Origin of the sequence: uncultured Polaribacter sp. (assembly GCF_947503855.1) — a bacterium.
In the GTDB taxonomy this organism is placed as follows: Bacteria; Bacteroidota; Bacteroidia; order Flavobacteriales; family Flavobacteriaceae; genus Polaribacter.
On record NZ_CANNFF010000004.1, the window covers coordinates 173015 to 230685 of the forward strand.

General features: G+C 33.3%; 30 protein-coding genes (2 of these 30 running past the window's edge). 20 read left to right on the top strand and 10 right to left on the bottom strand.

What is annotated here, in order from left to right; translation table 11 throughout:
- Positions 1 to 3914, top strand: partial view of an MBG domain-containing protein gene (locus Q0662_RS04850; protein WP_298947700.1) — the 3' end only. 6226 nt of this gene lie to the left of the window's left edge; 3914 of the gene's 10140 nt are visible here — the last part of the coding sequence; the start codon falls outside the window, past its left edge; its stop codon occupies positions 3912 to 3914.
- Between the two features lie 72 nt (positions 3915 to 3986).
- Here Q0662_RS04850 and Q0662_RS04855 read toward each other — a convergent pair whose 3' ends face one another.
- The gene (locus Q0662_RS04855; protein WP_298947702.1) at positions 3987 to 5387 is read right to left on the bottom strand and encodes a hypothetical protein; all 1401 of its coding nucleotides are present in this window, start codon (positions 5385 to 5387) and stop codon (positions 3987 to 3989) included.
- 133 nt (positions 5388 to 5520) lie between these two features.
- Between Q0662_RS04855 and Q0662_RS04860 the strand changes: the two genes are divergently transcribed.
- From Q0662_RS04860 to Q0662_RS04880, 5 genes are all read left to right on the top strand, one after another.
- Positions 5521 to 6561 carry a LamG-like jellyroll fold domain-containing protein gene (locus Q0662_RS04860; protein ID WP_298947705.1) on the top strand — a complete coding sequence of 347 codons (1041 nt, stop codon included), beginning with the start codon at positions 5521 to 5523 and terminating at the stop codon, positions 6559 to 6561.
- A 379-nt stretch (positions 6562 to 6940) separates the two neighbouring features.
- The gene (locus Q0662_RS04865; RefSeq protein WP_298947706.1) at positions 6941 to 7390 is read left to right on the top strand and encodes a T9SS type A sorting domain-containing protein; all 450 of its coding nucleotides are present in this window, start codon (positions 6941 to 6943) and stop codon (positions 7388 to 7390) included.
- Positions 7387 to 8457, top strand: coding sequence for an OmpA family protein (locus tag Q0662_RS04870; RefSeq protein ID WP_298947709.1), 1071 nt, complete (start codon positions 7387 to 7389; stop codon positions 8455 to 8457). The genes Q0662_RS04865 and Q0662_RS04870 overlap by 4 nt, the downstream gene beginning before the upstream one ends.
- Positions 8458 to 8459: 2 nt before the next feature.
- Positions 8460 to 11879: a hypothetical protein gene (locus Q0662_RS04875; RefSeq protein WP_298947711.1), complete on the top strand. Its 3420-nt coding sequence runs from the start codon at positions 8460 to 8462 to the stop codon at positions 11877 to 11879.
- 405 nt (positions 11880 to 12284) lie between these two features.
- A complete protein-coding gene (locus tag Q0662_RS04880) occupies positions 12285 to 12674 on the top strand; it encodes a hypothetical protein (protein ID WP_298947713.1) in 390 nt (129 codons plus the stop codon).
- Between the two features lie 197 nt (positions 12675 to 12871).
- Here the strand turns inward: Q0662_RS04880 and Q0662_RS04885 are convergent, their stop codons facing one another.
- Complete coding sequence (locus Q0662_RS04885) at positions 12872 to 14299, bottom strand: redoxin domain-containing protein (protein WP_298947733.1); 1428 nt, start codon at positions 14297 to 14299, stop codon at positions 12872 to 12874.
- 261 nt (positions 14300 to 14560) lie between these two features.
- Here Q0662_RS04885 and Q0662_RS04890 point away from each other — a divergent pair, with 261 nt between their 5' ends.
- From Q0662_RS04890 to Q0662_RS04900, 3 genes are all read left to right on the top strand, one after another.
- Positions 14561 to 35422 carry a PKD-like domain-containing protein gene (locus Q0662_RS04890; RefSeq protein ID WP_298947735.1) on the top strand — a complete coding sequence of 6954 codons (20862 nt, stop codon included), beginning with the start codon at positions 14561 to 14563 and terminating at the stop codon, positions 35420 to 35422.
- An 8-nt stretch (positions 35423 to 35430) separates the two neighbouring features.
- Entirely contained in the window at positions 35431 to 36435 is a 1005-nt protein-coding gene (locus Q0662_RS04895; RefSeq protein ID WP_298947737.1) for a type IX secretion system membrane protein PorP/SprF, read from the top strand.
- Between the two features lie 223 nt (positions 36436 to 36658).
- Complete coding sequence (locus Q0662_RS04900) at positions 36659 to 37957, top strand: sugar MFS transporter (RefSeq protein ID WP_298947739.1); 1299 nt, start codon at positions 36659 to 36661, stop codon at positions 37955 to 37957.
- A gap of 4 nt (positions 37958 to 37961) precedes the next feature.
- Here the strand turns inward: Q0662_RS04900 and Q0662_RS04905 are convergent, their stop codons facing one another.
- The gene (locus tag Q0662_RS04905; RefSeq protein ID WP_298947741.1) at positions 37962 to 38648 is read right to left on the bottom strand and encodes a Crp/Fnr family transcriptional regulator; all 687 of its coding nucleotides are present in this window, start codon (positions 38646 to 38648) and stop codon (positions 37962 to 37964) included.
- 102 nt (positions 38649 to 38750) lie between these two features.
- On the opposite strand from Q0662_RS04905, the gene Q0662_RS04910 reads away from it, so the two are divergent.
- The 11 genes from Q0662_RS04910 (at position 38751) to Q0662_RS04960 (ending at position 50610) form a co-directional block, all read left to right on the top strand.
- Entirely contained in the window at positions 38751 to 41123 is a 2373-nt protein-coding gene (locus Q0662_RS04910; RefSeq protein WP_298947743.1) for a heavy metal translocating P-type ATPase metal-binding domain-containing protein, read from the top strand.
- A gap of 2 nt (positions 41124 to 41125) precedes the next feature.
- The gene (gene deoD / locus Q0662_RS04915) at positions 41126 to 41824 is read left to right on the top strand and encodes a purine-nucleoside phosphorylase (RefSeq protein ID WP_298947745.1); all 699 of its coding nucleotides are present in this window, start codon (positions 41126 to 41128) and stop codon (positions 41822 to 41824) included.
- A 54-nt stretch (positions 41825 to 41878) separates the two neighbouring features.
- Positions 41879 to 43243, top strand: a complete 1365-nt coding sequence (hemN, locus tag Q0662_RS04920; RefSeq protein ID WP_298947747.1) for an oxygen-independent coproporphyrinogen III oxidase — start codon at positions 41879 to 41881, stop codon at positions 43241 to 43243.
- A 139-nt stretch (positions 43244 to 43382) separates the two neighbouring features.
- Positions 43383 to 43559 (top strand): cbb3-type cytochrome oxidase assembly protein CcoS, encoded by a 177-nt coding sequence (gene ccoS / locus Q0662_RS04925; RefSeq protein ID WP_298947750.1) that lies wholly within the window; start codon positions 43383 to 43385, stop codon positions 43557 to 43559.
- Between the two features lie 10 nt (positions 43560 to 43569).
- Positions 43570 to 45765, top strand: coding sequence for a cytochrome-c oxidase, cbb3-type subunit I (ccoN, locus tag Q0662_RS04930; RefSeq protein ID WP_298947752.1), 2196 nt, complete (start codon positions 43570 to 43572; stop codon positions 45763 to 45765).
- A 5-nt stretch (positions 45766 to 45770) separates the two neighbouring features.
- Positions 45771 to 45935 carry a CcoQ/FixQ family Cbb3-type cytochrome c oxidase assembly chaperone gene (locus Q0662_RS04935; protein WP_298947754.1) on the top strand — a complete coding sequence of 55 codons (165 nt, stop codon included), beginning with the start codon at positions 45771 to 45773 and terminating at the stop codon, positions 45933 to 45935.
- 16 nt (positions 45936 to 45951) lie between these two features.
- Positions 45952 to 46812 (top strand): cbb3-type cytochrome c oxidase N-terminal domain-containing protein, encoded by an 861-nt coding sequence (locus tag Q0662_RS04940; protein WP_298947756.1) that lies wholly within the window; start codon positions 45952 to 45954, stop codon positions 46810 to 46812.
- A 31-nt stretch (positions 46813 to 46843) separates the two neighbouring features.
- Complete coding sequence (gene ccoG / locus Q0662_RS04945; RefSeq protein WP_298947758.1) at positions 46844 to 48265, top strand: cytochrome c oxidase accessory protein CcoG; 1422 nt, start codon at positions 46844 to 46846, stop codon at positions 48263 to 48265.
- An 87-nt stretch (positions 48266 to 48352) separates the two neighbouring features.
- Entirely contained in the window at positions 48353 to 48799 is a 447-nt protein-coding gene (locus tag Q0662_RS04950; protein WP_298947760.1) for a FixH family protein, read from the top strand.
- Positions 48799 to 49497, top strand: a complete 699-nt coding sequence (locus tag Q0662_RS04955) for a sulfite exporter TauE/SafE family protein (RefSeq protein WP_298947762.1) — start codon at positions 48799 to 48801, stop codon at positions 49495 to 49497. Before Q0662_RS04950 ends, Q0662_RS04955 begins: the two co-directional genes overlap by 1 nt.
- A 129-nt stretch (positions 49498 to 49626) precedes the next feature.
- The gene (locus Q0662_RS04960; RefSeq protein WP_298947764.1) at positions 49627 to 50610 is read left to right on the top strand and encodes a type IX secretion system membrane protein PorP/SprF; all 984 of its coding nucleotides are present in this window, start codon (positions 49627 to 49629) and stop codon (positions 50608 to 50610) included.
- Here the strand turns inward: Q0662_RS04960 and murI are convergent.
- The 7 genes from murI to Q0662_RS04995 form a co-directional block, all read right to left on the bottom strand.
- The gene (murI, locus tag Q0662_RS04965) at positions 50607 to 51398 is read right to left on the bottom strand and encodes a glutamate racemase (RefSeq protein ID WP_298947766.1); all 792 of its coding nucleotides are present in this window, start codon (positions 51396 to 51398) and stop codon (positions 50607 to 50609) included. The genes Q0662_RS04960 and murI overlap by 4 nt on opposite strands.
- Before the next feature lie 62 nt (positions 51399 to 51460).
- Positions 51461 to 51991, bottom strand: coding sequence for an OmpH family outer membrane protein (locus tag Q0662_RS04970; RefSeq protein ID WP_298947768.1), 531 nt, complete (start codon positions 51989 to 51991; stop codon positions 51461 to 51463).
- A gap of 12 nt (positions 51992 to 52003) precedes the next feature.
- Positions 52004 to 52816, bottom strand: coding sequence for an OmpH family outer membrane protein (locus tag Q0662_RS04975; protein WP_298947770.1), 813 nt, complete (start codon positions 52814 to 52816; stop codon positions 52004 to 52006).
- Between the two features lie 62 nt (positions 52817 to 52878).
- Entirely contained in the window at positions 52879 to 55410 is a 2532-nt protein-coding gene (bamA, locus tag Q0662_RS04980) for an outer membrane protein assembly factor BamA (RefSeq protein WP_298947772.1), read from the bottom strand.
- 7 nt (positions 55411 to 55417) lie between these two features.
- Positions 55418 to 56161 (bottom strand): isoprenyl transferase, encoded by a 744-nt coding sequence (locus Q0662_RS04985; protein ID WP_298947774.1) that lies wholly within the window; start codon positions 56159 to 56161, stop codon positions 55418 to 55420.
- Between the two features lie 6 nt (positions 56162 to 56167).
- Positions 56168 to 56845 carry a DUF6089 family protein gene (locus tag Q0662_RS04990; RefSeq protein ID WP_298947776.1) on the bottom strand — a complete coding sequence of 226 codons (678 nt, stop codon included), beginning with the start codon at positions 56843 to 56845 and terminating at the stop codon, positions 56168 to 56170.
- Between the two features lie 105 nt (positions 56846 to 56950).
- Positions 56951 to 57671, bottom strand: partial view of an NAD kinase gene (locus Q0662_RS04995; RefSeq protein ID WP_298947778.1) — the 3' portion only. 179 nt of this gene lie beyond the right edge of the window; 721 of the gene's 900 nt are visible here — the last part of the coding sequence; its start codon lies off the right edge, out of view — the gene reads right to left on this strand; the stop codon is at positions 56951 to 56953.

Genomic DNA, 57671 nt, shown 5'->3' on the forward strand with positions numbered 1-57671 from the left:
TGCCAGAGCAACTTGAAATTATTGAATCTGAAGCCTTTGCAGGTAATAAATTAACAGAAATTGATTTACCGGATGCACTAACTTATATTCAGCCAGCATGTTTTAAAAACAATTTACTTTCTAGAGTTTCATTGCCAGAAAACCTATTTATCATTGGAGAGGAAGCTTTTTCAGGAAATGAATTAACAGAACTAGCGTTGCCTAAATTGTTGATGGAAGTTGGTATTAAGGCTTTTGCCGGAAATAAACTCAAACACATAATGGTTTCAAATCAACTTATGATGCTTGGTATGGAGGCATTTAATCAACCTGAAGACAAATTTGAGTATATTATTGTAGACACTCCAGAGCCTCCTATGATTGAAGAATTTGTGAGCTTAAATGCAACTTTTGGAAAAAATCCAGAAAATATAAAAGTTCTCGTTCCTGCAGCACAGTTAGCAGTGTATGAAGAGCATCTTTTTTGGAACCTGTATCAGTTACAAGCAATGCCAGAGATACTTTTTCAAGATACAGTTGTTACCTTTGGTGATACACTAAACTTAGAAGCCTCTATCGTTGATGTAGAAGGTGATTTTGAATTTTTTATTGAAAATGGAGGAACCGGTTTAGCCAGCTTATCTGGGGTTAATAATTCTGTATTATCTACAAATAGAGCTGGAGAAGTATTGGTAAAAGTAGTATTTACAGAAGCTAACGGTTATTATCAACTAGAAAAAACAAGTACCATAACCATAGCTAAAAAAGACATTGACATCATTGTAAATAGCCAAAGTAAATTTTTCGGCGATGAAGATCCAGCGTTAACGTATCTAAAACCAAAACAATTAAGGGATATAAATTTAGATGGAGGCTTATATAGAGTTTTAGGAGAACAAGTAGGTACTTACGAGATTAAATCAACACTTAACAGTCTTAATTATAATATAAATATTGAGAAAGCAGACTTTACTATCAAGAAAAAAAGTATTAGTGTAGCTGTAGGTGAAGTTACTAAAATTTATGGAGAAGTAGATCCTGAAATTACCTATCAACTGCCACCAACTTTTGATTGGATAGATCTAAAAGATATTAAAGGAAATTTAACAAGAGAAGCAGGAGAAGCTGTGGGCACCTATAAAATAACTTCTTCTCTCGAAAGTGAAAATTTCGAGATTCATACAGTAATTGAAGATTTTAAAATTTTACCACGACCAATTACGTTAACAGCCAATGAAAGTTCAAAAACATATGGAGATGAAGATCCTGTATTTACGTATTCACTATCAGAAAAATTATTAAATGAAGACAAGTTAGAAGGATCTTTAACGAGAGTTCTTGGCGAAGATGTAGGGACCTATGCAATAGAAAGCACATTGCAAAACCCAAATTATGATATCGATTTTGTATCAAAAAACGTAACAATTACCCCAAGAAAAATTTTTGTTATTGCAGATAATGTTACTAAATCATATGGCACTCAAGATCCTGAGTTAAGTTATACACTTTCTGAACCCCTATTAAATAACCAAGTTTTACAGGGAAGTTTATCGAGAGAATCTGGAGAAAATGCGGGAACTTATACAACAATTAGTAATTTTTATAACTCTAATTATGATATTGATTTTATTTCATCAGAATTTATAATTGTACCTAAACAAATTTCTGTAGCTGTCTCAAACACAAAAGTATATGGCGAACCAGACCCAGAATTTAACTATACGCTTTCAGATGAATTAATAGGGAATGATACACTTACAGGAACTATAACTAGAGCTACTGGCGAAGATGCAGGGTCCTATGCATTTATAAGTACTTTAGAAAACTCAAATTATAGTATTTCTTTAGATCCCTCAGAATTTATTATTACACCAAAACCAATTACAGTAACTGTTCCAAATACAAAAATGTATGGTAACCCAGATCCAGAATTTAACTATACACTTTCAGATGAATTAATTGGTAATGATACGCTTACAGGTTCTATAACTAGAGCGTTTGGTGAAGATGTAGGTACATATTTATTAATAAGTAATTTAGAAAATTCAAATTATAATATCTCATTAACTTCCTCAGAATTTACAATTACTCCAAAACTAATTACGGCAACAGTATACCCAGATAATAAAATATATGGAGATGAAGAACCAATACTAAATTATGAGTTATCAGATTTTCCGCTAGCAACAGACAACTTAACAATTAACATCTCTAGAGAGACAGGTGAAGATATTGGTACCTATACATTAACAAGTTCATCTAATAATAGTAATTATAATATAGCCTTAAGTTCTTCAGAATTTAAAATTACACCTAAACCGATTACAGTATCACTGTTTATAAATACTAAAGTCTATGGTGAAGCTGACCCTGAACTTACCTATATCTTATCTGAAAGTTTAATCGGTTCTGATGCCTTAACTGGACAGCTTTCTAGAGAGCCTGGAGAGGATGTAGGAACTTATGCCATCTCTAGTTCACTGGAAAATGCAAACTATACTATTGACTTTACTGCTAGTACTTTTGAGATTACTCCTAAACCGATTGCAATAAATGCAAATCCAATCACTAAAGTCTATGGTGAAGCTGACCCTGAACTTACCTATACCTTATCTGAAAGTTTAATTGGTTCTGATGCCTTAACTGGACAGCTCTCTAGAGAGCCTGGAGAGGATGTAGGAACTTATGCCATCTCTAGTTCACTAGAAAATGCAAACTATACTATTGACTTTACTGCTAGTACTTTTGAGATTACTCCTAAACCGATTGCAATAAATGCAAATCCAATCACTAAAGTCTATGGTGAAGCTGATCCAGAACTTACCTATACCTTATCTGAAAGTTTAATTGGTTCTGACGCCTTAACTGGACAGCTTTCCAGAGAACCTGGAGAGGATGTAGGTACTTATGCCATCTCTAGTTCACTAGAGAATGCAAACTATACTATTGACTTTACTGCCAGTACTTTTGAGATTACTCCTAAACCGATTGTAATAAATGCAAATCCAATCACTAAAGTCTATGGTGAAGCTGATCCAGAACTTACCTATACCTTATCTGAAAGTTTAATTGGTTCTGATGCCTTAACTGGACAGCTTTCTAGAGAGCCTGGAGAGGATGTAGGAACTTATGCCATCTCTAGTTCACTAGAAAATGCAAACTATACTATTGACTTTACTGCTAGTACTTTTGAGATTACTCCTAAACCGATTGCAATAAATGCAAATCCAATCACTAAAGTCTATGGTGAAGCTGATCCTGAACTTACCTATATCTTATCTGAAAGTTTAATCGGTTCTGATGCCTTAACTGGACAGCTTTCTAGAGAGCCTGGAGAGGATGTAGGAACTTATGCCATCTCTAGTTCACTAGAAAATACAAACTATACCATTGACTTTACTGCTAGTACTTTTGAGATTACTAAGGCTTCTCAAATAATTACATTTGATTCATTAGCTGAAGAGAATATTAATAGTAAAACAATCGTTTTAACAGCAGAGGCAACATCTGGTTTATCTATTTCTTATACAAGTTCTAACGAATCTATTGCAACAATACTGGGTAATGAGCTTACAGTTATTGCTACTGGTACTGTAATTATTACTGCAAGTCAAGAAGGTAACGCTAATTATAAAGCAGCAGATCCTGTTTCGCAAGAATTAAGAATAGTAACTTTATCTGTTTTAGAGGAAGAATTTAAATCTAGAGATGTGATGATCTATCCAAACCCTTCAAATAGCTTCATACAAATTAAAGGCATAAAAGATCAGGGTTATACGGTATCTATTTTTAATATTGAAGGGAAACTTATTAAAAAAGTTTTTAATTACTTGACTAAAAATAAGATTGAAATTAGTAATCTAAAAAATGGAACTTATATTTTAAAAATCACAAAAGATAAGAAGCTTGTTACAAAAAAGTTTTTAAAAATATAACCTATCTAAAAAACTGTTGAGACACAATATTTAAATTTAAATTAATCTATAATTCTTATGATAATATAAAAACTATTTTTTAACAGCTATCGTAATGTTTAGTTTAATTTCCTTTAGTCTTTTGTCAAACTTATTTTTTCTTAAAGAAAAAATACTTTCTTGTGGGGTTTTTAAAATAGAAGACAACTCTAAGGTTAATTCTTTTAAAACGCGTTCTCTTCGTTTGTTAATAGTAATATAATTATCGGTATCTAAATCTGTAGTCAAAATGGAATTCAACTCATTGAGTAAAAAATATTCTGATTGTTTGTTCATAAAATAAACTAGTACTTGCGTAGATAAATTATTTAAAATAATTGGTGTTTTTTTAAAATAAAAAGAGTGGGTGTTTTTAGAATAGTATATGTTAAAGTTACGTTTCTTTTTTCGTAAATAGAGGTGTCTAAATCCAAAAATAGCAATTAGTATACCCAAACCATAAAGCGTGTATTTTAAAAGAGTTGTTAAAAAAGTATCTTTATAAAAAGGGGTTTCTTTTATTAAACTTCCTCTAAATTCCTCATAGGGTTGGCTTAAGGCACCATTAGTTTGCCCATCAATACTATAGGTAAAAGAAATATTTTTGGAGGCTTTGTGGTATACAACGCTTTTAATATTTTTAAAGTTTTTAAAGGTATATGTTTTTACTGTATTCTTAAAAATATCAATTTCTCTTATTAGGGTTGAGATATGAATAATTTTATTTTCTATTTGAACGCGAGGATAGTAATATCTATCATTTTTTATAAACTCAAAATTATCGTTATGCTGTTGTAGTTTATGAAGTGTAAAGTCCTTAAAATCTAATCTCCAAACATCATTAAATTTCAAGTTTTTTGTCTCAAAATTTTTATGATTTGATCTCATATCACCTCCAAAAAAATAGAGATTATTGTCTTTAATTAAAGAAAAAATACGACTCCTTGGTTCAACTTTTTCTATGTTAACTTGATGTTGTTTTAACCATTCACCAGCTAAAAAATCATAATAAGTTAAAATATTTTTATGGGTAAACAAGCCATAACCACCCCATAAATACATTGTTTGTTTATATTGAAAAGGAATACCACCATATTGATTGTTGTGTTTAAAACTATTATCTATCCTTTTAAAAGTATTGTTTTTAAATTCTAAAACTCTACCACAACCATTATCCACAAAGTAATTGATGCCATTTATTTGGTATTGATTGTTTTTAAAATCATTTAAATTAAGTTCTTTTGGAAAATTTATTTTAAAATGATGGCTAAACTCTGGACCGCTAACCGCCATAGAATCATTATAGACCAATATAGGTTCTCCTGTACTTGCATCCTCAAAAAGCAAATAATTAGAAGTGTTTTTAAACTTTACTTGACCTAGAAGTATAGGACTTACCAGTGCTATATAAATAAATAAAACATTTTTTTTTAAGTGTTTAAAATTAAAAATCATGTTGGGAGATTTAAATATTTTCATAAAACAAAACTAGTAAAATAGATGTTGAAAAAAATATACGAAATTATAATGTCGTGTAAATTTATAGGATTTTTTTGATTCATAAACTAATTTTGAAAAAATATATATCATGAAAAAAATACTATATACTTTATTTGTTATGGCATGCATAGCAAATTTAAACGCACAAGTACCTTCTTATGTGCCAACAAATGGTTTAGTTGGTTATTGGCCATTTAATGGGAATGCCAATGATGAAAGCGGAAATGGAAATAATGGAACGGTTAATGGTGCCACTTTAGCATCAGACAGAGATGGGAATGAAAATAGTGCCTACTATTTTAATGTAAATGCATCTGGAGGTTGGGGCAGGGCTCAAAACAGAATTACAGTTAATAATCCTACAATTTCAAATGAAAATAGTTTTACAATGTCTGCTTGGATTAATCTTGAAACAAAACCAAGCCCTTTTAACAATAGACCCCACACTATAATGGGAAGATGGGATGGTAATGGAGCTGCTGTTTTTAGGCATCAAATTAATTATTCTGGAGAAATCAGTACTAATTTAACAAACAGCAATGTTGTTGAAGGAGGTGCAGTCGCTTATGATGTATGGTATCATACCGTAATTACATATGATGGTTCAACATTAAAGCAGTATATAAATAATCAATTAACTAACCAAGAGCAATTAAGCATAGATATAAATACAAGTTCTACAGACCTAACTTTTGGAGAACTTCATATGGCAAATGGTCATTGGTACTTATTTAGTGGTAAAATGGATGAATTAGGTTATTGGAACCGAGCATTAACCGAACAAGAAATAGCTAACTTATATACCTCTACTTCTTCTAATGAATGTTCCACATTAGTCATCAATACAGGGGTTTTAAGCACGAGCCCTATTACTTATACAAGTACAGTAAATATTTATCCTAACCCTGCCAATGAGCAAATTACAATTGATTGTGGCAACCTAGATAATGTAGAGGGTTGGCATATTAAAATTACCAATACGCTTGGTCAAGAGGTGTTTAACAAGCCAATGGATACCCAACAATATGTTATTCCTTTAAATACTTGGACAGGGCAAGGTATGTATTTCGTTAAAATTATCAATGCTGAAAACGAGGTGGTAAATATTAAAAAAATTATATTGCAATAGCATTACAAAAAAGTAGGCTGTTCAAAAGGATATCAACAGTTAAATACTGTTTTGTTTTTCATTGAGAACCGATTCAATAATGTTTTGTTTTTTATCCTCGGTTATGCCTGCAACTATTACATAAGTAAATGATGTAGCATATTGTAGTAAGTGTTTTTTAATTAATAAGTTGTGTGTAATAATTTTTAATGTATATTAGTAATTCAATATTTTTTACCTAAAAAACCTACTGCTATTCGACCCTGTAACTAGCTTTCAGCGTCAAATAAAATAGAAGCGGTTTACAGTCCGTTTTATAAGGGATTAAATATAGGTATTTATGACAACTAAAAAAATCTATTCAAGTACTAAATTACAGTTCGCTACATTTATTTTATTTTTGTGTGTAGCGTCAATTCATGCTCAGTTACATCACCAAACATTTGGGACTTTAGGAGGTAGTCAAACGAAATCAAACTATCATATTTCTTATTCTGTAGGCCAATCTTCAGTTGTGGGTACCTATACATCAGATGCAATGCTTATAAGCCAAGGCTATCAACAGCCTATTTTTAATGAGTATACAGCAAAGTTCACTTCAAGTTTACATGAAGTAAAATTTTATCCAAATCCATTTTCAACGCATCTTACTTTTAAATTCTTAATAGATTATGATGATATTCAAGTCAGAATCATAGATGTTACTGGACGAATTGTATTTACAAAAACTTTAAGTACGGCAAACCAGTTACTAGTTTTAAACCTTCCTTACCTTTCAGATAGTGCATATATAATTACACTGTCTGCGCTTAACTTTTATTACCAAACAAAAATTATAAAACAACCTTGAAACACCTAACACTTACAATAGTCATCTTACTTATTAGTAGCAAAAGCTTTACACAAGAAATTTCTTTAGAATCAGGGCTCAATTTCAGCAAGTATATTTATAGCAATTCCGCTGGTAAATCGAATGATAATATTAAACCAGATACTGGATTTTATTCTAGATTAGGTCTTGGACTTTTTCAATTGGCTAACCAAAAAATTGAGTATGGATTAAGCTTTCAACAATTTAATGCTACTGGGGGCGATGGATACGAAAACTACAATTGGAACACCAATTATCTGGGTGGGTTTGTGAAGTATCAAAAGTTGCTTTACAAAAACATTATAGGAGCAAAACTTAGTCTAGATTTCTTGTACTTAGTCTCTGTAAAACAGAAAATTGGAGGAAAAACATTTGACTTAACCAACCAAAAAGAAATGAATGGAACTTGGATAAACCCTAGTGTAGGTTTGTTTGTAAACGTTGTTAATTCGAATTCCTTTGGATTGGATGTAGGTTATAATTTTTCGTATGCATTTAAGCCCTCTAATCAAGGTACAGAAACACTTTCATACATGGCAAATCAAGTGTATTTTAAACTTTATTTAAACCCTTATAAAAAGGAAGTTGCTATTTCTGATTATGAGCGATCTAAATACATCGTGCCTGATTCTATTTCAAAAAATCAATTGGCATTGGAACAAGATATTAAAAATTTAAAATTTGAAATCAATTTATTAAAGCAGACACCCGTATCACCTCCAGAACATACCGTATTTTTTCATTTAGATTCTTATATAATTGATAAAGATCAGTATGAAAAACTTGAGAAAATCGCACGTTATTTAAGAAATCACCCAACAAGTATTTCAACACTTGTGGGGTATGCAGACGATACAACGGGACAAACAGAATATAATCAAACCCTCTCTAACAAAAGGGCAAAAAGTGTTCAAGAATTTCTAATTTCTCTGCAAGTAGATCCAAGTCAATGTATTATAAAAGGAGCAGGAGAAACAAGTCAATTTAACCAGAAAATATACGATTCTAACCGTAGAGTTATTATCATTTTAACACCAAAAAAATAAGTATGAAAAAGACCATTCACAGCATTAAAATTATTCTCTTTTTGTGTATTTTAAATTCTGTTTTTGTCCTTGCTCAAGACAAAAGAAACGGTATTAGTTATCAAGCTTTAATTATAAATTCAAGTGAGGTTGAACTTCCTGGCGCCAATCAAACAAACACCCCTTTAAGAAATCATAAAATATGTCTTCGTTTTTCTCTTATTAATGAAAAGGGAACTTATGAATACATAGAACATACGGTAACAACAACAGATTCTTACGGTATGGTTAATGTTCTTATTGGTACGGGTGAGGCTGTTGGTAGTAATTCTTGGAGCGATGTAGAGTGGTCGGTGGCAATGAAAACCCTTAAGGTTGATTTTGATATGACAGCTCAATGCAACTCTTTTCAAGAATTAAGCTTACAACAACTTACGGCGGTTCCTTTTGCATTGTATGCACCTGGATCTGAAATTCCAGGACCAGATGGAGCTCCTGGTGACGATGGAATTTCTGCTTATGAAGTTTGGTTGGCACTTGGCAATACAGGAACAGAGCAAGAATTTATTGACTCACTTAAAGGAGCTGATGGTGACGATGGAATTTCTGCTTATGAAGTTTGGTTGGCACTTGGCAATACGGGAACAGAGCAAGAATTTATTGACTCACTTAAAGGAGCTGATGGTGAGGATGGGGATGACTTTGCATTTGAGCTTCCTGATGGAGTTGAAAATGGAGATTATCTACAATGGATATGGAATGGTACAAGCTGGGACATCACTGTCATTACCCCCGATGACACAAGCATAATATTAATTTCATCTTCAGGAACCAATAATCAATCTGTCTGTGCTAATGTTGAAATAGAACCAATTGTTTATTCATTTTCTGAAATTGTTTCTGGAGTAACTGTAATTGGTCTACCATCAGGTTTAAATTTTGAGCTAACAAACAATGAATTAATCATATCAGGGCAAATCACGCAACAACTATTGGAAACAAGTACTTTTGAGTACCAAGTTCAGGTGCCTCAATCAAATGGCCCGAATAGAGTTGCATATGGAAGAATAACTTTTGATCCCGCGCCTCAAATTATTCTTGATGTTGGGGAACAAAATATGAGTGCTTGCTTATTGGAACCTATTGACCCCATAGAATATCTGATTGAAAACTCTCAAAACAGCGCTACAGTAACTGGACTCCCTCCTGGAATAAGTTCTTCAATTGTTGGAAATAGAATCATAATTTCTGGAACGCCTGATAGCTCATTAATTGATGGGTCATCTGCAACTTACACCATTGAAACACCACCAGGAACATGTGATGCTGTGTCAATTACAGGGATCATAAGTTTTACGGATTGTAGCACATGTTATCCAACTGCTGAAGCAGGTGCTGATGCAACAATTTGTTCTGGTGAGATCTTTCAAATAGCAGGAAATGTTGGGAATGCAACCAACATTTATTGGACAACAAGTGGAAATGGAACTTTTGATAATTCCAATTCCCCCAACCCTAAATATGTCCCGACAAATGAGGATTTTGACTCTGGATCAGTAACCCTTACCGTTAAAGTGCAAAATGACTCATGTGGGAGTCTTGAAGAGTTAGAGGACTCTATGGTATTAAGCATTTCTGATTGTTCCTCAATTGATGTAACCTTAATCAATAACATTGAGGCTATTGTTTTTGCTAATGATGTAACCTTTGGTGCAGAAATAGTAACTGATAATATTCAAAATATAGCATCTGCTGGACTATGTTATAATACTATTGGTGGAGCTACAACTTCAGATCCAAAAGTGGAGCAAGCTTATTATGATGGTGGGTTTTGGAAAGAAGTCCCTCCTGTTTTTGAACTGGATTTGGTTGGAGTTCCTGTAGACTCATTATTTGTTAGACCTTTTGTAACCACAATTGGTGGGGATACGGTTTATGGTAATCAAATTGCAATTGCTAATGAAGACCCAAATAGAAACCATATCTATAATTTTTCTACTGAGTCAGGAGATTTTAGCCCTGAAAACTATACAATCACTACTACTTCTGAGATAACATTTCAAAATATAATCTCTTTAAGAAATTTAAATTGGGAATACGGGTCTCCAAACTACAGTAATATAGTAATAGTTAATTTCCCTAGCTTAGATAGGATTGAGGATAACTTCATTTTAAAATATGAATATTCATTAAGGGAATTCAATGCACCAAAACTGAGGAAAATTTCAAGTAGGCTAATTGTTGACTACAATAATATCGAGAAATTTTTATTGCCAAAATTGCAAATTAGTGGTAACCGTGAAGGTTCAATTAGCAATAATGAAAATTTAAATGAACTGGATTTAACAAGTTGGGAAGGAAAAGACGGATATAGTAATTTTAATATATCAAGTAATGAAAGTCTAATTGAAATTAATTTAGATAGCTTTTATAAAACCCGTCAGCCAAATGGAGGTCATAATTCTTTTAGAATTAGCGGTAATTCAAACTTGAAAACAATTAGTTTTGGAACTGATTTGGATATTGAAGCACTCATTAGAATTTATGGAAATGAAAATTTAGAGGAGATAAACTTTACAAAGTTAACAAATGTTAAATCTGGTCAAATAGAAATTACTGATAATCAATCATTAAAAAAAATAACTTTTGAGAGTTTAAAATCTTCAAATTATGTAAAAGATAAACAATATTGGTTAGAGCCACATATTTTGATTTATAAAAATACTTTATTGGAAGAAATAAACATACCAACTATTGAAAATTTTTATAACATAAGCATAAATAATAATGAATCTCTTCCTGAAATAATATTCCCTGAGCTTTTAACAGTTCATAAGAATTTAACTATTCGTGATAATACCAACCTTTCTAAGGTACTCATGCCAAAACTAGAGACAACTGGAGATAAAGTTTACAATTCAAATTCCTTTTTATTTAATTCAAATCAAAGTTTGAATGACATTAATTTTGATTCACTTCTCAAGGTGTATACAAGTCTAACAGTTGAAAACAATCAACAACTAGATTTAAATGACTTTCCCTGTAATCTATTTGTACTAGTGAATGATGGGCTTGATTGTACGTTTGGGGATATTAATGTGTCAAATAATCTAGATGACACCTATTGTTTCCAAGATCCTAGTTTAATACCGCCCATTGATATACAAACTGTTGCTGCATTTAATATCAGCTCTGACCAAGCAAAAACAACTACTAACACCACCTCATACACTAAGATGAAATCTAGAGGCCTTGTTTGGAGTACTTCCCCAAATCCAACAATTGAGAATGATTTTTTCTCGGAAAATGGAAGTCTAAACGGAACATACGATTCCTACATGTATAATCTTCAACCCAATACTACCTATTATTTTAGAGCTTATGGTGAGGATTGTAATGGAGTGTTTTACGGAAATGAGTTACAGTTTACTACACTTCCTTAGAAAATTTTTAGTTTTAGGAAAGAAATTCTAATCCAGCTTGAGTCTGTTAAATTTACTTTTACTAGTCTTAAAAACCCCTGACCTAATTTCCTTATCCATCTTTCTTTTGGTTTTATATTTCATATAACGTTTGCACACTGCTTTAACCTCGTCAGGATACAACTCTTTTACTTTGTTTTTGAGCTTGAAATATGTTGGTCTTACTAAAGAAATCTCATTATCCCTAGAGTGAATAGCCCTCCAAAGCAATAAGGGGTCATTTTTGATACTCTAACACACTTTCCGTTGATGCATGTAGCATCTTGGTCTCTTAGCTTACGGCTTAAGTGGATACCGGGCCTTCCTGTCTTCATGTGTGTATAACTTGTGTAGGAGCTGAAAAGGCCAGGAAAATTTCTTTACATTATGTTAAATTATAGCTTTGATTGTAGTCCAGGGAATGTTAATGTTGGGGGTAATTTAGATAACAACTATTGTTTTCAAGACCTTTCTTTAAGAGAAGATCCCGATCAAACGACAGTACCCATTACTGCCATCACATCAACAGAAGCGAAAAGTGGTGGGATGATTACCAGCAATTCATTTGTTAAAGCACAATCCAAAGGAGTATGTTGGAGCACATCTCCAAACCCGTCCATTGCAGGTACCTTTTCAGAAAATGGTAATTGGAATGATGATTATGATTCTTACATTTATAACCTCACGCCAAACACCACCTATTATGTTCGGGCGTATATGAAAGATTGTAATGGGGTGTATTATGGAAACGAAATTTCGTTTACCACCAAACCTTAAAGTTTATGAGTAAAATTTAGATACATTGTAAACATAATTTTTAGTGCCTAAAAAAAAAATAGGAGATAGCCCCAGACAAATAGATAGCCAAAGAGCATTACTTTATCAATATAAGCTTGGTGCAATTTATTGAGGGTTTGAAAATGGGGTACTTAAGCATGCAAAATCAAAGCTAGTGCAAGCAACCAAACTAAATTTTACGATTTCATGAGTTTTGAATACTCTTGTGGATCTATGTCTTTGCCAATAATAATTTTATCCTTGTCTAATAAATAAAATACTGGGGTTTGCTCAATGTTGTAATGCGTTTGGTAGTCTACATCTTTTTGCGAATAATTTCCACGTACTACTTTGGCAGGCGATACATGATTCCATGTGTTTAAATCATGCTTTGAAATAAATTTTTCCCATTCTAATTTCACTTCCGTATTGATGTTTACAGCATAAATGGAGTGGTTAATATTTTTCCAATCATTTTTATGCAAACGGTTTATTTTTGGAATTTCTGTTTGACAATGACCGCAGGTGGGGTCCCAAAAAACAAGAACAATATAATCAGCATTCAAATCGTATAAATAAAGGGGGGTGTTATCAATAGAATTCATAAACAATTCTTTTGCTTTAGAGCCTATTTGATTATTTTCAAGTAAGCGTGCCTTTAATTTAAAAAGTTCTTTTTGTGTTAATGGCAGCCATTCGTATGTTTGGTTTTTAAAATAGGTTTCATACAAATTTAAAAATACACGATCGTGCCCCATTTGTTTAGGGTTGATGTATAAGTCTATAAAATAAAGACTCATGTATTTAAATGTATCACTATTAAGGGTGTTGGCTTCGTCTAATATTCTAGTGATTTCTTCTGTAATTGAATCTACAGTTTTAGGAACAAATACATTAAAATAGGTGGATAGTTTTTGTTCAAAAAAGGGGTTTCTTAATAAACGACTGTCATTAAAATCTATACCTCTAAAATAATTGTTTTTTAAAAAAAGTAAAGAATCTTTTTTTGTTGCTAATTTTTGGTTTTTTAGTGAAGAAAAATCTTCTAAGGGTTGTGTTAACTTAAATAAAAGCGCCAAAGTGTTTGTATGCAACAACCTATAATTTTGTTTATACTTTTCGATTTCATTTTCTACGGATTTTATTTTATCTGCAAAGTCAAGTTTTTCTTTTGGGCTGCTCGTAGTTTTAATCGATTTTTGTAACAATTCAATTTCTGATCGTTTTGTTTTTAAAAAAATCGTAAAGTCTTTAAAATCTATATTTTCTTGCGAGTTGTAAATTTTTGTTTTGGATGGGTTTTTGGAATTCGGCTCTATTTTGAATTGTTGTGCAGCATCCATTAAAAACTCAAATTCAATTTCCTTAGAATCATTTAACAGCATATAAATACCACTCACATATTTTTTTTTGTTTTTAAAAATAAGTTTCCCTTTTGAATCTGCTGTTACAGAGTCTAATAATGTTTGGTATTTGCCAAAGTGGCTTGCAAGATAAAAAGGTTTATTTTTGTATGTGTCAGATTGAAATTCGATAAAACATCCCGCATCTTCTGAGACAGATTCAGCACAACTGGTAAGGCTACAAAGGATTATAAGTTTCCAAAAAATAGAAAGATTCATCATTCATTTTATTTCAAACAAAACTAATAACTTTTAGTCTTAAAACCTATTTTTATTTAAAAACGACCAATTTGAGATGTTTGTTGCTTGCTCTTATAGTCATTTTTGAAAATGTGATTTTAAAAACGGACTTTATTTTGTAAGTTACTGAAAAATAATAATTTAATAAATACACATTATTTTTTTTTATGAATCTTAATAATGTTATTAACAATTTACATATATTTGTTAATAAATTCAATTGACTAATAATTACCCCCCTATATGAATAAGAGAAATTTATTTAGAATTTTACTTCTATCATCTTTTTTAATGTTTTTTTTTAGTGGTTTTTCAACCAGTATAAAAGACGATAAAACCAATACTAAAAACAATAATTTAAACTCTAGTCTACTAGTTGTTCCCACAATCTCCTCACAGCCACCAGCTACACTAGATGTTTGTGCAGGCGAGGCAATTTCTTTATCTGTTACGGCAACTGGAAATGGGCCCCTTAGTTATCAATGGCGAAAAGATGGAGCTGATATTGCTGGTGAAACATCTAATACGTTCTCTATTTCTAATTCGACTGCATCTGATGCTGGAGATTACCAATGCGTGGTTACGGATGATGATGGGAGTACAACTTCTGCAACGACTTCAGTTTCAGTTAATAGTTTACCAAATATAACTATAGGTGGAAATTTAATTATTTGTGAAGATCAAACAACTACTTTAACAGCAACCGGTGCGGTAGATTACGATTGGGGTAGTGGTTTTACAAATGAGGCATCCTTTCTCGTGGAGAATCTGTCAGCATCATCAACATTCACTGTTATTGGAAAAAATTTGGCAGGATGTACTGCTTCTGCTTCAGTTACAGTAGAGGTGAGTCCAGTCCCTACAGCTTCAGTAACAACTTCTAATGTTTCTGTATGTTCAGGTTCTAATGCTCAATTTATATTTTCAGGTAACCCAGGTGATGTTGTAACATACAAATTAAATTCTGGTTCAGATACAAGTATAACGTTGAATAATTCAGGAGAATTTAGTGTGTCTATTCCAAATGTTTCATCAAATCAAACTGTTGATTTAGTTAAAGTCAATAATACAAATTGTGAAACTTTGTTATCAACTTCAGAGACTGTAATCGTTGAGCCGATTCCTTCGCAGCCATCAGTAGTAAGCCTTGTAAGTTATTGCGAAGGCGATACAACTACGGCACTTACGGCATCAGGTACAGATTTAAAATGGTATATAGCCTCCACAAGTGGATCTCCATTGTCTCAAGCACCTACCCCTAACAGTTCTAATACTGGAACATTTTTATATTATGTAAGTCAAACAATCAATGGGTGTGAAAGCCCAAGAGCTGAAATTCAAGTTCAAGTCAATCCCAAACCTGTCATATCTATTTCTGGAGATAATACCATTTGCCTCGGAGAAGAGGTAGTACTTACTGCAGCTGGAGGGACTTCTTATGTTTGGAGTCCGGGAGGGGAAACCTCTCCATCAATAACCGTTTCTCCAACTTCAAATACAACTTACTCTGTTGTTGGAACCGATGCGGATAATTGTTCTAACTCAGCAACATTTTCAGTCAATGTAAATACACTACCAACTGCCAATTTAAGTACTTCGTCTTCTTCAATTTGTTCAGGTGAAGATGCAATTTTTACGATCTCAGGGACACCAAATGCAACAGTGGTATATTCCATAGATTCTGGTGCAAACCAAACGGTTGTTTTAGATGCAGCTGGTGCGGCTACAATTTCTGAGACGAATCAATTAACAGATATCGAAATGAGTTTGATTTCAGTTAACAACTCTGTTTGTTCATCAACTTTATCAGATTCTGTAACCATTACTGTAAACCCCAATGCTACTGCTCCTGCAGTAAATAGCCCTATTGACTATTGCTTAAATCAAACAGCTAAAGAGTTAACAGCAGCATTTGATACTGGAAATAATTTAGTTTGGTATGATTTTGATGGAACACAGTTATCATCAGCTCCAACCCCTGATACTTCAATTTCAGGAGATGTTACGTACGAAGTAAGCCAGGTAAATGCCTCTGGGTGTGAAAGTCCACGTTCTCAAATTACTGTTATAGTAAACCCGTTACCATTTGCTCCAACTGTAGCAAATTCAGTTGTTAATTTATGTTTAAATGAAACTGCATTACCACTAGATACTTCAGGAATTTCGAACCCACGATGGTATGATGATTTAACTTCTGGTAATTTTCTAGGAAACTCATACACTCCAGTAACAAGTTCTGATGGAACAACTAATGTCTATGTTAGTGAAACTATTAATGGTTGCGAAGGTCCGCGTACTGAAGTTAAAGTCAATGTTAGTCCTTTACCGTCGGCGCCTTCAGTCGCTTCATCCTCAGTTTTTTATTGTAAAAATCAAACTCCCGATCCTTTGTCCGCTACCACTTCTACAAGTGGAACTTTAAATTGGTATAGAGATCCTACTGGCGGTGTTGGATCAGCAAATCCTCCAATTATTGACACTAGTTTGGTTGGAAGCAACACTTATTATGTGAGCGAAACAAGCAATTTAGGTTGTGAGGGTCCGCGAACAGCAATAACAGTAACTGTTAACGATATTCCTTCTACTCCTTCAATTGGGTCACTTACAAATCCTACATGCTCAGTTCCAACAGGTAGTATAGAGCTTTCTAATTTACCTTCAGGAACTTGGACAATTAAAAATAAAACAGATGGCACAACATATTCTGCTTCTACCTCTTCTTATGAAGTACCGGGTTTAGCTGCAGGAACTTATAGTTTTGTTGTTTCTAATGGAACTTGTGAATCGGAAGCCACAAGCCCTGTTACTATTAATTCGTTGCCTGTACAGTCTCCGCCAGTTGTAGGAACACTAGTGCAACCATCGTGTACAACAGCTACAGGATCTGTAACTTTAACGAATTTACCTTCAACAGGAAATTGGACTTTAACAAGAGTTAGTGATAATGTTTCGCTAACAGGCTCAGGTACAAGTAAAACAATTACTGGACTTCCTTCTGGAACCCATAATTATACAGTAACAAATTCTCAAGGTTGTACTTCTGTTGCGTCTCTAAACATTGTTATAGATGCCCAACCAACGCTTCCAAATGCGCCAATTGCAAATGCGCAATCATTTTTAGAATCGGATTCGGCTACAATTGCAAATTTGCAAATTTCGAGTTCTGGATCTCCAGTTTGGTATAATCAAGCAGTATCTGGTACACAATATGCAACTAATTTTCCTTTAGTTACAGGAGAATATTTTGCAGCTCAAATTGACGCTAATAGCGGTTGTGAAAGTGTAGATAGAACTTCTGTTTCGGTTACTGTTTCTCCAGCTTCGGTAGGAGGAAGTGTTTCTGGCACCACAACAGTTTGTAGTGGAACAAATTCTACTGTATTGTCTTTGTCGGGTCATACAGGAAGTATTGTTAGATGGGAATCCTCTCCTGTGGTAGATTTTTCATCAGGTGTTGTACCAATAAGTAATGTGAGTACTACCTATACAGTTACCAATACTACATCAGATCTTTATTACAGAGCTGTATTAAAGAGTGGCTCAGCTCCAGAAGATTTCTCAGCGCCTGCATTTGTACAAGTTTCTCAACCTAGTAATGGGGGGGTTCTTACAGCAGTCAACTCATCAATTTGTGAAAATGATCTTGGAGGAAATATCAATCTAACTTCAGAAGTTGGAACCATTATTCAATGGCAAGCATCAACAGATAATGGCGCTAGCTGGTCAACTATTTCTAATACAACAAATAGTTATTCGGTTTCTGCACTCACCCAAACTACTATTTTTAGAGCAGAAGTTCAAAATGGGAGTTGTCCCTCAGCATTTTCTAATGAAGTGGAGATTGTAGTCAATCCAGCTCCTTCAATAACTGATATACCAAATCAATTGGTTTGTTTAGGAGATTCTGCAACTTTTGGTGAAGCATTTATAGCGAACCATTCTTATGCTTGGTATTCAAACCTAAGTGTTAATCCAACAGTTCCTATAGATAATTCAAATCAAATAACTATAAATTTTAACCAAGTCAATACACAAATTTTCACTTATAGAATTACAAACAATACTACAGGTTGCTATGTCGAAGATACTTTTGAAGTTGTTACCGATCCGTTGCCTGTAGCTCAAGTCATTTCGGATACAACTATTTGTGAATTTGATTCTGTTAATATAGGAGCACCATCGGTTCTTGGACATACGTATAGCTGGAGTAGTATCCCTGTTGGGTTTACTTCAACATCATCCAACCCATTAGTAACCCCAACAGTAACAACAACTTATATTTTAACCGAAACAACACCAAATGGGTGTACTGAAACAAATCAGGTTGTCATAGAGGTTCAACCCGAACCTGTAATTTCTATTACAGGTGGTCCCTCTTTCGATGTTTGTGAAACACCATCGACACCAATTCAACTCCAGTCTACAGTGATCAATCACGAGCCTTCATCGATTGTGTGGTCAAACGACGTTGGCTCTGGAGATTTTAGTGATCCAAACATTTTAAACTCAACCTATACACCAAGTGCTGCAGATATTTTAAACGGCTTTGTTATTTTAAGGTTAACTGTAACAGGCTTAGGGCCTTGTGCACAAACATATTCAGATGCCATTAGGGTTAACATAAACGCTGCTCCTGTTGCAGAGGCTGGAAATAATGTTACTACTTGTGGTACAGATCCTATAACCTTAGATGCTTCTGGAACAATAAATGCGGCATCTTTACAATGGAGTTTACCCTCAGGAATTACAGGAACTTTGGATACTTCAGATCCTGTAAGACCCGTTTTTACACCTAGTGTTGCCGATTTAAATTATGTAGGTCCTATTACGCTTAACTTAGAGGCCTTTTCTGGAAATACATGTCCGAGTGATACAGACTCGGTTGATATCTTGATTACGCAACCTCCAGTTGTTGAGATTGCACCTGTTGAGGCTACAATTTGTGAAGATTCTTATTATGAATTTTTATCAAATTCAGTAACAGTAACAAATGGTGTTTCAAGCTCATATTCATGGTCTAACGGAACAGGAGATGGAGTGTTTACCTCTTCGAATTCTTTATCACCAATCTATACTCCTGGGCCGAATGATATAATTAACGGTTCAGTAATTCTTACCCTTGAGGCTACTGGCGCAAGTCCTTGTTTTACTCCAGCTTCAGACGATATAATTCTTAACATTGTAAAAAAACCTATCGTTGATGCCGGTGCTGATAGTTTAGCTTGTGAAGGGCCCATAAACATCACTGGAGCATCGATACAAAATGCAGGGTCTATATCATGGTCTTCCAGCGGGAATGGTTTTTTTGAAGATCCTACGGTTCCAAATCCAATTTATGTTCCTGCTACTAACGATTTAAATTCTACAGTAACACTTACCGTTACTGTTTCCCCTATAAATGGTTGTGGTCCAGATATTACAGATTCTGTACTTTACACAATTAACGCCGCTCCAACAGCTGTGGCAGGTGGTGATGAAACTATTTGTGAAACCAATAATGTAGTTCCATTACAATCGACCATCACTAATTCAAATTCAATTGAATGGACTTCTACAGGATCAGGGAGTTTTGACAATAAAAATACAGAAGATCCTGTCTATACGTTTAGTCCAAATGATAAGGTATCAGGTTCTGTGAGCTTTACGGTTACAGCATCACAACCAGGTTGTGCAGATGCTTCCGATACGATGGTTGTGACCATTCAAAAAAATCCAATAGCAAATGCAGGGATTACATCTGAAATTTGTGAGGGTGAATCAGTTACAATTTCGAATGCAACATCACAGTTTTCAGATTCAGTTAATTGGACACAAAGTGGGGGGCTAGGAACATTTACAAATACCTCTACTTTATCACCCACATACAATTCTGTTCCAGGTGAATCTGGTACAGTTATTCTTACATTAACAGCAGACGCTATTAGTCCATGTAGCATACCATCGACTTCTCAAACCGAAATTATCATTACACCAAAGCCTGTTGTAAATGCTGGTGATGATGATGTAATTTGTGAAGGAGAATCTTTCACAGTAACTACAGCAACAAACATCAATACAGCTGGATTATTATGGACAACTAATGGAAATGGTACATTTCAACCGGGATCAGAATCTACTTTGACACCAACTTACATCCCTGGTTCTTTTGATACAAATTCAGGATCTGTGACGCTGACTCTTACAGGACAAGAAAATTTCCCTTGTAACTCAGCAGCAACAGATTCAATGGTCTTAACGATTAATAAAATTCCAACAATAAATATTATTAATCCAGTTGTAGATTTGTGTGTGGGTACGCCAAATTTCCCCATAACAAATATCGAAATAGATCATTATGACACTCTTTTATGGGAGACCTCTGGAACTGGAAATTTTAATGGTTTAGAAACTACAGAAACACCAACGTATTTTCCAACCCCTGCAGACTATGAACTCGGAACTGTAACGCTTACCTTAACTGCTTCTAGAAACCCATTAAATTGTAATTCTTCTACTGTAGATACAATTACTCTAAATTTTATTGAACAACCAACAGTAGATGCGGGTCCACCAACCGTAAGTTTATGTGAGGGTGCACTTGCACCGTCTTCGTATGTTACCAATCAAGCGACTGCTATTAATTATTCAAACGTAACTTGGTCATCTTCAGGAACAGGAACTTGGTCAACTGCAAACCCTAATACATTATTAGAAACGTACACGCCTTCACCCCAAGATTATGATACCGGTTTTGTTACTCTTACGCTTGAAGCAAAATCAAATGCACCCTGTACAGATTTAGTAACGGATACAATTCTACTTGAGTTACAAAAACTACCGGTTATTACGGTTCCACCAACAACTTCAATATGTATCGATCAAAATACATTTGGCATAGGAGGTGTGTCCATTGCTCCAGCTACGGCTTATGATACAAATTCTATTGTTTGGGAAACTACGGGTACCGGAGTTTTTACAACTTCTGGTGATCCTTTGAACCCAATTTATACTCCGTCTGCTGCTGATTTAGCGGCTGGTGGTGTTACCTTAACTATTACTGTTGATGCTGTTACTTCCTGTACAGTTGAGGTAACCGAAAGTTTTGATCTTTTATTTCAGGTTTTACCGGTTGCTGATGCAGGTGTAAACTTAACGGAATGTGCTCTGCCTTTTCAAATTACTACGGCTACTTTTGATACAACAACCGCTAATAATTTAGTTTGGTCCAACGGATCAGGAGATGGAACATTTGATGTTGACAATATTATAAACCCAACTTATACGCCAGGACCTGGAGATTTAGCTAATGGATCGGTAACCTTAACTTTAACTGCGAAAGCCTTAGATCCATGTACGGAGGATAATGTCACTTCAATGGTTGTGACTTTTGTAGATTCACCAGAGGTTATAGTGGTAACGCCACAAAATCCAATTTGTGAAGATGAAACCAATGTTGCGGTGACAGGTACTACGATTAATAATGAAGATTCATTTATTTGGACATCAACTACAGGTACAACTATTGCAAGCCCTACGACTTTTAGTCCATTAGTAACCCCAAGTGCTACAGATATTTCCAACGGCTTCATAGATTTGACACTTACGGTTGCTCCTAACGCACCTTGTGCTACTGATGTTGTGGAAGTTGTACGAATCCCTATTCAGGAAAAACCTGAATTATTCCCAGGAGTATCACAAAATATTTGTGAAGGTGCTAGTATCTCTATTTTAGATGCAACAGAAACCAATGTTAAAAACCTTGTTTGGTCTAATAATGGAGGTGATGGAAATTTTACAGCATTAGATAAGTCCATTACAACGGAATATACACCTGGGCCTATTGAAATTGCAAACGGTTTGGTTGAATTAGTTGTTACTGCAGAAGCTATTGCACCTTGTGTTGGAACAATTTCGAAGACAATTACGCATACGATTACTAGAGATCCAGTTGTTACTCTAACAACAAACGAAGATACAATTTGTGAATCGCAAACGAGCTATACCATCCCAACAGGAACAGTCTTTATAGAAAATGTAAGTTCTGTTGACACTTACAACTGGTCAGCTTCTGGTTCAGGTACATTATTAGGAAACAATACCTTAACCCCATCTTATGAGCCTACACCAGCCGATATTGCTGCTGGTTTTGTAAATTTAATTTTTACATTAAACCCAACAGCCCCATGTAGTACTCAAATCAAAGAAACATTTAAATTAAATATTAACCCTTTAGCGACGATCGATTTTACAGATGATGGGTTTTTCTGTGAGGGGGAAGAAAAGCTTTTGACAGCCACTTTTACCAACCATGATTCTAACAATAACCCTTTCAAATGGACAATAATTAGTGGGACAGGAACCTTAATAGATGGAGATACAGCAAGTCCTACGTATGTACCTGCTCCGGATAGTGATACCGTTGTGATTCAGATAAGTGTCGATGGAATTTCACCTTGTGATGAACCAACCACACAACAATTTACAATGAATGTTATTAAAACTCCAGTAGTTTCTATGACAACGCTTAATGATAAGGTTTGTAGTTCTCAAAAGACCTATAATTTATCAGGAAATTCGGTTGAAGATTTAACTAATACAGTAAAATGGACTCGAGTAAATCCAGTTGGTGGCACAGGAACGTTTTCAAACTCAGGGGTTCTAAATCCTTCCTATACTTTCAATCAAGACGACATTGATAACGGGTTTGTGACCTTACGTTTAACAGCAACGAGTGATGCGCCCTGTTCTTCTTCAGATTTTGAAGAAATTACAATTGTCATAGACAAAGCCCCTAATGCAACAATAAGTTCTCTTGCAGCAGTTTGTGCTGGAGAACCTTATACTGCGACTGCGTTAAATCCGGATGGAAATACCGTAGCATGGACCGAAATTAATGGAAGTCATGGAACCTTTGTGGGTGCCAACTCAGATACTGCTACTTTTAATCAATTTCCAGAAAATGAGAATGATTTTGAGATACAATTAACATCAACAACTTCAGAAACTTGTGCGCCTTATGTTCAAACTCTTAAAGTGGTTGTTCAACCGAAACCAACAATTGATGTTGGGCAGTCCATTCAGGAAGTATGTAGCTCAGAGCCATTTGTAATTTCTGGAGTTACTGCTACGAATTATGACTCTGTTTTATGGACAGAAGATGGCACCGGAAGTAGTGCAGGGTTTAGTAATCCAAACGATTTAAATCCCACTTTTACACCAACAGCTTCACAACTTCTTGCCGGTCAAGTTGTTTTAAAAGTTACAGCGCTTGCAGATGCAGAATGTGGAAGTGCATTTGATGTATCTGATACAATTACATTAAACTTTAACCCAGAACAAACGGTTAGTTTTACAGCACCTTCTTCTATTTGCGAAGGAGATACAATCTCATTAGTTGGATTAGCGCCAGACTCCTCGAGTATTTTATGGTCAACAAGTTCTACTGCCTCAACTTCAGGTTTTGCAGATCCAACCAATTTAAACACAACCTATACACCTTCTGCTTTAGATTTAAGTTTAGGACGTGTTACTTTAACGATTACAGGTTTTTCAAATACAAATTGTCCAGACGCTAATTATCCTCTGGAAGTTTTAATTGAAAGTAAACCAACTGCAGATGCGGGAGCTCCAATATCTATTTGTGAAGGAACAGCTTCTTATCAAATTAATGACGCGTTTGCATCCAATTATAACGCATCAGTTTCAACAAATATCAACTGGTCTCTAACAGGGCCTGCAACCATTCAAGCGGGTACTCAAAATGATTTAAATCCAGTAATTTTACCTACTGCTGGTGCCACAGGAGATATCATTTTAACATTAAGCGTTAATGGATATGATTCTTGTAATACTTCGGCTACAAGTACAAAAACGATTACCATAGTTCCAAGTCCAATTGTTGTGGTACCATCGACTCGTACTATTTGTGAAGGCGAAACGTTGATTCTTTCAAATTCTGAAATATCCGCCTCTAATTATGGTTCAGTATCATGGACTTCATCAAACGGATTAGGAACATTTACACCAAATGATGATTTAGCAACAATATATACCCCGGCTCCTGGTCAAACTGGTACAGTAGACTTAATTCTAACTGCTTCTTCAACTTCAGGATCTTGTTCAAGTGATTCAAGCCCTATACAATTGGAAATTATTCCAAAACCAATTGTTAAGGCAGGAGTTGACGCTTCTATTTGTGTTACTGAAACATATACTGTAGTTGGAGCAAGTGTTTTAAACGCATTTACATATACATGGAGTGTTACAGGTCCTGCTCAGATTGTTTCTGGTCAAAGTACATTAACCCCTGTAATAGCCTCAGATGCTGGAGCAACCGGAACAGCTGTTGTAACTTTAACTGCTGTTGGAAATGGCGTATGTCCAGTGTCGATTACAGATACTTTTAATCTAGAAATAAACGCTGCTCCAGTAGTTAATGCTGGTAACGATGCTATGCTTTGTGAAGGGCAATCTTCTTATCAACTACTTGGTTCTGTTGCAGATGCAGATGCTTCTACAACCTATTCTTGGGTAACTTCCAACGGTAGTGGAACTCTTCAGTCTACAGCAGATCCATTACAACCAATATACATCCCTGGTCCAACTGATTTTAATTCTGCTACAGGATTCAAAGACATACAGTTTGATCTCATATCAAATTCAACCAACGGATGTGGTTCATCAACAGATTCGATGGTTTTAACTGTTTACGCAAGTCCAATTGTAAGTGCAGGCTCAGATATTTTTGATATTTGTGAAGGTACAGATGTTATTTTGAGTTCGGCAACTGCTAGTAATTACAGTAGTATTACATGGTCTACTTCAGGAAATGGTACATTTGATTATTCTAGTAGTACAATTAATCCAACCTACAGCCTTGGCTCTAATGATACAACTTCTGTAACTCTAACGCTTTCTGCGATGCCTAATGGAGCATGTTCACAAGTTGCTGTTTTGGATCAAATGACGATTTTTATCAATCAAGATACAACACTTTCAGCGACGACGAATACAATTACAATGTGTGGTGAAACCTTTACTATGCCAGATTTGATAGATGTAAGTAATGCTACATCTATTCTTTGGACAAATATTACAGGTGCATCTGGTACTCCAGGAGTCTTAACAAACGCTCATACAGAAACACCAAGCTTTACACCTTCAGTAAATGAAATCGCTAATGGTTTTGTTTTACTTAGGGTAGAAACTTTAGCTAAACCAGGTTGTACAACAACATTAAGCGAGACAATTACTGTTAATTTACAACCACTTTTAGAAATAGAAGCAGGTACATCATTAGCATTCTGTGAGGGGGATGATATTATAGTTTCAGGGAATGGAGCCTCAGTCACAAATTTCTCAACATATGAATGGTCTCATAACGGAACAGGAAATATTGATCCAGCTACTATTAACACATTAAATCCAAAATATATTCCAGGTGTTAATGAAACGGGAGATATAGACCTTACACTAACTGCTACAAGTATTGCTCCATGTACCGGAGATGTATCCGACTCAATGACCGTAACAATTAAGCCGCAACCAACAGTTTCTGTTGTTCCTGATTTTACCATTTGTGAGGGCGCTAATATCAATATTGTAAACACAACGGTTACAAACGCAGATAGCATAACTTGGACGAATTCCCAAAATAGTGATGGATCGTCTTCAGGTGCTTATGTAGGTGGTACATTTTCAAACAATGATAATACAATATTAAACCCGAGTTATATACCCTCACAAGATGATATCGACCTAGGGTATGTGTATTTAACAATTAGAGTTTCCAATACAGCTTGTGGCTCATTTGTAACAGATGTTATAAAAGTTACTATAGCAAATGGAGTAGGAGTCTTTGCAGGAGTGAATGCATCGATTTGCGAATCAGAACCCTATGCTTTATTAGACGCTTCTTCAAGTGCAACGTCTGTTTCTTGGATAAGTTCTGAAAACAGCAATGGTACCTCTTCAAGTACTTATTTGCCTGGTTCATTTACAGACCCAACGGCTGTAAATCCCGAATATATTCCAAGTATAGATGATATAAATAGAGGATATGTTTATCTCACAATTACAGGCTCAGGAAATAGTAGTTGTGCTGTGGATAGCAGCTTTATGTTACTAAACATAATTAAGAAGCCAACAGTTTCTGCAACAGATATAAGTATTTGTGCTAGCAATACAACTGGTGTTGCGTTAAACGGATCGGGAACCAATTATGACACACTTACATGGAGTGTTATTGATGGTCCTGGAAGCGTAGACCCAACAACTGGAGTTTTTAATTCAGGTTTAGGTCCAGACATTCTTAACAATGCAGTAACAAGAATTCGTCTTGTAGCAACTCCATTATCGTCTTGTGCAGATAATGCCGTTAAAGAAATTACGGTTACCACACAAGCGCTTCCATCCGTAGAAGCAGGTGATGATGGTGCCATATGTTACATTCCAGGAACAGCAATTGCTCCTTTTACAATCCTTGGAACAAATGTATCTAATGCAAGTTCCACAAGTTGGACCACCGATGGAAGTTTATCAGGTGATTTTAATCTAGGGAATCCTGTTGTTTATGAATCATTCAGTAATAGTTGTACTCCAGAAGTTTTAACATTAACCGCCAATGGTGTAGGAGCATGTAGTTCAGAGACAAATTCAGATTCAGTAACATTAACGATCAATTGTACGATTCCAAATTTAGGAGCTATTACAGGACTAGATACTGTTTGTCAAGGAAATTCAGGAGTTGTATATACCGTTCCAGTGAATTCAAATGTAATTACCTACGATTGGCAAGTACCAACAGGCGCCACAATAGTTTCTGGTCAAGGAACTAATTCAATTAGCGTTGATTATGATGCTAACGCAGTTTCAGGAAATGTTTCTGTAAATGGTGTAAATGGCTGTGGTAGTAGTCCAAATTCTACATTACCAATTACTATTAATGAACTGCCAACTACGGGAATCGTTTCTGGACAACAAATAGTGTGTGCTGGATCGACTCATGATTATACAACCACAATAATTCCAAATGCAGATTCTTATTTGTGGACATTACCTGACGGTAGTACAATTTCTACAACAACCAATTCAATTTCTATTCCGTTTACGGCTTTGGTTACTTCAGGAGATTTATCTGTTCAAGGAAATAATTCTTGTGGACTAGGAGCTTCTTCTGCAGCTTTACCTATATCAGTTCAATCACAACCAACTTTGACGAGTACATTGACTCCACCATCAATTTGTAGTGATGAAACATTTGAATATGTACCAACTTCGGAATTTGCTAGTACAACCTATAGTTGGACTAGAGCAGTCGTTTCTGGAATTTCAAATACTGCAGGATCAGGAACAGGAATAATTAGCGAAACTCTAACAAATACAAGTTCTGTAACAATTCCAGTTAATTATATTATCACGTTAACTTCACAAGATGGTTGTACTAATTCAGCAACTATTACAGTTGATGTTCATCCGATACCAACCCTAACTTCGTCTACACCAGTAGCTGCTATTTGTTCTGGCGATTCATTTAATCATACTTTAACCTCCAATACTACAGGTAATATTAATTGGACTAGAGCGACTGTTACAGGAATTACGGAACCCGGAACCAGCGGAGCCAATACGATAAGTGAAGTTTTAACAAATGTTACAACTGCTCCTATAACAGTTGTATATACAGCATTACTGCCTCCAAATTCAGCTGGATGTACTGGAAATCCAATTACATTTAATGTTGTGGTGAACCCACAACCAAATGTTGATCAACCCGTAGATCAGGTTTTATGTGCAGGTGAAACATTAGATGTAAATTTTGTAACAACTAATAATGGGGGAGACTCAGGGTTTACATGGACTAATGATAACTCTTCAATAGGATTACCATTAACAGGTTCTGGACCTATTTCAGGGGTAACAATGACGAATACTTCTTCAATAAGTCAAGAAGCAATTATAAAAGTAACACCTACGTTTGATAACGAAGGGATTTCTTGTACAGGTACAGGTTCTTCTAAAACGTTTAAAATTACAGTAAATCCGGCGGCTCAAGTCAATCCAATTTCTTCAGAAGTAGTATGTAATGGAGATAGTATTGATCTAATTGAATTTTCAACTTCAAATACTTCAGGAACGACTTCTTACAGTTGGACGAATGATAATACTTCTATAGGCTTAGCTCCAACTGGTTCTACAGATATTGCTAAATTTACAGCAACTAATATCACCACAACACCACAAGTTGCAACTATAGTTGTAACTCCAACCTATAGTTTTAATGGTCAGGTTTGTTCTGGTCCACCAGAAACATTTCAGCTTACGGTAAACCCTTCAGCTCAAGTAAATCAACCAACACCTTTGATACTTTGTGAAGGAGAATTAGTGCCAGATATAGAATTCGATACTTTAAATACTGGTGGTACAACCACTTATGATTGGACTAATGATAATGTTAATATAGGGCTGTCAGATCCTAACGGCTCTGGAGACATTGGCTCGTTTATTGCGCTTAATTCTACCGGAATTCCTCAAACTGCAAATATCACAGTAACACCAACATTTACAAATGGTTTGGTTTCTTGCTCTGGAACTCCAAAGTCCTTTACGATAACGGTCAATCCATCTGCACAAGTGAATCCGATTGGATCAACAACTGTATGTGCAGGTGAATTAATACCAAAAATTGAATTTACAAGCACAACAGTTGGAACAAAGTACGCTTGGACAAATAATAATACGTCTATTGGCTCTATATCAGCTTCAGGAACTGGAGATATCTCTGCATTTTCAGCAACCAATACAAGTACGATTCCTCAGACTGCCACGATTACAGTGACACCTACGTATACAGAAAATGGTTCTAGTTGTACTGGTCCAACAGAAACGTTTACAATTACAGTAAATCCTGCAGCTGAAATGAATCCACCTTCAGACGAAGTTTTTTGTGCATCTGATGTAGCAGTTATCAATTTTACCACACCTAATACGGTGGGTACAACAACATATAACTGGACAAATAGTAATTCTGCAATTGGTTTAGGAAGCAGTTCTGGTTCTGGATCTACCATATCATTCCCCACTACAAATTCTGGCACAACGCCTATAACTTCAACAATTATAGTTACTCCAACATTTAGTTATAATGGTGTAGATTGTGTTGGGCCAAATAAAATTTTTACAATTACAGTTAACCCGAATCCAACTATGGTAACTCCAGATTCACAAATTTTATGTGATGGAGATACTACAACAGTTGACTTTACGACATCCAATAGTGTAGGGACTACCACTTATGCATGGACCAATAATACACCAAGTATTGGAATTCCTGCATCAGGAGTTGGATCGATTCCAGCATTCTCGGTTGTTAATACAGGAAATGCACCAATAACTGCAAGTCTTACGGTTACACCTACATTTACCAATGAGGGTGTAAGTTGTGTTGGGGATCCAGAGGATTTCGAGATTACAGTGAATCCTTCTGCACAAGTTAATCAGCCTCTTTCTTTAGTGGTTTGCGATGGTGATACGGTAGCTGCTACTAGCTTTAGTACCTCAAATACAGGAGGCACAACTAAGTATTCATGGACAAATAATAATTTATCAACAGGATTAAACGTAAGCAGTGATACCGGTGATGTTCCTACTTTTACGGCAACAAATACAGGAACAGCACCTTTAGTGTCTACAATTACGGTGACTCCATCTTTTGATAATGCAGGGGTAATATGCTCTGGACCTTCAAAAACATATACCATTACAGTCAATCCCAAAGCACAGGTGAATAAACCAGCCCCGCAGGTAGTATGTAACGGCGAATCTACCAATGTGTCCTTTACATCTGCCAATACTGTTGGATTAACGACATATAGTTGGACAAATTCTGATACGTCTATTGGCTTAGCAGGATCAGGAACTGGAAATACACTAACATTTACAGCCTCCAATTTGAATGCAAGTCCAGTTGTATCTACTATAACCGTAACTCCAACATATATCAATGGTGGTGTTTCTTGTTCTGGACCCCCAGAACAGTTTACAATTACAGTAAACCCGTCTGGTCAGGTAGACCTACCAGCCTCAGCCTCACAAGTTGTATGTAATGGCGATTCTACAATACCTGTCGAATTTAAAACTTCAAATACCGCTGGAAAAACCACATTTAGTTGGACCAATTCAAATCCAAGTATTGGATTAGCAGCTTCAGGAGTAGGAACAGTTCCTTCTTTTGTAGCCTATAATAGTACAAATACTGTGGCTGTTGGAACTATTGTGGTAACTCCATTTTACGAAAATGGAGGAGTAAGTTGTCAAGGTGTTCCAAAAACCTTTACAATTGAAGTCAATCCTGAACCTGAAATGATTCAACCCGATGCACAAGTTATTTGTGCTGGAGAAACATTCTTTTATAATTTTGATTCTAATAATTTAGGTGGAACCACTACTTACGAATGGTCTAATAATAATCCATCAATTGGATTGATAGCAGGGCCTTCAACAGGTAATATCCCGTCTTTTACAGCAATTAATACAGGGCAAGTACCTTCAGTTGCTACAATACAAGTAACTCCTACTTACACAAATGGAGGAGTAAGTTGTGTGGGTTCAACATTACCCTTTACAATTACGGTTAACCCTTCAGCAAATGTAGTTTTACCTCCAAACCAAACGGTTTGTAATTCGGATTCCACTACTTCTGTGAATTTTTCTACAGTAAATAGTTCAGGAGCTACAACTTATGAATGGGTTAATAATAATCCAAGTATCGGATTGGATGCTACAGGAACAGGAAATATACCTTCGTTTGTTGCTAAAAATTCTGGCAATATTCCAGTTGTTGCATCTTTAGAAGTTACACCAATTTATAATAATGCTGGAGTAAGTTGTGCAGGACCACCCCAAACGTATACAATTACAGTTAACCCAACCGCAGAATTGAACATTCCAATATCTCAGGTTCTTTGTAATGGTGAGAATACAAACTTAGTAAGCTTTTCATCAAATAATTTGGGTGGAACAACAACCTATAGTTGGGTTAATAACAATACAACTATTGGATTAGCTGCAAATGGCTCTGGTGATGATATTCCATCTTTTACAGCAGAGAATAATGGTTTTACACCGGTTGTAGCTACAATTACGGTTACTCCAACGTATACAAATGATTCGGTTTCATGTGAAGGGCCCTCTAAAGAATTTACTATTACAGTAAATCCAAGTGCTCATATAATACAGCCAACAGATCAAACCCTATGTGCTGGGGATTTATCAACCGAGATTAATTTTAACTCGTTAAATACACTTGGTACGACCACTTATACTTGGACTAACGATAACACCAGTACAGGTTTAGGAGCTAGTGGAATAGGACCTATTTTACCCTTTACAGCACTTAATACGGGTTCAGCTCCAAATGTGTCTACAATTACAGTCACACCGATCTTTACAAAAGACGGTGTTGCTTGTAATGGTGATTCAAAAGAATTCTTTATAACGGTAAATCCAGTCTTAGACTTAGTACCACCTGTAGATCAATCTGTTTGTAACGGAGCAATGACTTCGCCAATAACTTTTGTTTCTAATACCTTAGGAGGTACGGTAAATTATTCTTGGGTAAATGATAATACTTCTATAGGATTAAAGGCAGATGGCACTGGAGATATTGCTGAATTTCCAGCTGTAAATACTGGGTCAACGTCACAGATAGCAACAATTACTGTTACAAGTACTTACACGAATGCTGGAGAAACCTGTAGTTCAATAGAAGTATTTACAATAACCGTAAATCCTAGTCCAAAGGCCACAATTACAGGCTTAAATAATTTCCTTGTATGTGAGAACGATACCGCACCTTTTATCACTTTTGAAGGTTCAAATGGGGTGGCGCCATACACTTTTACGTATCAAATAAATTCAGATCCAATTCAACAAGTTACCTCTAGTGGAACCTCAAATTCTGCTACGGTTTCAATTTCAACTGCTAATTCAGGATCAAATGTAATAACGCTACTTAGTGTTTCAGATTCTTCAACACCAACAGCTTGTGTGTCAACAGATATTACACTACCAAACGAGGCTTTTGTAGATGTTCAAGAGCAAGGAACGATTATACCACAGGACTCTAGTACCGTTAGTCAAGTTATTTGTGAAAATACTTCTCTTACGCCAATCGTTTATGTGATTGGAGGGTCTGCGACAAGTGCTTTTGTAACAGGGCTGCCTTCAGGTTTGATTTCAACTTTTGACCCAACTCTTAATACATTAACCATAAGTGGAAATCCAACAAGCTCAGGTACTTTTAATTATGAAGTTAATACAGCTGGTTCAACAAATGGATGTAATTCATCTTACGGAGGCTCTATCGTTGTGAATGCAAATGATGAAATTACAGAGTTGACACCAACGACAATAAATCAAGAGCTTTGTTCTTGTGATACCTTAGCACCAATATCGTATAACTTAGGTGGTGGTGCTACTGGGGGAGATGTACAATTTACCCCGAGTATGCCTGCTGGAATTACTTGGTCAATTTCTTCAAATATATTAACTATTTCTGGTGCTTCATGTGATGTAGGAACTTTTAATTATACGGTTAATTCGTATGGAATTTGTAGTTCGGATACCTATGGAGGTACAATTGTAATCAAAGATAATTCTACTATTTCTTTAGTTTCAGGAAATCCTGATCCAATTGTATGTGAGGGGAGTGCTTTTGCAACACCAATCCAATATGCAATCTCACCAACCACTTCAACTCTTGTAATGGCACCAACCATTCCAGGTGTTACCTTTGATCCAACAACCGGTATTATTTCTGGAGTACCTTCACAAAGTGGGGTTTATAACTATACAATCAGTTCGAGTGAAGGCTGTAGCAATGTTTTATCTGGTGTTATTACAGTAACTTCAGATCAAGACATATCCTTTATTTCTAATAATCCTACTCAAACTGCTTGTCAAAATTCGCCTATAGATCCAGTTGTGTTCTCGGTGTCTCCAGGGGTTAATGATGTTACTATTACTCCTTCGTTGCCAGCTGGTTTGGGGTATTCTGTAAACTTAGGAATAGTTACAATCTCGGGAACTCCTACCAATGCGATGGGTGTTTCTCAAAACTATATCGTAAGAACGGTTGGGTCTTGTGGAGTAGCAGCATCAGAATCTTTTACATTAGACATCCTACAGGAGGCTATGATAACAGTAACTAGCGATGTTTCAACAATTAACCAATCCATTTGTCAAAGTGGAAATATTGAGCCAATTACGTTTACAATTGGAGGAGGTGCAACAGGAATAGAACCTCTTGATTTACCTGATAACCTTGTTTTAAATTTTGATGCTGGTACTGGAATATACACAGTGTCTGGAGCACCAGCTACATTTGGCACTTTTAATTTTAATGTGGTTACAACAGGATGTGTTGCGTCGCAATTATTTTCTATAACGAACATTAACACCAATATTTCTATTGAATTAACCTCTGCTGTTGGTACTGACGACCAGCAATTATGTCAATCCAATTTTAATACACCAATCACCCCAATAGTATATCAATTAACTGGTGTTACAGGAGTAACTGTAACAGGATTGCCGCTTGGTATAAGTTCGAATTTTGACAACGCTACTGGCGAGTTAGTAATTTCTGGAACACCTATAGATTCTGGAGAGTTCAATTACGCTATAACAACCTTGCCGTGTGAACGTGTAAAAACAGGAGTTATAAAAGTTTCAACACCCATTGCCTTTTTTGATGAACAAGTGACACAAGTTTCTTGTCATGGTGAAAATGATGGTTCAATTTCGATTGATATTCGAGGTGGTGCTAGTGCAGCAGGTTTGTATGCTATTTCTTGGACTGGACCAAATGGTTTCCAGCAAAATCAAGCAACAATTACAGGATTAGAACCTGGAGTTTATACAATCACAGGAACCGACCTTCTTGGATGTGCAATTCCAACAAAATCATACGTAATTGATAATGTAGAGCCTGTAAAAATTTCATTACTTTCTACGTCTAATGTAACCTGTGAAGGAAGTTTGGGTTGTGCCAATTTTGATTTTACTGGGGGAACAGGAATTTATACAAACTTTTCTTTAGAGTATTTAGATCCGTCATCTGAAACATTAACTCCAGTTACTGTTGCAAATAATAATTACCTTAATATTTGTGGCCTTCGCGCTGGATTGTATTATTTAACGATTGAAGATAGTAATTCATGTAAGTCAAGTCCTTATTTGTTTACAATATTTGATTACAGTTCGCTTAATATCGATAATGTTGAATTAGATGATTCATTATGTGCTGATAATCCAGGAAATATTAGAGTTAAAGTTACAAGTTTAGATCCAAACCTAACTTTCTATTATAATGATGTTTTAGTTCCTCATATACCCTTAGGGGATTCTACATACGAACTGGCAATTAATAACCCAACAGCCTCTTCTGGAGTTCTAAAAGTAAAGAATGATCAAGAATGTTGGAATTCAATTAATATTAGTACGCAAATTGAGATGCCAGATTTTGATTATACATCACTTAATTTTTCTACCCATAATTTTATTGATGTTAACGAAAGTATAGAATTTACCAATACAGTTGATCTTAGCGATATCCCCGCCGAATACGATTACATTGTTTGGGATTTTGGTGATAATTCTCCTTTTAAAGTATTTTTTAATCCAGATGATTTAGTTCCGAATTCTGAAGGAGATAGTTTCAAAACAGTTTTCCATTCCTATACAATTGATGGAGTTTATACAGTTACACTCTCTGTTTTCAATAGATTGGGTTGTTCGCGATCGGTATCTCAAACTATTACTGTAGGACGTGGTGCAAATATTATGGCACCTTCAGCTTTCTCTCCTAATGATGATGGAATAAATGATTTATTTAGAGTTTCATTAATTGGCTTTACAAAAGTTTCCATGTATGTCTATGATCCTTGGGGGAATGTTGTTTATGAAATAACCTCTGATGTAGATGCATTAGATCCTAATTGGGGTTGGAATGGTGTAGAAAAAGGAAATAATGAGCCAAAAAATGGAAATTATAAATACTACGTAATAGCAACAACTATAGATGGAAAAGTTGTTGAGAAAACGGGTCAATTGATGCTTATAAAATAATACAGACTATGAAATTAAAATCTCTATACCTCCCTCTTTTAATCTTAGTTTACAACCTTGGATTTTCTCAAGATAATATCATTAAAAACCAAAACAAAATCATGGGTGCTCAAAACCCTAGTTTTTATGCTTTTGGAGACTCTTCAAAAGCAGGGGTATTAACTGGATCAGAGGGTTTTACTGATGCTAGCAAAATAGAAACAAAATTTGCCTTTGTAAATCATTTTTTTGAACAAAGTAATTTTTCATTGGCTCTAGATGTTAAGACCATTGATGTAAAAAGTCTTGGATACTCAATCTCAACAACTAATTTACATTATATTTATAGAACACAATTTAATTACAGATGGACGTTTAATCCCTCGGTATCTATAGGATATGGCAGCAGTTCATTAAATTACAATAATTTGATTTTTGAAGATCAAATAAACTTATTAAATGGGAGTATTGCTGGAGTTACTATTGACCCCGTAAACATTGATGGTCAAATTAATTATTTTGATTGGGCTGCAGGATTTTCGATCCACAACAACGAAAACTTATTTTTTGGGTTTAATGCAAAACACATCAATACTCCTGATACATCTTTTAATTCCTCATCAAAAAACAAGAAAGACTTATTGCTCTCTTTACAAATGGGTTATGAGTATGATTTAAACCCTTATGGACGAGGTATTTTGCCTTCATTTTCTTACCTATTTTTATATAACTCTTTTTCTATGCAAGGTGAGAAATCTAGAATAGGTCTTTTTCAAGAAGTAATATTAGGAAATATTTCTGTAGGGCTTAATCAATACTTTAATAACTATGAAGGCTTTACAATATCTCAATTAGGTGCCTCTTTAAGTCTTTTTGTTCAACAAATAGAACTTGGTGTTAATTATTCTATAGATATGATATCTCCTGGCCCAACAGGTACTGATTTTAACAGTTTTGAATTGTATATTACTTTTGACTTTAATCCTGATAACAAAAACAAAAGAGGAAATAATAGTCGTTTTTACGGGCTATAATGTATGCTAATAAAATACACTAGGTGGTTTAAAGATCGTTGCTCTTGTAAGCGATTATTAGATGTTTGCTGATTTTTAGAGTTCAATTTCAAATAACTTAAATGTTAAAGTCAATCCTATTCATGATGTTTATTTTTACAGTGCTTATGATACTTATGTGTATTTAACACAACTAATACGCAGTATACTAAACAAATCATTAATTTATAAATAGATAACATAGATGCAACAAAAAAAGAATACCATAGCCATAATTATTATTGCAAGTTTATTTTTCATTTTTGGTTTTGTAACTTGGATTAACGGAGCTTTAATACCGTTTATGAAAACCATTAACGAATTAACAGATGCACAATCTTACTTAGTAGCTTCTGCTTCTTACATTTCATTTGTGGTAATGGCATTACCAGCCTCTTATATTTTAAATAAAATCGGCTATAAAAAAGGCATGTCTTTAGGTTTAATAATTATGGCAATAGGTGCTTTGGTTTTTATACCAGCTGCAGAGGCAAGAACTTATTGGTTGTTTTTAGCAGGTATTTTTATACAAGGTATTGGTATGACTATTTTACAAACTGCAGCAAACCCGTACATAACAATTTTGGGTCCTATAGAAAGTGGTGCAAAAAGAATTGCAATTATGGGTATTGCAAACAAAACGGCAGGTGCTTTAGGATCTCTTATATTTGGTGCTTTGTTGCTATCTGGTATTGATAAAACAAAAGAAAAACTAGCAGGTGCTACTCTAGAAGAAAAAAATTTTTTGTTAGATACAATGGCAGATAGTGTATTTATACCTTACCTTATAATGGCAATTATATTATTTGTATTAGGTTTTTTAATTAGAAAAGCGCCATTGCCACAAGTAGAGGCTGCAGAAAATAAAGATGTAAATAACCAAAGTACAACTAAAACAAGTATTTTTCAATTTCCAAATTTATGGTTAGGTGTAGTTGCTTTATTTGTATATGTTGGTGCAGAAGTTATTGCTGGTGATACTATTATAGCTTATGGTATTTCTTTGGGTTTTACAGGTGAAGAGGCAAAGTATTTTACAACTTATACACTTTTAGCAATGGTAGTAACATATGCTTTAGGTGTGTTTTTAATTCCAAACTATTTAAAACAAAAAACAGCCTTAATTGCAAGCGCTATCTTAGGAATTATTTTTAGTTTTTTTATAATAAACACTACAGGTTTTATATCTATTTTATTTGTTGCTGGTTTAGGTATTGCTAATGCATTGGTTTGGCCAGCCATTTGGCCTTTAACTTTAGAGGGTTTAGGTAAGTTTACAAAAACAGGATCTGCTCTTTTAATTATGGCAATTTCGGGTGGTGCATTAATACCTCCATTATATGGTAGGTTGGTAGATGCTAACAAACAAGAAATAATTGCAAATGGTACAGAAGAATTTACAGCTTTAGCACAAGCCTCTAATAGTAGTTATTGGATTTTAATACCCTGCTATGCCATAATTTTATACTTCGCAATTTGGGGGCATAAATTAAAAAAGTGGTAATATTTTAAAAACCCTGAGCAATTTTTTCTAACTCAGGTAAATTTAAAATTTTAATTTCTTTACCTACAAATTCTATATATTTTTTCTTTTTTAAGTCAGATAATAACCTAATGGCAGATTCTGTTGCTGTACCAATAATATTGGCAATATCTTCTCTAGATAAACGTACATTTATAATACCATCATTATTTGTATCAAACTTTTCTTTTAAATTGATAAGGGTTTCTGCCAAGCGTTGTTTAACGGTTTTTTGAGCCATGTCTACAATAATATTATCGGCTTTTTTTAAGTTATTAGCCATATCTTTTAACACGCTCATAGAAAATTTAGGATTCTTTTCTAAATCTTCAATAATTTCTTCTTTAGGGATAAAACAAACTTCCATATCCTCTAAAGCAATAGCTTCTAAATTAGAAGCTTCTTGTGTTATTAAGCTTCTTTCTCCAAGAATATCTCCTTTTTTAATAAGATTTACAATCTGATTTCTACCATTTTCACTCATTTTAGAAACCTTACAAATACCATCTTTTATACAAAAGATACCATTTATATGCTCTCCTTCGCTAAAAAGTGGCTCTCCTTTTTTGATGGTTCTAGAAGTTTTACACGCAGATATTTTAACCAATTCTTCTCTAGACAAATGGGTTAAAGAATTAAATTTACGTACAATACATTGTTCACACTTACTCATAAGAATAAAATAAATATCCAACCAAATATATTCAAAAGATGATAAATATCATATAATAAACAAAACAATTCTTAGAATTTTGCAAAAGGCAAAAGAGTAAATATGAAATCTACACAATGTTATCACTGTGGCGATTCTTGTGATGACAAATACGTTAAGTTTGATGAAAAGCAATTCTGTTGTAATGGTTGTAAAACTGTTTATGAGATTTTTTCTGAGAACGATTTAACTTGTTATTACGATTTTCAAGAAAATCCAGGAGCAGTACCAACCGAAATTCAAGGAAAATATGATTTCTTGGAACAGGAAGAAATTGTTAAAAAATTATTAGATTTTTCTGACGCAAATACACAAATTGTAACACTTTATATACCACACATTCACTGTAGTTCTTGTATTTGGGTGTTAGAAAACCTACATAAATTAAAGCCAGAAATATCATCATCTCAAGTAAATTTTACCAAAAAACAAGTTCGAGTTACCTTTAATTTAGAGAACATTTCTTTAAAAGAAATAGTTTTGTTGTTAAGTGCAATTGGTTATGAGCCTTATATAAGTTTAGAAGATTACGAAGGAGGAAAAAAAGCAGTAGACAGAAGTTTAATTTATAAATTAGGACTAGCAGGTTTTGCTTTTGGAAATGTAATGTTTTTGTCATTTCCAGAATATTTTGAAGTAGATGGTTTTTGGATAGAAAAATATAAAAATGTTTTTCGTTGGTTGATGTTTTTCTTTTCATTACCTGTTGTTTTTTATGCAGGTAAAGATTATTTTGTATCAGCTTTTAAAGGATTACGCTCTAAAATATTAAACATAGATGTACCTATTGCGTTGGGTATTTCTGTATTATTTATAAGAAGTACTGTAGAAATTATTTTCGACTTGGGTACTGGTTTTTTTGATAGTTTAACAGGTTTGGTTTTCTTTTTATTACTAGGAAAATTTTTTCAACAAAAAACTTACAATTTTTTATCATTTGAGCGCGATTATAAATCATATTTCCCAATTGCAGTTACAAGAATTAGAAATTCAAAAGAAGAAAATGTACCAATTTACGATGTAGAAAAAGGAGACAGGTTATTAATCAGAAATGAAGAATTAATACCTGTAGATGGAATTTTAATCAACGGAAACGCAGCAATAGACTATAGTTTTGTTACAGGCGAAGCGGTACCTGTAGAAAAAAAATCTGGAGACAAACTTTTTGCGGGTGGTAAACAACTTTCTGGTGTTATAGAAATGGAAGTTTTAGCATCTGTATCTCAAAGCTATTTAACTCAATTATGGAGTAATGATGTATTTAATAAAGAAAACAAATCACCCTTTAAAACCATTACAGATACCATTAGTAAAAACTTTACAATAGCAGTTTTATCTATAGCTATTTTAGCAACAGTTTATTGGTTGTTTATCGATTCTAATAAGGCCTTAAATGTATTTACAGCTGTTTTAATTATTGCTTGTCCTTGTGCAATAGCATTGGCAGCACCTTTTACTCTTGGCAATATGTTGCGTATTTTTGGCAAACAAAAATTCTACCTTAAAAACGCCACAGTTGTAGAACAATTGGCAAAAATAGATACTGTAATTTTTGATAAAACAGGCACCTTAACAACCAATAAAGAAAGTAAAATTTTATACGAGGGTGAAGCCCTTAACCTAGTAGAAGAAAAATTTTTAAAAAGCACTTTACGAGCTTCAAACCATCCATTAAGTAGAACGCTTTATAACAAATTTCATAAAATAGAAACACAACCTATAACCAATTACAAAGAAGTGGTTGGTAAAGGTATAGAAGCCAATTTTGATACTACAAATTTAAAACTAGGGTCAGCGTCATTTGTAAATAATAATGATGAAAAATCAACTTTAGATACGGCTGTGCATATCAGTTTTAATGATGTTTATAAAGGAAAATATATTTTTAAAAATGCCTATAGAAAAGGGGTTAAACAACTCTTCAATTCGCTTAATAAAAATTATAATCTTGCTGTAGTTTCTGGTGATAATGAGGGTGAAAAAGAGTATTTACAACACTTTTTGCCCTCTGGTACCGATTTGTTATTCAATCAAAAACCAGAGAACAAATTAGACGTGGTAGCTAATTTACAAAAGCAAGGTAAAAAAACAGCAATGATTGGCGATGGTTTAAACGATGCAGGTGCTTTAGCACAAAGTGACGTGGGTATTGCTTTATCAGAAAACATCAATGTGTTTTCTCCTGCTTGCGATGGTATTTTAGATGCATCAAAATTTTATAAAATAGAAACTTTTTTAAAAGCATCAAAAAAGGCTATAAAAATTATAAAATATTGTTTTATACTGTCTTTATGCTACAATGTTATTGGTTTGTATTTTGCTGTAACTGGTCAATTAATGCCTGTTATTGCGGCAATTTTAATGCCTTTAAGTTCTATAAGTATTGTTGTTTTTACAACCATTTCTACCAATTTATTAGGTACTAAAATTAAATAATTATGAGCATTCACATACAAGCAAAAAAAGGAGAAATAGCAAAAACAGTTTTGTTACCTGGAGATCCAATGAGAGCAAAATGGATTGCAGATACTTTTTTAGAAAACCCAAAACAATATAATGATGTAAGAGGAATGTTAGGTTTTACAGGATCGTATAAAGGCAATAAAATTTCAGTACAAGGAACAGGAATGGGAATACCATCAACCTTAATTTATGCTACAGAACTCATTACAGAATATGGTGTAAAAAATTTAATTAGAGTTGGTTCTGCAGGCTCATATCAAAAAGATATAAAAATTAGAGACATTGTTTTGGCAATGACAGCCTCTACCAATTCTGGTTTAAATACCATCCGTTTTAACGGAGCAGATTTTGCGCCAGCAGCAAGTTTCCAGCTTTTTCAAAAAGCTGTAGCCACAGCATCACAAAAAAATATACCTATAAAAGCGGGTGGAATTTTAAGTTCTGATGAGTTTTATGCAGATGATTTTGATAGTTACAAAAAATGGGCAGAATATGGTGTTTTATGTGTAGAAATGGAAACTTCTGGTTTGTACACAGTTGCAGCAAAATACAATGTAAATGCACTATCTATTTTAACAATTTCAGATAGTTTGGTAACCAAAGAAAGAACCACAGCAGATGAAAGAGAACAAACCTTTAAAGAAATGATAGAAATTGCTTTAGAATTGGCATAGTTACCAGTTTAGGTGATTTTGTTAAAGAATGAAACAAAATTGTATCGAGAACACATGAAACAATCATTAATACAAAAATACAACATTGCAGGACCAAGATATACTAGTTATCCAACTGTGCCTTATTGGAACAAAGCAGGAATTCAAAAACAAGATTGGATACAATCTTTTCAAAAATCGTTTAAAGAAAGTAACCAGTCAGAAGGGATAAGTGTATACATTCATTTACCATTTTGTGAGAGTTTGTGTACTTTTTGTGCGTGTCATAAACACATTACAAAACGTCATGAAGTAGAGGAGGAGTATATTGAAACTCTTTTAAAAGAGTGGAAATTATATATGGCTTTGTTAGACGAAAAACCCATTGTAAAAGAGTTGCATTTAGGAGGAGGTACACCTACTTTTTTTTCAAAAGAAAACTTACAATTTTTAATGAATGGTATTTTTTCTATCGCAGAAAAACATCCAGAACACGAATTCAGTTTCGAAGGTCACCCAAATAATACTACCAAAGAGCAATTACAAACTCTGTTTGATTGTGGTTTTACACGAGTAAGTTTTGGTGTGCAAGATTATAATGAAAAAGTACAGAAAGCCATTCATCGAATTCAACCTTTTGAAGCAGTAGAACAAGTTACAAAATGGTCTAGAGAAATTGGATATACTTCTGTAAGTCACGATTTAATTTTTGGTTTGCCATTTCAAACCAAAGAAAACGTAATTCATACCATCAACAAAACAAAAGAGCTACAGCCAGATAGAATTTCATTTTACAGTTATGCACATGTGCCTTGGGTAAAAGGCGTAGGTCAAAGAGGTTTTAACGAAAATGATTTGCCAAAAGACGAAAACAAAAGAGCTTTGTATGAATTAGGAAAAGAACTTTTTGCAACCTTGGGTTATCAAGAAATTGGGATGGATCATTTTGCATTAAAAACAGATAGCTTGTATAAGGCAACCGTCAATAAAACCATCCATAGAAATTTTATGGGATACACAGCCAGTAAAACCCAGTTAATGATTGGTTTAGGAATGTCTGCTATATCTGATTCTTGGTATGCATTTGCACAAAATGTAAAAACTGTAAAAGAGTATCAACAATTGGTAAATGCGGGCGAAATTCCAATTTTTAGAGGCCATTTATTAACTGAAGAAGATAGGGTTATCAGAAAACATATTTTAAATATCATGTGTCATTTTTCCACTTCGTGGGAAAAAGAGACTATGCAAATTAAAAATATAAAAAAGCATTTAGCATTATTAAAAGAAATGGAAAATGATGGTTTGGTTAAAATTGAAAAAAATAAAGTAATCATACCAGAAAAAGCAAGACCCTTTGTAAGAAATATTTGCATGGCATTTGATGTACATTTATTAGAAAATAAACCCAAAACACAATTATTTTCTATGACTATTTAGTAAAATTATTTGAATTTAAATAATTAATTGTGAGTGTTTTATGGTTTTACACAACAGCGCGTTCAGTAAATATGATAAATGTCATATTTTAAAATTAGTAACAAAGTTATTTTTGAACTATTAAATTATCAGGCAAGATATGAGCGTAATATACCTTCTACTAACACTAAGTATTTTAGTGGCAATAGTATTTTTTATCGCATTTATTTATTCAGTAAAGAGAGGTCAGTATGATGATTCATACACGCCCTCTGTTCGTATGCTGTTTGATGATGAATTAGTGAAAGAATCAACAGAAAAATCAACTAAAGTTTAAATTATATTATATGGAAATGCAACAATTTTATTACGACAATAAGATCGTAAAAAAGTTTATCTACGCAACGCTACTTTGGGGTATAGTAGGTTTTACGGTCGGGTTAATGCTGGCTTTTATGTTTTTATTCCCAAACTATACAGAGGGAATTTCGTGGTTAAGTTTTGGTCGTTTAAGACCTTTGCATACAAATGCAGTAATTTTTGCCTTTGTAGGGAATGCCATTTTTGCGGGTGTTTATTATTCGCTACAGCGTTTATTAAAAACCAGAATGGCCAGTAATTTTTTAAGTAACTTTAATTTTTGGGGTTGGCAATTAATTATTGTTGCAGCAGCTATTACACTTCCTTTAGGGTATTCAACTTCCAAAGAGTATGCAGAATTAGAGTGGCCTATAGATATAGCCATTGCTTTAGTTTGGGTAGCTTTTGGTGTAAACATGATTTGGACCATCTTAAAAAGAAGACAACGTCACTTATATGTGGCTATTTGGTTTTATTTAGCAACATTTGTAACAGTTGCAGTTTTACATATTTTTAATAGTTTAGAGTTACCAGTTACTGCCTTAAAATCTTATTCTGTTTACGCAGGTGTACAAGATGCACTCGTACAATGGTGGTATGGCCATAATGCAGTTGCATTTTTCTTAACAACACCATTTTTAGGATTAATGTATTATTTTGTTCCTAAGGCAGCTAACAGACCTGTGTATTCTTATAGACTTTCTATTGTACACTTTTGGTCTTTAATCTTTATATACATTTGGGCAGGACCACACCATTTATTGTATTCTGCATTACCAGATTGGGCACAAAATTTAGGTGTAGCATTTTCTGTAATGTTAATTGCGCCATCTTGGGGAGGTATGATTAATGGTTTATTAACCTTAAGAGGTGCTTGGGATAAAGTGCGTACAGACCCAGTTTTAAAATTTATGGTGGTGGCAATTACAGGTTATGGTATGGCAACTTTTGAAGGACCCATGTTATCTTTAAAAAATGTAAATGCAATTGCACACTTTTCTGACTGGATTATTGCACACGTTCACGTTGGTGCCCTAGCATGGAATGGTTTCTTAGCATTTGGAATGTTATACTGGATGATACCAAAATTGTTTAAAACAAAATTATATTCTACAGGTTTAGCAAACGTACACTTTTGGGTAGGTACTTTAGGAATCATATTATACGCATTACCAATGTATGTAGCTGGTTTTGTACAAGCTTCTATGTGGAAACAATTTAATCCAGATGGTACTTTAACATATGGTAACTTTTTAGAAACCGTAAACGAAATTATACCCATGTATTGGATGCGTGCCATTGGTGGTAGTATGTACATTTTAGGTGCACTTATTATGTTGTACAATGTGGTAAGAACAGTTAGATCTGGTAGTGCTGTGAAAGATGAGTTAGCAGAAGCACCAGCTTTAAAGAAAGTATCTAAACACAGAACAAAAGGAGAAGGATATCATACTTGGTTAGAAAGAAAACCTATTAAATTAACCATTTATGCAACAATTGCTATTTTAATTGGTGGAGCTGTACAGATTATACCAACATTGTTAGTAAAATCGAACATTCCAACCATTAGTAGTGTAAAACCATATACACCTTTAGAATTAGAAGGTAGAGATTTATATATAAGAGAAGGTTGTGTGGGGTGTCACTCTCAAATGATTAGACCTTTTAGAAGTGAAGTAGAACGTTATGGAGAATACTCTAAAGCAGGAGAGTTCGTGTATGATCATCCATTTTTATGGGGAAGTAAACGTACAGGGCCAGATTTGCATAGGGTAGGTCAGAAATATAATGATAGTTGGCACTTAAACCACATGTACGATCCACAAAGTACATCTCCAGGATCTATTATGCCATCATACAAATGGTTAATAATAAATGAGCTTGATAAATCTGCAACAGAAGATAAAATGAAAGCAATGGTAACTTTAGGAGTGCCATATACAGATGAAGAAATTACAAATGCACAAGCACATATGTTAGCTCAAGGAGCTCAGATTCAAGAAAACCTATATGCAGATCCAGATTTTGCAAAAAACTACGATGCAGATAGAAAATATGCACAAGAAAATGGAGAGGATTTTATAGAAATGAAAAACAGAGAAATAGTTGCCTTAATAGCATATATACAACGTTTAGGTACAGATATTAAAGTAAAAAAAGAACAACAAATCTCTAAAAAATAGAAAATATGTTTAAATTTTTAAAAGGACATTTAGAGAGTATTACAGGAATAGAAATTTATCCAATGATATCTCTCATTATATTTTTCACTTTTTTTGTAGCCCTATTTTGGTGGGTGTTTACAGCAAAAAAAGACTATATAAATAAGGTAAGTAAAATACCATTAGATTAATATTAAAGCTAAAAAAATGAAAAGATCTTTTCAATCTACAATATATGTAGTTTTTGTAATTGTTACGTTTATAGCACTTGCAAAATCGTTTATGGTGTACGAAAACCCATTTAATATTTATGAAAACCCGCTAGTTTGGTTAGCTTTAATAGGTTTTGTTTTAGTGCTAGTTCTAAAAGAAGCTGTAAATGTATTGGCAATTAAAAGAGCTACAGATTTACAAAACGAAAAAGAAGGCATTTTACCTGAAGAACCCAATCTTTGGATTAAAAAAATATTGCTAAAATGGACGAAAGCTAAGGCAATAGATCAAGAAGAAGATATTGTTTTAGATCATAATTACGATGGTATAAAAGAATTAGATAACTCTTTACCACCTTGGTGGGTATACATGTTCTATGCAACTATTTTGTTTGGTATTATATACTTGGTAAGGTTTCATGTGTTAGATGGAGACAATCAAACTATGGAGTATAACAAAGCTGTTGCAGAAGCAAAAGCTGCTTTAAAAGAATACAAAAAATCGGCACCAGTAGATTTAATTACACCAGAAAACGTAACCCTTTTAACAGATGCTAGCGATTTATCAAGAGGTAAAGCTGTTTTTAACTTAAACTGTGCATCTTGTCACTTAAAAGACGGGGGAGGTCAAATAGGCCCCAACTTAACAGACGAATATTGGATTCTAGGAGGAGGTATCAAAAACGTTTTTAACACGGTTTATAATGGAGGTAGAGATGGTAAAGGTATGATTGCGTGGAATAAAACCTTAAAAGCCGCAGATATTGCAAAAGTATCAAGTTATGTACTTTCTTTACAAGGCACAACACCTGCACAAGCAAAAGCTCCACAAGGAGAAAAGTGGGAGCAAGAATAAACTTTTATTAAATTAAAAAATAAGTATTCATATGGAAACACCCGAGAATGAAGTTTTTAGAGATAGTATTGCTACTGTTGATTCAGAAGGAAAGCGCTCTTGGGTTTTTCCTAAAAAACCAAGTGGAAGATTTTATAAATATAGAAGCTATGTAAGTTATTTTTTATTAGCTTTTTTATTAGCTGCCCCTTTTATAAAAATTAACGGAAATCAATTTTTATTATTTAACGTTTTAGAACGTAAGTTTAATATTTTTGGATTTCCTTTTTGGCCACAAGACTTTCATTTATTAGTAATTTCAATGATTACAGGTGTTGTGTTTGTAATCTTATTTACTGTTGTTTTTGGAAGAATTTTTTGCGGATGGATTTGCCCACAAACTATCTTTTTAGAAATGGTTTTTCGTAAAATAGAATATTGGATAGATGGTGATAGAGGAAAACAAATTCGATTAGACAAGCAACCTTGGAATGCAGAGAAAATTAGAAAAAGACTTTTAAAATGGTTTATTTTCTTTATCATTTCGTTTATGATTGCCAATGTTTTTTTAGCTTATTTAATTGGCGGGGATAAACTAATTAGTTACATCACTGGCAATCCTTTAGATAATATAAGTACACTTATTGCTTTACTAATATTTACTTCAGTTTTCTATTTTGTATTTGCTTGGTTTAGAGAGCAAGTATGTATTATTGCTTGTCCTTATGGTAGGTTACAAGGAGTTTTATTAGATAACAAAACCATTAATGTTGCCTACGACCACAAACGTGGAGAAAGAGAAAAAGGCAGATCTAAATTTAAGAAAAATGAAAATAGAGAAGCCTTAGGCAAAGGAGATTGTATAGATTGTAAACAATGTGTAGTAGTTTGTCCAACAGGTATAGATATTAGAAATGGTACACAATTAGAGTGTGTAAATTGTACAGCTTGTATAGATGAATGCGATCATATTATGGAAAGTGTTGGTCTACCAAAAGGCCTAATACGTTATGCCAGCGAAGATAATATCGCCAAGAAAAAACCTTTTCAATTTACTGTCAGAATGAAAGGTTATTCTGCTGTATTGTTCATTTTAACAGGTATTCTAATAGGAATGCTTTTTTTAAGAAACGATGTAGAAGCAACCATTTTAAGATTGCCAGGGCAATTATATCAACATAAAGAAAACAATATTATAAGTAATGTTTATACTTATAAAGTAATTAATAAAACATCTAAAAATATTAAAGATATTAGCTATAAAATATTATCTCATAAAGGTAAAATTGAGTTGGTGTCTCACTCTAATTTTATGGTGCCAAAAAGAGGTTTAGCAGAAGGTACTTTATTTATAGAAATTAATTCGTCTGCCTTAAAAGGCGATAAAGATAAACTTGAAATAGGGGTATTTAGTGGCGATAAATTAATAGAAACTACCAATACAAATTTTTTAGGACCAAGAAGTTACAAGTAATAAGATTAAAGTTTGAAAATTGAAGTTAGAAGTTAATTTTAATATCATTTCTAAGAAAAGAGAAGTTTTACATAAAAAATTATAATTATGAAATTAAATTGGGGAACAGGCATCGTACTGGCAATTGTAGCTTTTATTGGTTTTATCATGTATTTTGTTATTACAATGAGTACAGATACTGCTTTTAGTCATGATTTGGTTACCGAAAAATACTACCAAAAAGAGTTAGGTTTTCAAGATGAAATAGATGCAGAACAAAACGCTTCTAATTTAAATGAAAAAATAAAAGTAGAAAGAGTAGTAAACGATTTAAAAATAACGTTTCCAAACAACTTTACCCCTAATAAGATTCAAGGAAAAGTGTTCCTATATAGACCATCTAATAAACAATTAGATTTTGAAATACCTATTTCAATTTCTAAACCATATTTGCTCGTGCCTGAGAAACGTTTACTAGATGGTCGCTGGAACATTAATATAGTTTTTAAATATAACAATAAAAATTACTTGGTAAAAAAAGAAATTAACTATTAATGTTTCTATCTGCAATTATATTTGGTTTATTAGGTAGTTTCCACTGCGTGGGAATGTGTGGTCCTATAGCCTTTATGTTGCCAATTGATAGAACCAATAAAGTAAAAGGTTTTTTTCAAATTTTAAGCTATCATTTGGGTAGGTTATTTACCTACAGTTTAATAGGGTTGTTATTTGGTTTATTAGGTAAAAGTTTTTATCTCTTTGGGTTTCAGCAACAAATATCTATTGTGGTTGGTGTTTTAATGATTTTATTTATTCTTTTTCCAAAAATATTCAAAAAAGTAAATATTTCTAAAACTATTAGTAATGTTATCTTTAAAGTAAAAAACACATTAGGTAAAGAACTAAAAAATAAAAGAAACGATACTTTTTTTACCATTGGCTTTTTAAACGGATTTTTGCCTTGTGGCTTGGTTTATATGGCTATTTTTGGTGCTTTAGCAACTACCAATGCTTTTTCTGGAAGTTTTTACATGTTTCTTTTTGGTTTGGGCACCATACCTTTAATGACTTCTGTTGTGTATTTAGGGAATTTTACCAAAGGTACTTTTAGAAAAAAAATACAACAAGCAATACCCTTTTTTGTGGTTTGTATTGGCGTACTTTTTATTTTAAGAGGTTTAGGTTTGGGCATACCTTATATTTCTCCAACACCAGTTTTAGACCTTGTTTCTAATTCAGCCACTTGCCATTAATTACTTTTTGTAGTAAATTAAAATAAAAAATGTATTTTTAGTAATGTAACTATGTTAAAAGTATGCTCTAAAAAGTATTCTTATCAAGAAATATAATATATTTGATTTCTTATAAATAATAAAGCTTTAATGAAGTTAATTTACATTAGAATTTGCCTTTTAAGTATTGTTTTTTTCTCTATAAATAGTCGAGCACAAGAAACTTTACCTATTTATACCGATTATTTATCAGATAATATTTTTTTAATACATCCAGCTGCTGCAGGTATTGGTAATTCTAGTAAGTTAAGGCTTACAGCAAGACAACAATGGATTGGTGTACCCAATGCACCAGCTTTACAAACCATAAGTTTTCATACAAAATTTGGCGAAGAATCTAATGCAGGTTATGGCTTGGTGTTGTTTAATGATAAAAATGGTTTTCACTCTCAACAAGGTGTACAAGGTACTTATGCTTACCATTTACCAATGAGTAATGGTCGTTTTTTTGAACAACTTTCTTTTGGTTTGTCATTTACTTTTGTTCAAAATCAATCAGACCAAAGAACCTTTAATGGAGACCCAACTGTTGCAGCCATAGTAGAAAGTACCAGCTATTACAATGCAGATTTTAGTGTAGCATATCACAAAGGTGGTTTGTCTTCTTATTTTACTGTTAAAAACCTTTTTTTAACAGCAAAAAATAATCTAAATGTACAAGAACCCTTAGATTTAAGGAATTATATTTTATCTGCCGGATACTATTTTGGTAAAGAAAATTATGTTCAGTTAGAACCCTCTGTAATGTTACAATTTAGAGAAGGTACTGGAGAAAAATTGGCAGATATCAATTTAAAAGTTTACAAAACATTGTCTAAAACACAACTTTGGGCAGCGTTATCTTATAGAAGAAACTTTGATGCGAATAGCATAGACAATGCTTCTTATTTTTCACCAATAGTGGGTGTAAACTTTAAAAACTTTATGTTTTCTTATACCTATACAAAACAGTTGAACGAAATTCTTTTTGCTGATTCAGGTTTTCATCAAATATCTTTAGGCATTAACCTTTGGACAAGAGAACCTAGAGCAGCAGCATGTCCTAATATAAACTCTATGTTCGGTAGTTTTTAAAAAGTAGTTTCAATAACTTTTACTTGCTTTTTATTGTTTGCGTTTAAAACTAATTTTTTTAGTGTGTTTTTATCCATATTTATATAAAAAAAATGTTTGGATATTTCTTTCTGTAACTGTAACAACTCGTTCTTTTTTAAGATAGCTTTTGTTTGTTTTGCAACAGCCTCACCAGAATCTATAATTTTAATAGTATTCCCTACAATTTTTCTAATTTGTGGTATTAAATAAGGGTAATGTGTGCAGCCTAAAACTAAAGCATCTATATTTTCTTCGATCATTGGTTGTAAATAATATTGCAATAAAGCAGTTGTTTCTTTAGAATTAAATTTGCCTTTTTCTATAAGTTCTACAAGCCCTTTTCCGATAGTTTCTTTAATTTTAATATGAGTTCTAAAAGTACTAGACGTTTTTTCGAATAAAGCACTATTTAAGGTGCCTTTGGTAGCTAAAATACCAATGGTGTTTGTTTTAGTTTTTAAAGCAGCAGGTTTTATAGCAGGTTCTATGCCAATAAAAGGTACATTGTAGGTGTTTCTTAAATATTCAATGGCATTTGTAGTTGCTGTATTGCATGCTACTACTATAAGTTTGCAGTTTTGTTTTAGTAAAAACTCTGTATTTTTTATACACAATGCTACAATGTCTTCCTTAGATTTTTCGCCATAAGGTGCATTTTTACTATCAGAAAGATAGATCGTGTTTTCATGTGGAAGTAGAGCAATTACTTCTTTCCAAATAGAAGTACCACCTACACCAGAATCAAAAAAACCAATTGGGTTACTCATTGTCTTGTAAAAATAAAAAAACCTGCTTTTAAAAGCAGGTTTTTTTCAAATTATAGTCTAATTTATTTTTGTTGTTGAGGTTTTGGCTTATCTTTTAATAAACCTAACTTTGCTTTTACAGCATCATATAGATCTACCCCCTTCTTAACAATTAAAGATTTTTCATCAAAAACATATAAAATACCTTTATCTGCTGCAGTATCTTGAATAGCTTTTTCTGCTTTTTTAACAATTGGCTCTAAACCTTCGTTTTGTTTACCTTGCATTTCTTGGTAAGCAGCTTGTTGCGCTTGGTCTAACTTAACCTTATCTAACTGAACTTCTTCTGCTCTTTTTTTATTCGTTTCTTCGGTTTGTGTAGCTTGTTCTGCTGTATATTTTTGGTATTTTGCTTCTAATTTTTTCTTCATACCCTCAATTTCTCCTTGGTATGTTTTACCAATTTTTTCTAAGTTGGCAGTTAACGCTCTTGTTTCTGGCATATTGTCTATTACTCTTTGGTAATTAATATGACCTATTTTTTGTGCATTTGACATACCCGCAAATCCTAAAGTAAATACAGCAATTAATAGTAACGTTCTAAAATTTTTCATTCTTGTTTTAATTTAATTATTATTTTCTTTTTGTTCCTGTTCTTTCTTCTGTTCTTCTTTTTTCTTTTTTAAAGCTTCTTTCTTTTTTCTAAGTAGCTCTCTTTTTTCTTCTCTTTTTCTTATCAGTTCTTTTCTTCTTTCCTCTAATGCTTTTTTTCTTTCTTCTAATACTTTCTTTTTTTTAGCTCTTATTAACTCTTGCTTAGCAACTGCTGTTTCTTTTATTGAAATAACTTTTTTTTGTTTTTCTGTTAGCTTTTTTGGTGCATTTTTTTCTTTTTTCTTAGCTTTTTTTTCGTCTATTAATCTAGTTCTATTTATGTTTGATAAAACGAGTTCGCTAATATCGTATTTTTTATTGGAATATAGCATGACTAAGTCACTAGATTTATCAAAAACAAAATCGTATTTTTTTCTTGATGCGATACTTTGTATGGCATTGTAAACTTGATCTTGTATTGGTTTAACCAGTTGTTTTCTGAACGTAAACATATCACCTCTTGGGCCAAAATATAAAGACTCTAATCTTCTTAATTCTTCTTGTTTTAAAGCAATTTCTTCTTCTTTTTCTTCAATTAAATCTCTAGTAAGAATTGCTTTTTCATTGGCAAGATCTGTTTTTAAAACCTCGATATATCTTGCTTCTTTATCTAATTGTTTTCTCCACTTTACTACTTTTTCATTTAACGTATTTTGAGCTTCTAAATATTCTGGTACATTTTCTAAAATATACTCCATATCTATGTAGGCAATTATTTGATTTCTTTGAGACCAAGAAATACTAACAGTAAGTAAAAGAACGATTGATAAAAAAATATTTTTCATTTGTATAGTATTTATAAAAACCGTGCCAAAAAAACATTTAACATTGCAAATGTACAGTTTTCTTAGAATTGTCTTCCGATTATAAAATGTGTTTGCCAACCAGATTTTTCTATTTGTCCTGGTAATGGATCGAAACCGTGTGCAAAATCGATTCCTAACAATCCAAACGCAGGCATAAATATTCTAACTCCTAAACCAGCAGAACGTTTTACATTAAACGGATTAAATGTGTCAAAATTGTCATACGAGTTCCCTGCCTCTAAAAAACCTAAGGTATAAATTGATGCAGATGGAGAATCTGTAATAGAATATCTAAGTTCTAATTGAAATTTATTGTAAATAGTACCCCCTGCAATAGACGATAATCTGTTGTTTTCATATCCTCTTAAACCTACAACTTCTCTACCATCTAATTGAAAAACAGCAATACCATCTCCACCAACAAAATAACGTTCAAAAGGTGTTTGTCCTAAATCATTATTATAAAAACCTAAGTAACCAAACTCAGTATTGGTCATTAATACCAATTTATCTGTAAATGAGGTATACCACTTACCTTTAAAGTTTAATTTGTAATATTCTAACCACTTAAACTTGTCTGCTAAAAAGTCGTTTTCTTCTTCTGCTGTTAAATCATCTGGTTGATTATAATCTTTATTAGTAAACAAAGAATAAGGCAATGTTGCTTTTACTCCAATAGTAAATTCAGAACCATAAGTTGGAAAAATTAAACTTGGTCCTGCAGAGTTTCTTGTTAAATTTAAATTGTAAGAAAGATTGTTTAAAGTACCATTATTTAAAATATTATCTCCCACTCTAAAACCATAATTTTTTAGCTGAAAGCTTTGGTAAGAAACGGTTTGTGATAATTGAAAGTAATCATCAGGCCATTTTAAACGTTGTCCTAAACCAATTGATGCACCAGTGATACCTAATTTTCTATCCTTATCAACATCAAAAGTTTGTGGGTTAATTTGAAATTGATTGGATTGATATACAGAAAATGATAATGATTTAGGTGTTTTACCGCCAAACCAAGGTTCTGTAAAAGAGAAACTATAAGTACTAAAGGTTCTACTTGTTTGTAATCTTAACGAAAGTTTTTGTCCATCTCCCATTGGTAATGGTTTGTAAGCTTCTTTATTAAAAATATTTCCGATAGAAAAGTTATTAAAAGATAATCCTAAAGTACCAATAAAAGAGCCACCACCATAACCACCTTGTAATTCTATTTGGCTACCTCCTTTTTCTATAACACTAAAATTAATGTCTGTAGTTTTATTTTGATAGTCTGGCACTACATCTGGGGTTACATTTTGATCGAAAAACCCTAACTGACCAATTTCTCTAATAGATCTAATAATGGCTTTTCTACTAAATAAATCTCCTGGTTTTACACGTAATTCTCTAAAAATTACATGATCGTTTGTTTTGTCATTTCCAGAAACAGTTACTCTTTTTATTCGAGCTTTCTCGTCTTCTCTAATTCTTATCTCTACAGTAATAGAGTCGTTTTCTACTTTGGTTTCTACAGCATTTACTTGCGAGAATAAAAAACCATTATCTTGGTATGTTGTAGAAATATCTACAGAAGTAGGAGTGTTATCTCCTTTTACACGCTCTTTTAAAACAGCACCATTGTACACATCTCCTTTGTCAATTCTTAATATAGACATTAGTTGTTCGTCTGTATATTCTTTATTACCAACAAATAAAATTTCTGCAAATCGATACTGTCTTCCTTCTTCTAGTTCTATGTTGATATCTATGGTATTATCCTCATTCCAAGAAATACCTTCTTTTAAAATACGCGCATCTCTGTAGCCCAGTCTACTATATTTATCTAAAATACTTTCTAAGTCTTCTTGATAATCTTCTTCGATGTATTTAGATCCTTTCCAAAACCTACCCAAAAACTTCTCTTTGGTGTTTTTCATGGTTTTTCTAAGTTTACTGTCAGATATTGCTTTATTACCTGTAATATTGATGTTTTTAATTTTAATTTTTTTGCCTTTATCAATAAAAACAGATATATTTACTACATTAATGTCTGTAGTATCTTTTGTAACATCTAAAGAGGCTTTTGTTTTTAAATATCCTTTGTCTGTATATTTTTTAGTGAAGTAATTTTTAGTGGTAACCAATAAATTATCTGTTACCATTTTACCCAATGTAAGTTCTGTTTCTTTTATAAGTTCTTTAGCTTTAGATTTTTTAATTCCGTTAATTTTAACTTGATTTAACTGTGGTAACTCTTGTACATCTAATTGTAAATAAATAGTGTTGCCATCTAATCTTGCTAGATAAACATCAACATCACTAAACTGTTTACTTTCATAAAGCTTTTTAATGGCACTTGTAAGTTTGTCACCTGGCAGTTTTATGGTTTGTCCATAACGCAAACCTGTAAAAACACGAACAGTTTCTTCGCTAAATTTTTTAAGTCCTGTTACGGTTATTCCTCCTAAAATATATTCTTTTCCTCTTTCGAAAGAAATATTTTTCTTTGAGATTGTATCTTTCTTAACTTGAGCATGAATGCTATTTGTAGAAAGTAATGCAATAAATAATATTGCTGCAGATAGTAATTTCATAAAAAATTTAATCTGTAATTTGTTCGCTTGTTTTTCCAAATCTTCGTTCTCTATTCTGATAATCAATGATTGCATCGTAAAAATGCTCTTTTCTAAAGTCTGGCCAAAGGATATCTGTAAAATATAATTCGGCATAGGCCATTTGCCAAAGTAAGAAATTACTAATGCGATATTCACCACTTGTTCTTATCATTAAATCGACATTGGGCAAATTAAATGTATATAAATGGTTATTTATAGTTTTTTCTGTAATTTCTTTTTCTGAAAGTTCTTTATTAACAACTTTTTTAGATATGTTTTTGATTGCGTTAACAATTTCTTCTCTAGAACCGTAGCTTAATGCAAATGTTAAGGTAATTTTTGTGTTATTTTTAGTTTCAAATATGACATCATTTAAAACTTTTTGTGCTTTTTTAGGTAAGTTTTCTGTGCAGCCAATAGCATTTACTTTAACACCATTTTTAATAAAGTCTGCTAATTCTTTTTTTAATGAGTTAATTAATAAGCTCATTAAGGCGTCTACCTCTAATTTTGGTCTTTTCCAGTTTTCTGTAGAAAAAGCATATAAGGTAATTGCTTTTACATTTATTAAAGATGCTGCTTCTACAGATTCTCTTACAGCAGTTAGGGCGTTTTTGTGACCAAAAATCCTATTCATTCCTTTACTTTTTGCCCAACGCCCATTGCCATCCATAATAATGGCAACATGTTTTGGTACTCTTTGTAAATTAATAAGTAGTTTTTTATCCATATTATTTTATAAACCCTTTTTATAACAAGGAGGTCTACCAAATGTATATATTAAAGAAAAACCAGTAAAAACATACCAGTCATTTCCTGTTCCTTCAAAATTTAAAGCAGATATTCTATTGGTAGAATAGTCTATATCATCTTCAAATGTATATCTAAATGTTGTTTGCAAAGAAAAGGCAAATTTACCAAACAATCTAGATTTAAAACCTACTCCAAAAGGAATTGTATAAGAAGTTTTATTTGTAAAACTATATACACCTGGGCTTATTTCATCTTGTACTGTGTTATAACTAAAACCTGCTAATTCTATGCTTATGTATGGTGTCCAACTTTTACTATCAGAATATGCATCATATTCATAAAAATTAAAATCCATACCAATAGCTAATTCATGTATTGTATTATTAAAATTAAAACCTCTATTTTGTTTTAAATCGGTCTCTGCGTTTCTATCATCTCCACTTATTGGTAAAAAACTGTACGTTGCCTTTAAGGCAATTCTTGGGTTGTAATTGTATTTAAAAAACACGTTACCAGCAATTTTATTTGGGTATATATAATTAGTTCTACCAATGTCTCCAATAAAATTTGTGCCTCCTACAGTTAGTCCTACTTCGTATACTTGTCCCATTAAAAATGAGGAAATACTTACAAGCACGATAAATAAAATACTGTTTTTCATTCTAAAAAATAGCGAGCAAATATAGGAAATTCAATTTGCTTAATAAAGTTAATGTTTAGTCTTTTTTGAATAACTACTATTTTAATGATTTATTGTAAAAAATCTTTAAAGATTGGTTTCGTTTCTAGTGTCTTCTCCCCAAAGTAATTTACTGCGTAAGGTGTTTAAAAAAGATTGGTTGTTGGGTATAATGCTTTGTACACTAAAAGGTGCTTTTTTGATAAATACTTTTGTATTTTTGGATATCGTGTAAATTCTTGAATCTAAAGAGATTAAAAAATCTTTTTCTCTTGAATCTACTTCTAATTGTATGGCGGTTTCGTCTGAAATAACCATAGGTCTCGCATTTAAATTATGTGGAGCAATAGGTGTAATTAGTACATTTTTAGAGTCTGGTGATATTACTGGGCCATTACAACTTAAAGAGTAGCCTGTAGAGCCTGTTGGTGTTGCAATAATTAAACCATCTGCCCAATAATTTGTTAAATATTCGTTATTTAAGCAGGTTCTAACACCAATCATAGAAGTGGTGTTTTTTCTTGCAATGGTTACTTCATTTAAAGCAAAGTTTAATTCTTTAAAATCGTTGTTTTTTGGTGATGTTTCTACAGATAAAAGCGTTCTTTTTTGTATAGAATATTCACCCCTTAATAAAAGGTCGATACTTTCTTTAATAGCTTTTTTATTAATTGTTGCTAAAAAGCCTAATCTGCCTGTATTTATTCCTAAAATAGGGATGTCTAAATCTCTTATATAAGTTACTGCTCTTAAAATAGTTCCATCACCACCTAAGGTAAACATTAAATCGAAAGTTGGATCTAAGTCT

Bases quoted from the DNA above. Each gene is read 5' to 3' on its own strand.
- Q0662_RS04855 (WP_298947702.1), bottom strand. From the start codon at position 5,387: ATGATTTTTAATTTTAAACACTTAAAAAAAAATGTTTTATTTATTTAT.
- hemN (WP_298947747.1), top strand. From the start codon at position 41,879: ATGAAACAATCATTAATACAAAAATACAACATTGCAGGACCAAGATAT.
- Q0662_RS04885 (WP_298947733.1), bottom strand. From the start codon at position 14,299: ATGATGAATCTTTCTATTTTTTGGAAACTTATAATCCTTTGTAGCCTT.
- ccoN (WP_298947752.1), top strand. From the start codon at position 43,570: ATGGAAATGCAACAATTTTATTACGACAATAAGATCGTAAAAAAGTTT.
- ccoS (WP_298947750.1), top strand. From the start codon at position 43,383: ATGAGCGTAATATACCTTCTACTAACACTAAGTATTTTAGTGGCAATA.
- Q0662_RS04895 (WP_298947737.1), top strand. From the start codon at position 35,431: ATGAAATTAAAATCTCTATACCTCCCTCTTTTAATCTTAGTTTACAAC.
- Q0662_RS04975 (WP_298947770.1), bottom strand. From the start codon at position 52,816: ATGAAAAATATTTTTTTATCAATCGTTCTTTTACTTACTGTTAGTATT.
- Q0662_RS04960 (WP_298947764.1), top strand. From the start codon at position 49,627: ATGAAGTTAATTTACATTAGAATTTGCCTTTTAAGTATTGTTTTTTTC.
- Q0662_RS04890 (WP_298947735.1), top strand. From the start codon at position 14,561: ATGAATAAGAGAAATTTATTTAGAATTTTACTTCTATCATCTTTTTTA.
- Q0662_RS04970 (WP_298947768.1), bottom strand. From the start codon at position 51,991: ATGAAAAATTTTAGAACGTTACTATTAATTGCTGTATTTACTTTAGGA.
- Q0662_RS04990 (WP_298947776.1), bottom strand. From the start codon at position 56,845: ATGAAAAACAGTATTTTATTTATCGTGCTTGTAAGTATTTCCTCATTT.
- murI (WP_298947766.1), bottom strand. From the start codon at position 51,398: ATGAGTAACCCAATTGGTTTTTTTGATTCTGGTGTAGGTGGTACTTCT.
- Q0662_RS04955 (WP_298947762.1), top strand. From the start codon at position 48,799: ATGTTTCTATCTGCAATTATATTTGGTTTATTAGGTAGTTTCCACTGC.
- Q0662_RS04940 (WP_298947756.1), top strand. From the start codon at position 45,952: ATGAAAAGATCTTTTCAATCTACAATATATGTAGTTTTTGTAATTGTT.
- Q0662_RS04905 (WP_298947741.1), bottom strand. From the start codon at position 38,648: ATGAGTAAGTGTGAACAATGTATTGTACGTAAATTTAATTCTTTAACC.
- Q0662_RS04900 (WP_298947739.1), top strand. From the start codon at position 36,659: ATGCAACAAAAAAAGAATACCATAGCCATAATTATTATTGCAAGTTTA.
- Q0662_RS04910 (WP_298947743.1), top strand. From the start codon at position 38,751: ATGAAATCTACACAATGTTATCACTGTGGCGATTCTTGTGATGACAAA.
- Q0662_RS04950 (WP_298947760.1), top strand. From the start codon at position 48,353: ATGAAATTAAATTGGGGAACAGGCATCGTACTGGCAATTGTAGCTTTT.
- bamA (WP_298947772.1), bottom strand. From the start codon at position 55,410: ATGAAATTACTATCTGCAGCAATATTATTTATTGCATTACTTTCTACA.
- deoD (WP_298947745.1), top strand. From the start codon at position 41,126: ATGAGCATTCACATACAAGCAAAAAAAGGAGAAATAGCAAAAACAGTT.
- Q0662_RS04985 (WP_298947774.1), bottom strand. From the start codon at position 56,161: ATGGATAAAAAACTACTTATTAATTTACAAAGAGTACCAAAACATGTT.
- Q0662_RS04880 (WP_298947713.1), top strand. From the start codon at position 12,285: ATGTTAAATTATAGCTTTGATTGTAGTCCAGGGAATGTTAATGTTGGG.
- ccoG (WP_298947758.1), top strand. From the start codon at position 46,844: ATGGAAACACCCGAGAATGAAGTTTTTAGAGATAGTATTGCTACTGTT.
- Q0662_RS04875 (WP_298947711.1), top strand. From the start codon at position 8,460: ATGAAAAAGACCATTCACAGCATTAAAATTATTCTCTTTTTGTGTATT.
- Q0662_RS04935 (WP_298947754.1), top strand. From the start codon at position 45,771: ATGTTTAAATTTTTAAAAGGACATTTAGAGAGTATTACAGGAATAGAA.
- Q0662_RS04860 (WP_298947705.1), top strand. From the start codon at position 5,521: ATGAAAAAAATACTATATACTTTATTTGTTATGGCATGCATAGCAAAT.